The 57,671-nt window shown below is 34.0% G+C and carries 45 protein-coding genes and 1 tRNA gene (2 of these 46 cut by a window edge); 17 read left to right on the forward strand and 29 right to left on the reverse strand.

Annotation, left to right across the window (positions count from 1 at the left end; all coding sequences use genetic code 11):
* The 4 genes from DFQ09_RS01590 to mraZ form a co-directional block, all read right to left on the reverse strand.
* Window positions 1-721, reverse strand: partial view of a penicillin-binding protein gene (locus tag DFQ09_RS01590; protein WP_115807838.1) — the 5' end (the start) only. The gene continues 1,238 nt to the left of window position 1, outside the view; 721 of the gene's 1,959 nt are visible here — the first part of the coding sequence; it begins with the start codon at window positions 719-721; its stop codon lies off the left edge, out of view.
* A 148-nt stretch (window positions 722-869) separates the two neighbouring features.
* Window positions 870-1,196: an FtsL-like putative cell division protein gene (locus DFQ09_RS01595; RefSeq protein ID WP_115807839.1), complete on the reverse strand. Its 327-nt coding sequence runs from the start codon at window positions 1,194-1,196 to the stop codon at window positions 870-872.
* Window positions 1,193-2,089, reverse strand: coding sequence for a 16S rRNA (cytosine(1402)-N(4))-methyltransferase RsmH (gene rsmH, locus DFQ09_RS01600; RefSeq protein ID WP_092466896.1), 897 nt, complete (start codon window positions 2,087-2,089; stop codon window positions 1,193-1,195). The genes DFQ09_RS01595 and rsmH overlap by 4 nt, the downstream gene beginning before the upstream one ends.
* Window positions 2,076-2,546, reverse strand: a complete 471-nt coding sequence (gene mraZ / locus DFQ09_RS01605) for a division/cell wall cluster transcriptional repressor MraZ (protein WP_115807840.1) — start codon at window positions 2,544-2,546, stop codon at window positions 2,076-2,078. Before mraZ ends, rsmH begins: the two co-directional genes overlap by 14 nt.
* A gap of 285 nt (window positions 2,547-2,831) precedes the next feature.
* On the opposite strand from mraZ, the gene DFQ09_RS01610 reads away from it, so the two are divergent.
* Together DFQ09_RS01610 and yihA are read left to right on the forward strand one after the other, a co-directional pair.
* The gene (locus DFQ09_RS01610) at window positions 2,832-3,596 is read left to right on the forward strand and encodes an alpha/beta fold hydrolase (protein WP_115807841.1); all 765 of its coding nucleotides are present in this window, start codon (window positions 2,832-2,834) and stop codon (window positions 3,594-3,596) included.
* 187 nt (window positions 3,597-3,783) lie between these two features.
* Entirely contained in the window at window positions 3,784-4,401 is a 618-nt protein-coding gene (gene yihA, locus DFQ09_RS01615) for a ribosome biogenesis GTP-binding protein YihA/YsxC (RefSeq protein ID WP_115807842.1), read from the forward strand.
* On the opposite strand, the gene DFQ09_RS01620 is transcribed toward yihA, so the two are convergent.
* Both DFQ09_RS01620 and DFQ09_RS01625 read right to left on the reverse strand, forming a co-directional pair.
* Complete coding sequence (locus DFQ09_RS01620) at window positions 4,398-5,492, reverse strand: ABC transporter permease (RefSeq protein WP_115807843.1); 1,095 nt, start codon at window positions 5,490-5,492, stop codon at window positions 4,398-4,400. The genes yihA and DFQ09_RS01620 overlap by 4 nt on opposite strands.
* Window positions 5,493-5,573: 81 nt before the next feature.
* Window positions 5,574-7,760 (reverse strand): carboxy terminal-processing peptidase, encoded by a 2,187-nt coding sequence (locus DFQ09_RS01625; RefSeq protein WP_115807844.1) that lies wholly within the window; start codon window positions 7,758-7,760, stop codon window positions 5,574-5,576.
* A gap of 524 nt (window positions 7,761-8,284) precedes the next feature.
* Between DFQ09_RS01625 and surE the strand changes: the two genes are divergently transcribed.
* From surE to DFQ09_RS01650, 5 genes are read left to right on the forward strand one after another with little or no spacing between them, the layout of a single operon-like run.
* Window positions 8,285-9,058: a 5'/3'-nucleotidase SurE gene (gene surE / locus DFQ09_RS01630; protein ID WP_115807845.1), complete on the forward strand. Its 774-nt coding sequence runs from the start codon at window positions 8,285-8,287 to the stop codon at window positions 9,056-9,058.
* Between the two features lie 29 nt (window positions 9,059-9,087).
* Window positions 9,088-9,372, forward strand: a complete 285-nt coding sequence (locus tag DFQ09_RS01635) for a hypothetical protein (RefSeq protein WP_115807846.1) — start codon at window positions 9,088-9,090, stop codon at window positions 9,370-9,372.
* A 1-nt stretch (window position 9,373) separates the two neighbouring features.
* Window positions 9,374-10,492, forward strand: a complete 1,119-nt coding sequence (gene lpxB, locus DFQ09_RS01640) for a lipid-A-disaccharide synthase (protein WP_115807847.1) — start codon at window positions 9,374-9,376, stop codon at window positions 10,490-10,492.
* A 54-nt stretch (window positions 10,493-10,546) separates the two neighbouring features.
* Window positions 10,547-11,056 carry a C40 family peptidase gene (locus DFQ09_RS01645; RefSeq protein ID WP_115807848.1) on the forward strand — a complete coding sequence of 170 codons (510 nt, stop codon included), beginning with the start codon at window positions 10,547-10,549 and terminating at the stop codon, window positions 11,054-11,056.
* A gap of 32 nt (window positions 11,057-11,088) precedes the next feature.
* The gene (locus DFQ09_RS01650) at window positions 11,089-13,119 is read left to right on the forward strand and encodes a ComEC/Rec2 family competence protein (protein WP_115807849.1); all 2,031 of its coding nucleotides are present in this window, start codon (window positions 11,089-11,091) and stop codon (window positions 13,117-13,119) included.
* Between the two features lie 9 nt (window positions 13,120-13,128).
* Here DFQ09_RS01650 and DFQ09_RS01655 read toward each other — a convergent pair whose 3' ends face one another.
* From DFQ09_RS01655 to DFQ09_RS01670, 4 genes are all read right to left on the reverse strand, one after another.
* A complete protein-coding gene (locus DFQ09_RS01655) occupies window positions 13,129-13,680 on the reverse strand; it encodes a thioredoxin family protein (RefSeq protein ID WP_115807850.1) in 552 nt (183 codons plus the stop codon).
* A gap of 83 nt (window positions 13,681-13,763) precedes the next feature.
* Window positions 13,764-15,884 carry a peptide MFS transporter gene (locus DFQ09_RS01660; protein WP_115807851.1) on the reverse strand — a complete coding sequence of 707 codons (2,121 nt, stop codon included), beginning with the start codon at window positions 15,882-15,884 and terminating at the stop codon, window positions 13,764-13,766.
* Between the two features lie 27 nt (window positions 15,885-15,911).
* Complete coding sequence (locus DFQ09_RS01665) at window positions 15,912-17,498, reverse strand: peptide MFS transporter (RefSeq protein ID WP_115807852.1); 1,587 nt, start codon at window positions 17,496-17,498, stop codon at window positions 15,912-15,914.
* Between the two features lie 106 nt (window positions 17,499-17,604).
* The gene (locus DFQ09_RS01670) at window positions 17,605-19,797 is read right to left on the reverse strand and encodes a S9 family peptidase (RefSeq protein WP_115807853.1); all 2,193 of its coding nucleotides are present in this window, start codon (window positions 19,795-19,797) and stop codon (window positions 17,605-17,607) included.
* A gap of 180 nt (window positions 19,798-19,977) precedes the next feature.
* Here DFQ09_RS01670 and DFQ09_RS01675 point away from each other — a divergent pair, with 180 nt between their 5' ends.
* A complete protein-coding gene (locus DFQ09_RS01675; protein ID WP_394347261.1) occupies window positions 19,978-21,354 on the forward strand; it encodes a hydroxymethylglutaryl-CoA reductase, degradative in 1,377 nt (458 codons plus the stop codon).
* A 125-nt stretch (window positions 21,355-21,479) separates the two neighbouring features.
* Complete coding sequence (locus DFQ09_RS01680; protein ID WP_115807855.1) at window positions 21,480-22,409, forward strand: GYDIA family GHMP kinase; 930 nt, start codon at window positions 21,480-21,482, stop codon at window positions 22,407-22,409.
* Window positions 22,410-22,473: 64 nt separating this feature from the next.
* Here the strand turns inward: DFQ09_RS01680 and DFQ09_RS01685 are convergent, their stop codons facing one another.
* From DFQ09_RS01685 to DFQ09_RS01715, 7 genes are all read right to left on the reverse strand, one after another.
* Window positions 22,474-24,621, reverse strand: a complete 2,148-nt coding sequence (locus DFQ09_RS01685; protein ID WP_115807856.1) for a SurA N-terminal domain-containing protein — start codon at window positions 24,619-24,621, stop codon at window positions 22,474-22,476.
* Between the two features lie 198 nt (window positions 24,622-24,819).
* Window positions 24,820-26,109, reverse strand: coding sequence for a hemolysin family protein (locus DFQ09_RS01690; RefSeq protein WP_115807857.1), 1,290 nt, complete (start codon window positions 26,107-26,109; stop codon window positions 24,820-24,822).
* A 3-nt stretch (window positions 26,110-26,112) separates the two neighbouring features.
* Window positions 26,113-26,304 carry a hypothetical protein gene (locus tag DFQ09_RS01695; RefSeq protein WP_115807858.1) on the reverse strand — a complete coding sequence of 64 codons (192 nt, stop codon included), beginning with the start codon at window positions 26,302-26,304 and terminating at the stop codon, window positions 26,113-26,115.
* Between the two features lie 128 nt (window positions 26,305-26,432).
* A complete protein-coding gene (gene lptC / locus DFQ09_RS01700; protein ID WP_115807859.1) occupies window positions 26,433-26,987 on the reverse strand; it encodes an LPS export ABC transporter periplasmic protein LptC in 555 nt (184 codons plus the stop codon).
* Window positions 26,987-28,348: a tetratricopeptide repeat protein gene (locus tag DFQ09_RS01705; protein ID WP_115807860.1), complete on the reverse strand. Its 1,362-nt coding sequence runs from the start codon at window positions 28,346-28,348 to the stop codon at window positions 26,987-26,989. Before DFQ09_RS01705 ends, lptC begins: the two co-directional genes overlap by 1 nt.
* Window positions 28,349-28,362: 14 nt before the next feature.
* Window positions 28,363-29,679, reverse strand: a complete 1,317-nt coding sequence (locus DFQ09_RS01710) for a hypothetical protein (RefSeq protein WP_115807861.1) — start codon at window positions 29,677-29,679, stop codon at window positions 28,363-28,365.
* Entirely contained in the window at window positions 29,679-30,407 is a 729-nt protein-coding gene (locus DFQ09_RS01715) for a type III pantothenate kinase (protein ID WP_115807862.1), read from the reverse strand. The genes DFQ09_RS01710 and DFQ09_RS01715 overlap by 1 nt, the downstream gene beginning before the upstream one ends.
* 103 nt (window positions 30,408-30,510) lie before the next feature.
* Here DFQ09_RS01715 and DFQ09_RS01720 point away from each other — a divergent pair.
* A tRNA-Phe gene (locus DFQ09_RS01720) sits at window positions 30,511-30,586 on the forward strand.
* A gap of 141 nt (window positions 30,587-30,727) precedes the next feature.
* On the opposite strand, the gene DFQ09_RS01725 is transcribed toward DFQ09_RS01720, so the two are convergent.
* The 11 genes from DFQ09_RS01725 to DFQ09_RS01775 all read right to left on the reverse strand — a co-directional run bounded on the left by DFQ09_RS01725 (window position 30,728) and on the right by DFQ09_RS01775 (window position 46,974).
* Window positions 30,728-33,667, reverse strand: a complete 2,940-nt coding sequence (locus DFQ09_RS01725; protein WP_115807863.1) for an AsmA-like C-terminal region-containing protein — start codon at window positions 33,665-33,667, stop codon at window positions 30,728-30,730.
* Between the two features lie 90 nt (window positions 33,668-33,757).
* Entirely contained in the window at window positions 33,758-34,648 is an 891-nt protein-coding gene (locus tag DFQ09_RS01730) for a phospholipase A (RefSeq protein WP_115807864.1), read from the reverse strand.
* Window positions 34,649-34,711: 63 nt separating this feature from the next.
* Window positions 34,712-35,224, reverse strand: coding sequence for a hypothetical protein (locus tag DFQ09_RS01735; protein ID WP_115807865.1), 513 nt, complete (start codon window positions 35,222-35,224; stop codon window positions 34,712-34,714).
* 19 nt (window positions 35,225-35,243) lie between these two features.
* Window positions 35,244-36,062: an META domain-containing protein gene (locus tag DFQ09_RS01740; RefSeq protein WP_115807866.1), complete on the reverse strand. Its 819-nt coding sequence runs from the start codon at window positions 36,060-36,062 to the stop codon at window positions 35,244-35,246.
* The gene (locus DFQ09_RS01745; RefSeq protein ID WP_115807867.1) at window positions 36,062-36,487 is read right to left on the reverse strand and encodes an META domain-containing protein; all 426 of its coding nucleotides are present in this window, start codon (window positions 36,485-36,487) and stop codon (window positions 36,062-36,064) included. The genes DFQ09_RS01740 and DFQ09_RS01745 overlap by 1 nt, the downstream gene beginning before the upstream one ends.
* A gap of 19 nt (window positions 36,488-36,506) precedes the next feature.
* Window positions 36,507-37,139: a Pr6Pr family membrane protein gene (locus tag DFQ09_RS01750; RefSeq protein WP_115808397.1), complete on the reverse strand. Its 633-nt coding sequence runs from the start codon at window positions 37,137-37,139 to the stop codon at window positions 36,507-36,509.
* Window positions 37,140-37,397: 258 nt separating this feature from the next.
* Window positions 37,398-39,881 carry a glycan-binding surface protein gene (locus DFQ09_RS01755; RefSeq protein WP_115807868.1) on the reverse strand — a complete coding sequence of 828 codons (2,484 nt, stop codon included), beginning with the start codon at window positions 39,879-39,881 and terminating at the stop codon, window positions 37,398-37,400.
* A gap of 50 nt (window positions 39,882-39,931) precedes the next feature.
* Window positions 39,932-41,017, reverse strand: coding sequence for a hypothetical protein (locus tag DFQ09_RS01760; protein WP_115807869.1), 1,086 nt, complete (start codon window positions 41,015-41,017; stop codon window positions 39,932-39,934).
* A 17-nt stretch (window positions 41,018-41,034) separates the two neighbouring features.
* The gene (locus tag DFQ09_RS01765; RefSeq protein ID WP_179347998.1) at window positions 41,035-42,609 is read right to left on the reverse strand and encodes a RagB/SusD family nutrient uptake outer membrane protein; all 1,575 of its coding nucleotides are present in this window, start codon (window positions 42,607-42,609) and stop codon (window positions 41,035-41,037) included.
* A 13-nt stretch (window positions 42,610-42,622) separates the two neighbouring features.
* Window positions 42,623-45,799, reverse strand: coding sequence for a SusC/RagA family TonB-linked outer membrane protein (locus DFQ09_RS01770; RefSeq protein WP_115807871.1), 3,177 nt, complete (start codon window positions 45,797-45,799; stop codon window positions 42,623-42,625).
* 296 nt (window positions 45,800-46,095) lie between these two features.
* The gene (locus tag DFQ09_RS01775) at window positions 46,096-46,974 is read right to left on the reverse strand and encodes an AraC family transcriptional regulator (RefSeq protein WP_115807872.1); all 879 of its coding nucleotides are present in this window, start codon (window positions 46,972-46,974) and stop codon (window positions 46,096-46,098) included.
* A 189-nt stretch (window positions 46,975-47,163) separates the two neighbouring features.
* On the opposite strand from DFQ09_RS01775, the gene DFQ09_RS01780 reads away from it, so the two are divergent.
* Genes DFQ09_RS01780 through DFQ09_RS01810 form a run of 7 tightly spaced genes read left to right on the forward strand, consistent with a single transcriptional unit; the run spans window position 47,164 to window position 57,522 of the window.
* The gene (locus tag DFQ09_RS01780; RefSeq protein ID WP_115807873.1) at window positions 47,164-48,279 is read left to right on the forward strand and encodes a glycoside hydrolase family 26 protein; all 1,116 of its coding nucleotides are present in this window, start codon (window positions 47,164-47,166) and stop codon (window positions 48,277-48,279) included.
* Window positions 48,280-48,284: 5 nt separating this feature from the next.
* On the forward strand, window positions 48,285-50,120 hold the full coding sequence (locus tag DFQ09_RS01785; protein WP_115807874.1) for a sodium:solute symporter family protein: 1,836 nt from the start codon (window positions 48,285-48,287) through the stop codon (window positions 50,118-50,120).
* A gap of 24 nt (window positions 50,121-50,144) precedes the next feature.
* Window positions 50,145-51,311, forward strand: coding sequence for a glycoside hydrolase family 130 protein (locus tag DFQ09_RS01790; protein ID WP_115807875.1), 1,167 nt, complete (start codon window positions 50,145-50,147; stop codon window positions 51,309-51,311).
* Window positions 51,311-52,498 carry an AGE family epimerase/isomerase gene (locus tag DFQ09_RS01795; RefSeq protein ID WP_115807876.1) on the forward strand — a complete coding sequence of 396 codons (1,188 nt, stop codon included), beginning with the start codon at window positions 51,311-51,313 and terminating at the stop codon, window positions 52,496-52,498. Before DFQ09_RS01790 ends, DFQ09_RS01795 begins: the two co-directional genes overlap by 1 nt.
* Entirely contained in the window at window positions 52,495-54,030 is a 1,536-nt protein-coding gene (locus DFQ09_RS01800) for a glycosyl hydrolase (protein WP_115807877.1), read from the forward strand. Before DFQ09_RS01795 ends, DFQ09_RS01800 begins: the two co-directional genes overlap by 4 nt.
* 7 nt (window positions 54,031-54,037) lie before the next feature.
* Window positions 54,038-55,369: a glycoside hydrolase 5 family protein gene (locus tag DFQ09_RS01805; protein WP_115807878.1), complete on the forward strand. Its 1,332-nt coding sequence runs from the start codon at window positions 54,038-54,040 to the stop codon at window positions 55,367-55,369.
* 23 nt (window positions 55,370-55,392) lie between these two features.
* Window positions 55,393-57,522, forward strand: a complete 2,130-nt coding sequence (locus DFQ09_RS01810; RefSeq protein WP_115807879.1) for a glycoside hydrolase family 9 protein — start codon at window positions 55,393-55,395, stop codon at window positions 57,520-57,522.
* 1 nt (window position 57,523) lies between these two features.
* Here DFQ09_RS01810 and bglX read toward each other — a convergent pair whose 3' ends face one another.
* On the reverse strand, window positions 57,524-57,671 hold the 3' end of the coding sequence (gene bglX / locus DFQ09_RS01815; RefSeq protein WP_115807880.1) for a beta-glucosidase BglX. The gene runs 2,138 nt beyond the window's last position; the window shows 148 of its 2,286 coding nt (coding positions 2,139-2,286); its start codon lies beyond the right edge, outside the window — the gene reads right to left on this strand; its stop codon occupies window positions 57,524-57,526.

Raw genomic sequence — 57,671 nt, forward strand, 5'->3', positions numbered from 1 at the left:
AAATCTCTAATTGCTTCAACAAGGAATGATGTGCAATATCTTGAATATTGACATCAATAGTCGTGTAAACATCGTAACCATCTTGAGGCTCTATCTGGTCGAAATCAGCGATAGGTTTCCATTGCCCATTACCTATTTTTTGCTTTAGACGCTTACCATTTTTACCCTGCAAATATTTTACACCAAAAGCACCATCGATTCCCGGTCTTGTAAAATTACCATCCTCATCTTGTCGCTCGTATCCAATAGTACGTTCCGCAATACCTCCCATCGGATGCTCACGTCTTGTCGTTTGCTCAACAATCAAACCTCCTTTAATTGCCCCGAGGTTTAACAAAGGAAAATTGCGCATTCGGATATAATCGGAATAACTGATGTTTCGCGCCAAAAGAAAATATCTATTTTTATTTTTTCGCGCTTTACGAATGATATTCTTGTAATAAGACACCGGCTTACCTTTGTAAGCATGAAGCGAATCTGCCAAAGCTCCGATGTACTTTTCAAATGTTGCGTCTTTTGCTTGAATGGCATCAATTCTAATATCATATTTAGGAATCGAAGTCGCTAACAAACTCCCATCCGCAGAATACACATTACCACGATTTGCAGGAATATCAAAATCCTCTAAAGTTCGTTTCTCAGCAAGCGCTCTATATTCATCACCTTGAATAAACTGAATACTCACCAACTTGAACACCACAGCCAAGGCGAATACAAACATGCAGCCTGCTACGAAGTACAATCTGTTTAATATGTTTTTTTCTGTTATTGCCAAAGTTTAATGTTGTTACTATTGTGATTTTACTCGATACTCGAGATTTAATTTATTTTAAGACTGCTTTAAAAGCTATTTCAAATTCCAAACCTTTTTACTTTACCGGTTTAGATGATTTCACTATTATTTTCGTTGGTGGATTTAAGGAAATTCCAATATCCTTTTCTTTCATTTCTGCCTCTACAAAAGATTCCTTTTTAAGCTGCATCAACCTCCCTCTTTTATCTACAAATGCCGAGCGCAATTCTTTAACTTCATTGGTTAAATTTGCTATCTCATATACTTTTTGATCTGCACTATGCGAACTTGCAATCATTATGATAGCTAGAAACGAAATAAAAATGATGATACGCCAATTTTTGAACGAATCATCACTGATTAGAAACTTACCCCTTAATATGCTGTATATATTTTTTTTCATATTTTTTTGGCAATCCTCAGTTTCGCACTTCGCGCTCTATTGTTTTGTTTTATTTCTTCTTTAGAAGGCACAATTAAACCTCCAACTTTTTTTAATGGTACTTCAAAGTTCCCAAACATATCTCTCTCTGGCTCCCCTTCAAATAATCCATTCCGTATAAAACGCTTTACCAATCGATCTTCTAAAGAATGGTATGAGATAAAACTTAAGCGACCATCTTTTTTTAAGATTTCAGGTGTTTGAAGCAATAATTCTTTTAAAACTTCAATTTCTTGGTTGACCTCAATTCGAATGGCTTGATAAATTTGTGCTAAAACCTTATTCTCTTTTTGATGATTTAAAAATTGTTTTAAAACCGCTTTTAACTGCTCGCTCGTTTTAATTTCAGCATTCTTTCGTTCATCAACAATTACTCTAGCCATTGCTGGTGCATTTCGCAATTCACCATATTGAAACAAAACAGCTCTTAATTGCTCTTCGTCATAATTATTAATAACTTCGAAAGCAGACAGCTTACTGTCTTGGTTCATTCGCATATCTAAATCCGCCTCAAAACGTGTTGAAAATCCACGTTCAGCAACATCAAATTGATGTGATGACACTCCGAAGTCCGCCAAAACACCATCAACTTCTTTAGCTCCATAGAATCTTAAAAATCGCTTTACAAACCTGAAGTTCTCATTAATCAATACAAAACGATCATCATCAATTGTATTTGCTAATGCATCTTTATCTTGATCAAAAGCATATAATTTTCCGTTTGGACCTAATCGTGACAAAATCTCTTTACTATGACCTCCACCACCAAAAGTGACATCCACATATACCCCATCTGGCTTAATTGCTAAACCATCAACAGTTTCTTTAAGTAATACTGCGTTATGATAATCCATTGTCGTCATCCTCTTGTCCCATTACTTCCTCGGCCAAATCTGCAAAATCTTCAGCCGCATCATCAATAGCTTGTTCGTATTTATCTTTATCCCAGATTTCAAGAATATTTACTGCAGACGCCAAAACAACTTCTTTAGTAATACCTGAAAAACCTATTAAATCTTTTGGAATCAATAAGCGACCAGCGCTATCTACTTCCACCATTTTAACACCAGCCGTAAAACGTCTGATAAAATCATTATTCTTCTTCTTAAAGCGATTGAGCTTATTAATTTTCTCCATCATTTTATTCCATTCGGACATAGGATAGAGCTCCAAACACGGTTGAAAAACTGCGCGCTTTAAAACAAAACCATCTTGCAAAGCTGCCGACAACTGCTTTTTAAGCACAGCAGGTATCATTAGCCTTCCTTTGGCATCAGCTTTACATTCGTATGTTCCTATAAATGAATTCAAAAGGTTTCGTTTACCACTTTAACGGTTAAGATTCAAAGATATTGAAAAAATCACCACTTTTTACCACATTCTACCACATTTGTTGATAAGTTTTAGTTTGAAATTACCTCAATATATTATGACGTCAATGAATTCAACTTTTAAACAAATATTTTAAAGTGGGAATTATTAACATTGACCAACACAACTCCCTTCTAATAAAAAAAGTTGATATTTTTTCCATATTATTTATATTCTAAAGGATTTGGTTATATTTGTTTCTAACACACAAGCACGAACTCGCACATGGCACACCTTTTAAAGAAAGAAAAGGATTTTAGATATATTGAAGTAGGCGAAGGCACACCAATTATTGTGTTGCATGGTTTAATGGGAGGCCTCAGTAATTTTGACGGAGTCACTAAATACTTTAGCTCTAGGGGCTATAAAGTTATTATTCCAGAACTTCCTATTTACAGTATGTCGTTGTTAAAAACCAACGTTAAAAGCTTTGCTAATTACCTCAAGGATTTTATTGAGTATAAAGGTTTAGATAACGTTATTTTACTTGGCAATTCTCTTGGTGGCCATATTGGTTTGTACCACACAAAATTATACCCTGAAAAAGTAAAAGCATTAATTATCACTGGAAGTTCAGGACTTTATGAAAGCGCAATGGGAGGTGGCTACACCAAACGGAGTGACTATGAAGTAATGAAAAAGAAAGCACAAGAGGTGTTTTACGATCCGGCGGTAGCGACCAAAGAAATTGTAGACGAGGTCTATGAAACCGTAAACGACCGTAATAAGCTTATAAAAACCTTAGCGATCGCCAAAAGTGCCATAAGGCACAATATGGCTAAGGATTTACCAAAAATGACGACACCTATTTGTATCATTTGGGGGAAAAACGATAATGTCACTCCACCTGAAGTTGCGGAAGAATTCCATGAACTTTTACCTGATTCTGAATTGCATTGGATTGATAAATGTGGACACGCAGCAATGATGGAGCATCCAGAAGAATTTAATACAATTCTTATGGGCTGGCTAGAAAAGCGTGAATTTTAGGTAAAAAAGAGCTTAAAGACTGGAAAGTCGGAAGCACGAAGTAAAAATATCACTCAAAGGTGCAGAAACGCAAAGTTTATACTTTAAAAAATGTGACTCGCATTTGTCCTTTTGAAAACCCCATTTTTTTACTTCACAAAAGACTAAGTTTAATTAAATAAGATTCTCGTTTTTACGGGAACTGAAGATGAAAATAAAATCAGCTGAATTTGTAGTTAGTAATTCTGAAGTGGCAAAATGCCCCAAGAATGCCCTACCCGAATATGCCTTTATTGGGCGAAGTAATGTTGGAAAATCGTCATTAATCAATATGCTAACTGATAGAAAAAGTTTAGCAAAAACTTCTGGCCGACCAGGAAAAACGCAGTTAATCAACCACTTTCTTATTAATGAGAATTGGTACCTAGTAGATTTACCAGGTTATGGTTATGCACGCGTATCAAAGTCCTCAAAGAAGAAATTTCAAAAGTTTATTACCGATTATTTTGAAAAACGTCAACAATTGGTTTCTGCTTTTGTACTCGTAGATATAAGACACAAACCGCAACCCATAGATTTAGAATTTATGAAATACATGGGAGAAAGCGAAATTCCTTTTGGTATCATATTTACCAAAGCTGACAAGTTAAAACCAAAAGCTATTGAACGTCATGTAGATGAATACTGCCAAGAACTACTTAAATTCTGGGAAGAATTGCCACCTTACTTTGTAACGTCTGCTTCTAACTACATTGGCAAGGATGATGTACTAAACTTCATTGAAAACACCAACGAAGAAATTGAACAACTGAGGTCAAATAATTAAGATTTTACATCCAAAGCATCACGCAAAGCATTACCCACTAACATAAAAGCCATAACCAATAGCATAATACACACTCCAGGAATGAGTGCTAAATACGGTTTACCCAAAATAATATAATTGTAATGATCTTTAATCATAGCTCCCCAACTTGCCATTGGAGGCTGTGCACCTATACCCAAAAAACTAAGGCCACTCTCTATTAAGATAGCTGCTGCAAAATTTGCTGCAGAAATAACGATTAATGGTCCAAAAATATTGGGTAAGATGTGTTTGGTGATAATTCTATAGTCATTATAGCCCAAAGCTCTAGCAGCTGTGACGTACTGCATTTCTTTAGCACTGATGATTTGCCCTCTTACCACTCTTGCTACTTCTACCCACATAGTTAAACCTACGGCTATAAACACCTGCCAAAAGCCTTTTCCTAAAGCCAACGTAATGGCAATCACTAATAATAAGGTTGGGATAGACCACGTTACATTAATAACCCACATAATAAAAGTATCAATCTTTCCTCCATAGTAACCTGCCAAACTCCCCATTATAAGTCCTACAATTAATGAAATAAAGACTGCTACAAAGCCAATAAAGAACGAAATACGAGAACCTATTAAGATACGACTCAAATAATCGCGTCCATATTTATCAGTACCAAAAACAAAACTTTTAGTAGTTATATAAGATTCATAATTGGAACTTGGAAAACGTGACACCGCAATCTTCTTTTCTTCACCTTGTAGTCCATCTGAAGCATATTCTACATAAGCTAAAACACCATTTTTCACATTATGAGATTGAATAGGAATCTCGGTATCTGTGTTATTATAACCAAAGAATAATTTTGAAAAAAAGTTTTGTTCTGATTCAATACCAGATGGAATCGTTAACATCTCCACTTCAAAACCAGGCGATTTTGAATGAATAGCTAAATGCATTTGATTGGCGTTTTTTGAAGCATCTGGCGCGAATACATAAGCAAAAACAGAAACCAAACCAATACAAATAATAATACTCAAACTAAAAACGCCCCAAAAGTTTTTTTTAAACTTTTGAAGCGCTAAGCTTGTTAATGACTTATTTTGATTAGACATTCAACTTTATTAATTAGTAGACAGCTTGTTTCAGTCATTTAGATTTCACTAAGTAGCACAAAACAAGGCTCTTTTATTACTTTAATTCTTTACAGAATTAGCAACTTTATTTTTTATCTCGTAAGTCATTTTCAAATCATGAAGCACATTAATTGCTTCCTCAACATAGACATCCTTTGCTAAGGCTTTATGCCAACGATCACGTTTTTCTAATAATACAGAATCTTCGTTCATTAGCTTTACTTCGTAAGGCAATGAGCTGAATGTTAAATTCGTTTGATATTCTGAAAGTTTTGTAAAACGCTTCGCTTCCTCTTCATTAATCTCCATTTCCTTTTTATAGGTATCATAGTTTAACGAGTACGACTCACGGTCTCTTATTTTCTTCACCCATTGTGCATTGGCATCAATAAGCTTCAACTGCTCATTACCAGCCATTCTTGCTTTACTTTTACTAATTGTACTATCGTAATCAAAGTAATTACCCCAAACTTCATAATCAGCAGCATCAATTTTATCCCACGCTAATGGATTGTCTTGATCTTTTTCTCCAATATTAATATAACTGTAACGGTCTGGCACAACAACATCACTCTTTACACCTTCTAACTGTGTTGAACCTCCATTAATTCTATAAAATTTCTGAGTGGTAAACTTTAAAGCCCCCATATCTCCTTTGGTGTTGTTTTTTACCATTCGGTTTAGATCCATCACAGTTTGCACTGTTCCTTTACCGTAGGTTTGCTTGCTTCCGATAACAATCCCTCTTTTATAATCTTGCATTGCTGCTGCTAAAATCTCAGAAGCAGAGGCCGATAATTCATTTACTAAAATCACTAAAGGTCCGTCCCAAACTATAGATGCATCTTTATCACTAAGTACTTCTTTAGCTTCTCCTGTTGTTTTAACTTGTACTACTGGTCCTTCTTCAATAAATAAACCAGCAATATCTACAACAGTTTGTAGAGAACCACCACCATTATTTCTTAAATCCATTACTAAACCTTCAACCCCTTCTTCTTTTAATCTTAAGATTTCTTGTTTAATATCTGAAGCTGCATTTCTTTCATTATAATCTTCAAAACTGATGTAAAATTTAGGAAGATTAATAACACCAAAGGTTTTCCCATCTTTTTCAACGATTGAAGATTTTGCGTACGTTTCTTCAAGTTCCACGATATCTCTTTTTATAGAAACATCCTGAATCGTTCCATCTACCTTTTTTAAGGTTAATGTCACCACAGTTCCTTTTGGCCCTTTTATAAATTTAATAGCATCATCTAATCGCATACCAACAACGTTGATAGCCTCTTTCTCATCTTCTTGTCTAACCTTTAGAATTTGGTCACCCACTTCTAACTCATTAGCTCTCCACGCTGGTCCACCACTGATAATTTCATTTACCATAATACCGTCTACTTTCTTTTGTAAACGCGCACCAATACCTTCAAATTTACCTGAAATATCTCTATCAAAGCGCTCCTTATCTTCTGGTGCGAAATAAAATGTATGCGGGTCATACCCTTCTACAATAGCATTTATGTACATTGCAAACCAATCGTTACGTGTTCTATCATCAATGTAATCGTAAAGCTCATCGAGTGATTTTTTTGTCAACAAACGTGCGTCTACTTCTAATTCTTTATCTGATTTTTTAGCTTCAGATTTTTTAGCCTTTGGTTTTTCATTAGCTTCTGAAAAATCAAGATCTGCAGCTGTTTCCGAATCCCCATCAATATCTTGTTGCGAAACCACATCATCAAAATTTACGATGGTAGAAAATTTCAATTGTTGTCTCCAACGCTCTTTCATTTCGCGCTTATTAGACACATAAGTAAGATTCTCATAATTCGCATTGTAGTCTTCGTCTTTAGAGAAATTGAAAGGTTTATCTAACAAATCCTTATACATTTCTTTAGACTCAGCAATACGCTGCAACAACCGTTGATGTGTAAGGTTAAAAAACGACACATCGTAAGCTTTAATTTGATCGTCAATTTTATCCTTGTACGCTTTAAATTCCTTAATATCCGATTCATAGAAATAACGCTTAAACGGATCTAAATTATTTAAATAACTATCATAAACATGTGATGAAAAATCATCGTTAATGTCTTTAGGCTCAAAATGACCTTGATCGAGCAGATACGAAATAAGTTGGATTAACAATTTATCTTTATCTGGATCCTCGAATTTTTTACTCGTAAAACTGCATGAGGCAAATGCTATCAATAAAGCGAGTAACAAAAATTTATAATTCCCTTTCATTTTTCTTTTTTTTATTATTTTAATTTGGAAAAAATGTGTTCGCCGTGTACACTAATTCTTCAATTGAAGGTTCATCTATGGCTCGATTCATTTTTCTTTTTTTATTGTTTTAATTTGGAAAAAATGTGTTCGCCATTTATAATAATTCTTCAATTGAAGGTTTATCTATGGCTCGGTTCATTTTTTTTTTATTATTTTAATTTGGAAAAAATGTGTTCGCCGTCTACACTAATTCTTCAATTGAAGGTTCATCTATGGCTCGGTTCATTTTTCTTTTTTTTATTATTTTAATTTGGAAAAAATGTGTTCGCCATTTATAATAATTCTTCAATTGAAGGTTTATCTATGGATAAACTCATCTTTTTTTTACTTATTAATTAAGTAGGTTCTCAATTTTTCACTAAAATAGAAGAAAAAACCGTGCCATAAAAAATAGGTACCCTATTTTTTTGTTAAAGGTGAGTTTGCTTATAAATCGATACCTTTTTTAGTATTTTTACAATTCATTAAATTTTTTGAACAAAATGTCTGCACGCCCTTTAATTTTAGTTACTAATGATGATGGAATAACGGCACCGGGAATTAGAATGCTAATTTCGGTAATGAACAAAATTGGAGATGTTGTAGTTGTGGCTCCAGACAGCCCACAAAGCGCCATGGGACACGCTATTACTCTAAATTCTACATTACATATGGAGAAAATTACAGTGGATGGTAAACAACCAGAGTATAGTTGCTCAGGAACTCCTGCCGATTGCGTAAAATTAGCTGTAAATGAAATTTTAGAAAGACGACCAGACATCTGTGTTTCAGGCATTAACCACGGTTCAAACTCATCCATTAATGTTATTTATTCTGGTACAATGAGCGCGGCTTTAGAAGCTGGTATTGAAAGTATTCCTGCTATTGGATTTTCGTTATTAGATTACAACTGGAATGCTAATTTTGAACATTGCACGTCTTTTGTAGAAACAATTACCAGACAAGTATTAGAAAACGGGTTACCTGATGGTGTGGTGTTAAATGTTAATTTACCAAACCTAGAAAAAGACGCTATAAAAGGTATAAAAATATGCAGGCAAGCTCGTGCCAATTGGAAAGAGGAATTTGACAAGCGTACAAACCCGATGGGCAGAGACTATTATTGGCTCAGCGGTAAATTTGTAAATATGGATAACGGCGAAGATACTGACGAGTGGGCTTTAGAACATGGCTATGTTTCCGTAGTGCCTGTTCATTTTGATTTAACCGCACACCATGCCATACAGAACTTGAACACTTGGAAATTAAATAATTAAAAAACTATAAAGCTTAGAAACAACAGCATATGAAGAAGGAAATTTTAATAGGTTTTATTGTAGGTGTAATCGCTACAGTTTTCGGGTTTATTTTTGCAATTCAGTTTTTTGGACAATCTGATGATTGGGGAATTGTTATTGAACAAGCCATAGCCGAAGGTTTTTTTACGAAACTTATGAGTATCGGTGCGCTTTTAAACTTGGGAGCTTTCTTCCTTTTCTTAAAGAAAAATAAAGACCATAGAGCAAAAGGTGTTTTAATATCTACAGTTTTAATACTCATTACGACAATGATCATTAAATTTATGAATTAAAATGAAGTATTATATCATTGCTGGTGAAGCCTCAGGTGATTTACACGGTTCTAATCTTATGAAAGCCCTGTTTAAACAAGATGAACAGGCTGAAATTAGATTTTGGGGTGGTGACCTTATGCAGAATGTTGGAGGAGAATTAGTGATGCATTATAAGGAGCGCCAATTTATGGGTTTTGCTGAAGTGATTCTAAATCTTAGAAAAGTCTTAGGACACATAAAGTTCTGTAAATCTGATATTGAAAAATTTCAGCCAGATGTGCTTATTTTTATAGATAATTCTGGTTTCAATCTTAGAATTGCCAAATGGGCAAAAGCACTTAATTACAAAACACATTACTATATATCTCCACAAGTTTGGGCATCTAGAGCAAGTAGAGTCGAAAAAATAAAACATGACGTTGATGCGATGTATTGCATTCTTCCCTTTGAAAAAGAGTTTTATAAAACGTACAACTACGACGTTAATTTTGTAGGCCATCCATTAATCGATGCCATTGCGGATCGGCCACAGGTTGAAGAAACTGTTTTTAGAAAAGAACATAAGCTTAGCGACCAACCTATCATCGCATTACTACCTGGAAGTAGGAAACAAGAAATAACGAAAATGCTTGGTGTGATGCTAAGTTTAGTTGATGATTTTAAAGACTACCAATTCGTCATTGCAGGAGCTCCTAGTCAAGATTATGAATTTTACCAAGGCTTTATAAAAAAGAAGAATATTAAATTCATTTCTAACAGAACATATGATTTACTAAGTATTTCTACTGCTGCTTTAGTTACTTCTGGTACTGCGACATTAGAGACAGCACTATTTAAAGTACCGCAAGTGGTGTGTTACAAAGCCAATGCTATTTCTTACCAAATTGCAAAACGTATCATAACACTCAAATATATCTCATTGGTGAATTTAATAATGGATCGCGAAGTGGTTACAGAACTTATTCAAGGTGATTTAAATAAAAAGCGACTAAAAAAGGAATTAACTTCAATTTTACATCCCGAAAAACGAGAACAACTCTTTTTAGATTATTATGAATTAGAGAAACTATTAGGAGGACGTGGAGCTAGTGAGAATACGGCAAAATTAATTTTCAACGCTATTAGAAATTCAAAATAACAACGACTTAACCTAAATTACATATACAAACAGCTTACCAAATCTTAATAAAAAATGAAACAACTATTACCCCTTATTTTACTAATCTTTATTGTTAGCAGTTGCAAATCGAAAAAAACATATTCTAGTAAAAAAACCCAAACACATTCTGTAAAGGTTAATACGACTGCAAAACCCACTGCTGAAGCCGAAAGTATTGTTAAATATGCTAAAACTTTTGATGGCACACGTTACAAGTATGGGGGTACTACTAAAAGCGGTATGGATTGTTCTGGCTTAATTTATACGAGTTACAAAAAACATGATGTTAATTTGCCTAGAACAACATCTGGATTAAAAGGTACTGGAGAGTGGATCGATTTAAAAGAGGTTAACGTTGGTGATTTAGTGTTTTTTGCTACTAATAAAAATAGCAGAAACGTAAACCATGTTGGTATTGTAACCAATGTTAGAACTGGGAATGTTGAGTTTATCCATGCCTCAACCAGCAGAGGTGTTATGATTTCTTCTATTGCAGAGAAGTATTGGTACTTTTCTTTTGTGCAGGCACGACGCGTATTGTAATTACAATTTCGCTACCTTAGTAACTCACAATCATGAAGTTACTAAATTTTACCATTATAAAATTAACCATTTGTTTGGTTATTGGGATCCTTCTAGCACATTTTATTAGGCTAGATTTCTATGTGGTATTATATATAACTATAGGTTTAGTCTTTTGCCTTGGCGTTTACTGGTTACTAATAAAATCTAAAATTAATCGCTCAGCATTTTTCGGAATCCTAGCTTACCTATGTATGGTTGGTGTCGGAATGACCTCATACAATCTTCAAGATGAAACACTAAGACCGCAACATTATATTAATCAAAATTCATCTGACCATTATAATGCTATTATTTTTACAATTGAAGAACGACTTAAACCAGACACCTATAATGATAAATATATTGCTTCTGTATTAACTTTTAATAACAAAGACGCCATTGGACATGTTTTGGTTAATATTAGACGTGATAGTGTTCCTGTTCAATTTAATGTTGATGATGTACTCTATACCAAAACGGAATTAAAAACAATTCAACAACCATTAAATCCCTATCAATTTGACTATAGCAAGTATTTAGAATTAGATCAAGTGTATCATCAGATGTATTTAAATACAGATAACATCTTACAACTTTCAGATTCTAAATCTACTATCTATGGCTATGCTGATGCATTAAGAACTAAAATAAATTTAAAGCTTATCGAAGCAGGATTTAAAAAAGACGCACTCAGTATTATGAATGCGCTTTTACTTGGTCAACGACAAACTATTGATAAGGCTATTTATAATAATTATGTTGACTCTGGTACCATCCATATCCTCGCAGTTTCTGGTCTCCACGTTGGTATTATTTTATGGATTCTTAATTTCTTATTTAGACCACTGCTCTATCTTAAATATGGACATTTTATTAGACCTTTTATTTTAGTTTGCATATTATGGAGCTTTGCTGTAATTGCAGGCCTGTCGCCTTCTGTAACACGAGCGGTAACTATGTTTAGTGTTATAAGTATTGCTATGCACCTTAAACGACGCACTAATATTTATAATACTTTGGTGATATCGGCATTTATTATATTACTGTTTAAACCTACATTTTTGTTTGCTGTTGGATTTCAGATGAGTTATCTAGCCGTGCTAGGTATTGTGAGTGTACAACCAATCATTTATAGACTTTGGAAACCAAAATATTGGATTATTGACAAGCCTTGGCAAATATTTACCGTGACTTTAGCTGCACAGGTTGGAGTTGTGCCGATTAGTTTGTTTTACTTTCATCAGTTTCCTGGTTTGTTTTTTATCTCGAATCTAGTTGTAATTCCGTTTTTAGGTTTGATTCTAGGTTTTGGTTTATTGGTTATTGCTTTAGCTCTGTTAAATGCATTACCCGATTTCTTTGTAATTGTTTACAGTTATATAATTGATAGTTTGAATGGCTTTATCGCTTGGGTAGCTCAGTTTGAAGATTTTCTATTTAGAGATATTCCGTTTACACTACTTCAGGTTATTGTTTGTTATATAATAATTGTGACTTTGATTCAGGTTTATAAATTCCGGAATTTTAAATGGATAGCCATTAGTTTAATTGCTATTATTGGACTTCAAGGTGTATACTTTTATAATAGGTACCAAACACAACATAATGCTTTAGTGGTATTTAATAAGAGTCGCTATTCAATGATTGGATTAAAAGAAGGTAAAAAAATGACCGTATATCATAATTTAGATTCCGCAAAGCTAAAATCAGAATACGCTCTAACAAATTATAAAGTAGGCGAATCTCTAGACATTATAATTTCGGACAGTTTACAATCTGTTTACCAATACAAGGACAAGATTATTTTAGCCATAGATAGTTTATCTATTTATAAAGGATTATCGTTTAAACCTAATTATATCTTATTGCGGAATTCCCCAAGATTAAATCTTAATAGAGTTATTGATAGTTTAAAGCCACAATTAATCATTGCAGATGCTAGTAATTACAAGTCCTATTTAAAACGCTGGAAGGCAACTTGTGAGCATGAAAAAATCCCTTTCCATCAAACGAATGAAAAGGGAGCTTTTATAATTAAATAATTCGGTTTACTACTCTTTAAACGCTGGAGTAAACGACTTAAAATATTCATTAAACTGTTCTTGCGACGTCATTTCTTTATGTTTATCACTTTGAAAAAGTTTTAAGTACAACTCCAATTGCTGTGGTTTTAAATATCCAGTGATTGGGGAAATAAATCCACCTTCTTCATCAAAAAAGACCATCGTTGGATAGGCTTGTACTTTTAAGTATCGAGAAAATTCGTGCGAACTGTTGCGTCTATTTGCTTTTGTAGCGTCGTAATTTGGATTCTTAAATGTTTGATCCTTGTAAGTCACTTCTTCATTTCCCTCTGCATTAAATTTAACCGCATAATAATGTTCATTGACATAAGCTGCGACATCGGGATTCTGAAATGTATTCTTATCTAACATTTTACATGGACCACACCAATTGGTGTAAACGTCCATAAATATTTTTTTTGGCTCCTTTTCTTGAAGCTCTAAAGCCTCCTCTAAAGTTACCCAATTAATCTCTTGTGCTACTGCTGTTAATGACAATGCAAAAACAGCGATTAATCCTAAGGTTATTTTTTTCATCATATTCGATTTGTTGCAAATAATGAGCCGAACTTACAAAAAATGCTCCTAAACAGGAGCATTTTAGATATTTTTAACGGTTTTTGTTAACGTACACCGTGCATTAGTTTTTTCAATACTGGGTTTAACACAAATATGAAAAGTCCTGCGATAACTGGCACAATTGTAAATATTAAGAAGAACGTAGATAAGCTATACTCCTTCGTGATATTTTCAATTTGCCCACCAACTACTGCTGCTAACTTATTACCAATAGCAATGGCTAAGTACCACATACCAAACATAAGCGCTATCATTCTGCCTGGCACCAATTTACTTACATAAGATAAGCCTACAGGTGATAAACAGAGCTCTCCAAGTGTATGGAACAGATATGCTAAAATCAGCCAAACCATACTTACTTTTACGCCATCTACAAGACCAAAAGCACCAAAGGCTAGCAAACCAAAACCAATTCCCATAGTACATAAACCTAATGCATATTTTGTTGCTGCACTTGGGTTGTATTTACTTTCCCACCATTTAGAAAAGAATGAAGCAAATACAATAATAAAGAATGAATTTAGAATACTAAACCAAGATACTGTTATTTCAACCTCGTTATCTCTAACCTTAGTAACTGTTGCGTCCACAAAGCCGGTATCTCTACCTAGATTCTTTGCATTAGCAACTAACTCAGCTTGTTTATCTACGGTAGACACAAATGAGAATTCTGTTAATTCTTTATTCTTATTAATAAGGACTTTACTATCACCTACTTTATAATCTGCATAAGGTTCCCCGACAGTAATTGTTTTTGTTACAATCTTTTGTGTCGAATTAGTTACTGTACTTTGAGTCACAGGTATGTATTTAAATTGCAATACACCTTTATCGTTTTTAACCTGCTCACCTTTATCATCTAGTTCAGGCTGCTCAATAGCACTATAGCTCACATCATAAGCTGTAGTATTAAAGTCTCTATTTAACATCCACCCTACAATTGTCCACATTAATAAGAAGCATATGACTAGTACGATATTTGAACCTGGTATTTTTTTAAATGTTTTCTTCCATAAAATATAAAGCACATAAGAAATAATAATCAATGGAATAACCGTAAGTAATGTATTTACGATATTAAATATTATCGCCGAATTTCCGCTCAACAATCTATCTACATTATCTCTAGCAAAAATCACTAATGATGACGCACCTTGCTCAAAAGACATCCAAAAGAACACCGTAAAGAACGCAAATATTATAAATGCAATCATTCTATCTCTGACGACAGCTGTATACCTTAAAATACGACCTATTACTAAAACTAAAAATAATGCTAAAGCAAATAAAACTGCCGTGTATTGACCTTCAAAATCACCTATTTGTAAAAAGGCGAACATATCGATACCAGCAATTTTAGACATTGGATCATTAACTGCATAACCTAAACCTATAATTGATGCTATAACAATTAAAACCTTATCTAAAGTTGTGAAAGGATTAGGACGTTCTTCTATCTCTTCTTCCGAAATTTCAACACTTTCTTCATTAATGTTTTGCGGCAATTCTACCTCATGAACTTTAGATGGCTTAGCACCTATTTTTCCGAATAATGGACCTGCCAACCAAAATTGAATGGTTCCTAATAGCATAAAAATCCCTGCCAATCCAAATCCATAAGCCCAACCTACTTTTTCAGCTAAATAACCACAAAGCATCATTCCGAAAAATGCACCAGCGTTTACACCCATATAATAAATGGTATAAGCACCATCTTTCTTTTCTGGGTTCTTTTTGTACATATCAGAAATAATAGATGTCATCGTTGGTTTAAAAAACCCTGTACCTACTACTAAAAGAAACAATCCAAAGTATAATGAGAATTCAGTTTCTAAAGCCATAGATGCATGGCCAGCCGTCATTATTAAAGACCCAATAATAACTGCCCAGCGATACCCTGTATATTTATCAGCTAGCCAACCACCTATAATCGGTGTAATATAAAGTAACATCGCATAAGTTCCAAAAAGCGCACCTGCATTCTCTACTGTCCATTCCCAACCTGGATTATAGCCAATAGCAGCCATGGTAAGGAAATTAACAAGTAGTACACGCATTCCATAGAACGAAAAGCGCTCCCACATTTCAGTAAAGAACAATACAAAAAGTCCAGCAGGATGACCAAGAACTTTATCTTTAAATAGATTTTCGATGTCAGTATTCATAAAAAATAATTTAGTTAGAGTGAATTCTTAATTAATTCCGTGCATCATTTTCTTTAATTTCGGATTTAAAATCAATAAGATTACCGCAGCGAACATTGGTATAGCAGCAATAATTAAGAAAAAGGTAGACATAGAATACTTCTGCGAGATTTCATCAATATAAGATCCTGTCATACCTGCTATAAAGTTGGCAATTGCCGAAGCTGTAAACCAAAGTCCAAACAACAATCCTGCTAAACGCTTAGGAGATAATTTAGATACATACGAAAGTCCTACTGGTGACAAGCACAATTCTCCCGTTGTATGAAAAAAGTAAGCCATTATTAACCATACCATACTTACAGAAGCACTAGTTGCACCTTGAGGGATACTATTAGACCCTATAGACAAAACAACAAATCCAATTCCTACTAAAGCCAATCCCATTGCAAATTTCACAGGTCCTGAAGGATTCCATACTTTTTCCCACATTTTACTAAATGAAGATGCTAAAGTGATAATGAAAAAAGAATTCAAAATTTGAAACCAAGACACCGTTACTTCAGTCTGCTCAAGGCTAAATTCTCTATATACTTTCCAGCCACCTAAAAACCAAATAATTAAAAAAGATATTCCTGTGAATATAATGGTTAATGGATAGGTCTTATAAATTTTCTTACCTAAACCATATAGCACCCAAGACACTATTATAATTGGAAAAATAGTTAAAATAGCATCTATCCATTTAAAAATAACACCTGAATTACCTTCTAAAACTCTCTGTGTATAATCTTTTGCAAAAACAGTCATAGATCCACCAGCTTGCTCAAAAGCAAAGAAGAAGAAAATACTGGCAACCATTAGCACACCAACAACCACTAATCTATCTCTTACAATATGAGCAGGAGTTTCAATTTCATCTTCATCATCTGCAATTTTATCTAACTCAGCTTCAAATTGCTTTTTAGGGGTTTCACCAACAACACCAAATATATTACGTCCAAAATAGAATTGTAACATACCAAATAGCATAAATACTCCAGCCAATCCAAATCCATAGTGCCATCCTATTTTTTCACCAATGTATCCACAAAGTAACATTCCTAAGAAAGCACCTGCATTAATACCCATATAAAAAATAGTATAACCAGCATCTTTTTTAGAACTTGAATCTGGATATAGATTTCCTACCATTGAAGAAATATTTGGCTTAAACAAACCATTTCCTAAAATCATCATTACAAGACCTGCGTAGAAAAAATTAGGACTAATACCTTCTAAGGCCATGGACGCATGTCCTAAAGTCATAATTAATGCTCCTAATAAAATAGCTTTTCTAAATCCTGTAAATTTATCCGCTAATATTCCACCTAAAAGTGGTGTTAAGTAAACCAAACCAGTGTACCAAGCATAAAGTTGCATAGCATCTGCATTAGTCCATTCCCAGCCTCCTTTGCCAATTTCTGTTATTAAAAACACAGTTAATAGTGCTCGCATTCCATAATAACTGAAGCGCTCCCACATTTCTGTAAAAAATAGCACGAACAATCCTGCTGGATGTCCCATTACCATTGCATCATCAATACCTTTTCTATTCAGATGCTTGATTAAAGCTGGATCATTTTCTTGGTTCATAAGTTTAGTTTTTAGGTTTGTTTATTAGTTATGTTTTTATTCTGTCTTTAAAATGTTTTTTGGTAAAGAAAAATGAATGAGCACCATCACACTCTCAAAGTTACTTTTACTTATTTAATTTATCGCCCAATGTACGATGAATAAAATCTGTCATCTTCTTATATAAATGTAATCTTGTGTTTCCACCGTAAATGCCGTGATTTTTATCTGGATAAATCATCCATTCAAATTGTTTATCTGCCTGAATTAATGCTTCAACCATTCTCATGGTATTTTGCACATGTACATTATCATCTCCAGTACCGTGAATTAACAGAAAATCACCTTTAAGTTTATCTACATGATTTATTGGTGAGTTCTCATCATAACCCGTTGGGTTTTCTTGAGGTGTTGTCATATAACGCTCAGTATAAATAGAATCATAAAACCTCCAGCTCGTCACTGGCGCGACCGCAATTGCCATTTTAAAGACATCATTTCCTTTAAAAAGTGCATTACTACTCATAAAACCGCCATAGCTCCAGCCCCAAATCCCAATTCTTTCAGCGTCTATATAATCTAACGCCCCCAATTGTTTTGCAGCTTCTATTTGATCTTCAACTTCAAATTTTCCTAATTCATTTTGAGTAACTTTCTTAAAATCGGCTCCTTTAAAACCTGTTCCTCTTCCATCAATACAAACTACAATATAACCTTGCTGCGCTAGCATCTGATACCAGTAATCATTTGTACTATTCCAGCGGTTAGCCACTTGCTGCGAACCTGGACCTGAATATTGATACATAAATAAAGGATACGTTTTATTCGCATCAAAATCTTTAGGCTTAATCGTCCACATGTTTAAATCATTTCCATTTACGGAAATAGTACTGAATTCTTTTTCAGACATCACATAGCCCTCGAGTTTCTTGGCTAATTGATCATTATCTTTAATTTGTTTAACAACTTTACCCGATTTAGAACTGTATAACGTGTATTCTTGAGGTGTTGCTGCACTTGAGAACGTATTAATAAAATAGGTGAAGTCAGCACTAAAAGAAGCACTATTTGTTCCATTTTTCTCAGTAAGACGCTTTTTGTTTTTTCCGTTTAATTGTATAGAATATACATCTCTATTTATAGAACCATTTTCTGTGGATTGGTAGTAAATAGTATTGGCTTTTTCATTAAAACCATAGTAGTCCGTAACTTCCCAATTGCCTTTAGTAACTTGGTTAATAAGTTTACCATCTTTTGAATAATGATAGACATGATTAAAACCATCTAACTCACTCGTCCAAATAAAACTATTATCTTTTAAAAACGTTAAGTTGAAAGTGACATCGATATAGGCTTTATCTTTTTCTGCTAAAACTACTTTTGAAGTCTTTGTTTTAGTATTAATCATCCAAAGATCTAATTCATTTTGATGACGATTCATAAACTGAACACTCAACACATTAGCATCGTTTGTCCATTCTAATCTAGGAATATAAAAATCCTCGTAATCTTTAGTAACACTTAACTCCGAACCCTTTTTTGAATTTAAATTATATAAATGCAAAGATACTTTAGAGTTCGCTTCACCTGCTTTTGGGTATTTAAACACATGTTGTGTCTGGTATAAATCTGAACCATACACGTCCATAGAAAATTCAGGGACCTCAGATTCATCAAATCTTATAAATGCAATTTGGTTGCTATCTGCATTCCAATCAAAAGCTCTTACAAAGCTAAATTCCTCTTCGTAAACCCAATCCGTAATACCGTTAATAATCTTATTCTTTTCGCCGTCTGTAGTTAACTGCTCTACGTTTCCTGATTTTAAATCCTTTACGAATAAATTATTTTCAAATCCGTAAGCTACTTTAGTGCCGTCTGGTGACAATGTTGGTTCTTGCACTAAATCATCAGATACTTTAGTCACATCTTTCGAAGCTATATCATATATGTAATATTCACCTAAAGTAGAACGTCTAAAAACGGGTTGTGATTTTGTAGTTAGAATTATTTTAGATTCGTCAGCATTAAATGAATAATCAAAAAAACCTTGAATCTCAGAAATATCAGCTGAAGACACTAAGGTTTTTACTTTTTCTAACGTTTTATAATCGTAAATATCTATGGTAGATGTTCGGCTTTGCCTATCAAAATTTAAAACTGAATACTGATTTCCATTCTCCATTGAATGTAAAGCTTGCATGCCTTCTGTTCTAAAAGTTCCACTCCAAATGTCTTGAAGCGTGATTTGTTTTTCCTGACAAAAAACTAATGAGGTCATTAAAAAGCAAAAAACAGCTGCAAGATGTCTCAAATTCATGTGTTTATATTTAGTATTTATAAAAGCTTAGAACCTGCTCGTTATTGATTATTTTCTGAATCAATACTATTTTTAGCATGTTCTTTTCTTAAATTTCATGTTTTAATAAAGCAATGCCAAGTTTACTAAAAATTATGCAAAAAATCGCTATTATTAACAGTAAATCGGCATTTAAAATCGATTAAGGAGACATTTTACACCAATCCTAGTATCTTTGTTTTTACAAAAAAAAGAACTAACATGCCTCATACCATTTCTGGCTTTTCTAAGCTTTCTAAATCCGAAAAGATTGAATGGCTTTTAAACACGTATTTCACAGATAAAGATAGTGCAAGAGCACTTGTTAAACAGTATTGGAATACAGATGATAAACTTCAGAAGTTACACGATGAATTTATTGAAAACACCATTACTAATTACTATTTACCACTAGGTGTTGCTCCTAATTTTTTAATTAATGAGACGACGTACACCATCCCATTGGCAATTGAAGAAAGTTCGGTTGTTGCTGCCGCAAGTAAAGCTGCTAAATTTTGGTTGGATCGTGGTGGCTTTAAAGCTGAAGTATTATCTACTGAAAAAATAGGTCAAGTTCATTTTATATATAAAGGTGATTTTGATAAACTCGAAGCCTTTTTTAAACACGTTAAACCACAATTAATCCGTGATACAGCGTCCATGACTAAAAGCATGGAACGTAGAGGAGGAGGTATTTTAGATATTCAATTACGTAACAAATCCGAAGATTTACCAAACTATTATCAGCTGCATGCGACGTTTGAAACCTTAGATGCGATGGGAGCCAATTTCATCAATACGTGCTTAGAGCAATTCGCGACGACTTTTAAAAATGAAGCCTTACAGTTTGACGGTTTTAATGATGAAGAGAAGCATATTTCAATTGTAATGAGTATTCTTTCTAACTACGTCCCACAATGTTTGGTGCGTGCTGAAGTTTCTTGCAAGATTGAAGATTTAAAAAGTAAAGACATTCCGAATCCGGAAGAATTTGCGCAAAAATTTAAGCAAGCCGTTAATATTGCAGAAATAGAACCTTATAGAGCAGTAACGCACAATAAAGGGATTATGAATGGTATTGATGCCGTTGTTTTAGCTACAGGAAATGATTTTAGAGCCGTTGAAGCTGGCGTACATGCCTATGCCGCAAAGGATGGCAAATATTCAAGTTTAACACATTGTTCAATTGAAAATGGTGTTTTTAAATTTTGGATTGAAATTCCTTTAGCTTTAGGAACCGTTGGCGGCTTAACAAACTTACATCCTTTAGTAAAATTTTCAATGGAAATGCTTCAAAAACCAACAGCAAAAGACTTAATGAAAATTGTCGCTGTTGCAGGGTTAGCGCAGAATTTTGGTGCTGTAAAATCTTTAACGACAACAGGTATTCAAGAAGGGCATATGAAAATGCACCTTATGAATATTTTGAATCAGTTTGAAGCTACAGATGCTGAAAAAATTACTTTAATCGAACATTTTAAGACTAATGTGGTAACGCATAGTGCGGTTGTTGAGGCTATAAAACAAATTCGCGACTAGGAAAATTTCAAATAGTAAAAACTAAATTCCAATGCTTACTCGGATGGAACATCTCGCAAAGACGCAAAGACGCAGAGCTGCAACGCCTTAATAACTTAATTACTTAATTTTTTGAACGCTAAACTTTGAACCCACAACCGACAACATACAGAAGTAACGGAAAGCTATTACTCACAGCAGAATATGCTGTTTTAGATGGAGCCAAAGCTTTGGCGATTCCAACTAAATATGGGCAGAGTTTGGTTGTTGAGCCTAATGATTCTAACGTAATTAATTGGAAGAGTTATAATGAACTCAATGAGGTTTGGTTTGAGTGTCTCATATCATTTAATGAGATTACGACGACTGACGAAAAAAGCCAACCGAACAATGACGTTAAAAAACGGTTGTTACAAATTTTAAAAACAACTAAAAGTTTAAATCCTGAATTTTTAGCTTCAGATCAAGGTTACGATATTACAACCCATCAAGACTTCAATAGACTTTGGGGCTTGGGTACGTCTTCAACTTTAATTAATAATATAGCAGACTGGGCTAATGTTGATGCCTATCAATTACTTCAAAAAACATTTGGAGGCAGTGGTTATGATATTGCTTGTGCTCAAAATAACACGTCAATCACATTTCAATTACAACCAGAACAAAACCCATTGGTAACAACAGTTGATTTCCACCCTGAATTTAAACATCACCTCTATTTTGTATATCTCAATCAGAAGCAAAATAGTAGGGATGGGATTTCAGCTTATAAAACACTTGGGAAAATTAATTCTGATACCATAGCAAAACTCAATACAATTACTGATGATATGACTTCTTGTACGTCACTTTCAGATTTTAAACAATTAATTGAGACTCATGAAACTATCATTTCTAGCCTCATAGAACAAAGCCCTATTAAAACCCGCCTATTTTCTGATTTTGAAGGAGCCATAAAAAGCTTAGGAGCTTGGGGAGGTGATTTTGTATTGGTGGCTTCTAAAGAAGACCCAACGGCTTATTTTAATGCCAAAGGTTTTCCTATTGTTTTAAGCTATAAAGACATGATTTTATAGTACAAAAAAAAAATGGCTTCACATTTCTGCAAAGCCATTTCAACGTATTCTAATTGCTATAAGGTTAGTAAACCGTTTTAGCTCTATTATCTTCTATATCTGCAGCTTTTTCTAATGCTGTAAACACTTTAGTCTGTACTGTATTTCTACGCTCAGCATTTAATCTGTTTACAATAGCTCCGTAGTTATCTAACTTCGTAGCTTCGTTAACTTTAGTTACTTGCACAACATAAACACCTTTTTCACCATCAATAGGTTTAGACGTTGCTCCTTCAGCTAATCCAAATGCTGCACCTACAACTTTAGGCTCAACACCAGCACCTGATAAGGTAGTGTTCTTAATAGTAACAGCAGCTGCTGTTCTAACAGTTTGACCTTGATTTTTAGCGACATCAGCTACTGTAGTTGCTGTAATCTTCTCACGAATCATTTTCGCTTTCTTCTCTTTTCTTATTTCTGGTAATGCAGTAATTGAAGCATCTTCTGTACTCATTAAACCTTTTTCTCTCTTCTCTACAACCTTAGCTACGATAAAACCAAAATTAGATATCGGGAAATTCTTAAAATCACCAGCTTCTGTATCGCTATCAAAAGCCCAACGAACTACTTCTCTTTGACTTCCTAGACCTGGAATATTTTCATCTAACGCTTCAAATGTAATCGGTTTTACAGTTAAATCACCTTCTTTAGCTAAGGCATTAAAATCACCATCTTTAGCAGCGATTTCAAACTTAGACATTACGTTAAACACATCTTGAAGTGTTTGATCTGAAGGCTCAATTTTACTTGCTATTGTTGCAACTTTCACTGCACTATTAAAACTCTTCTGCTCTAATACTTCAATAATATGGTAACCGAAAGAGGTTTGTACAACATCGATATCACCTTCTTTATTATCAAAAGCAAATGCTTTAAATTCTGGTGCCATTCCTGCTAAATAGTCAAATTCAATTTCACCATCTTGCTCATTACTTACTTTATCAGAAGACAATTCTAATAAATCCATAAATTTAGTACCTGCTTTAATTTGTGCAAAAATACTATCTGCAGTTTTCTTAGCTTCTTCTGGTGTTTTAGTCACAGACGCATCTGCTCTTTGTCCACCTACAAAAGGAACTAATATATGACGAACTTTTACCGAGTCTGGTAATTGTTGAGTTGCAACAATTTTAGACAATTTATAAAATTCACCATCTTTATAAGGTCCGTAGTAACTACCAACACCTAATTTCATTAACGTGTCTTTAGCTACAGCTGGTAATTGTGCTGCTCTTAAAAAAGCATCATTGTATTTAATAGCTGAATTTGAATTTACAAATTCTTCAACATCAGTAGCAGAATCAAAACCTTGAATCTTTTCTGTATTCTTACTGTTTTCGTTATATTCTGTTCTATCCGATTTTAAAGCTAATAAATCTGCTTTTATTTTATCTTCATCGGCTTTAGAAGCTCCCTCCTTAAATTCTACATAAACAACTTCTGTAGTCGCATCCGTTTTGTATGTATCCTCATGCTTTTTCATATAAGCAGTTATTTCGCTTTTAGAAACAGCAACCGAACTATCTGCAATAGTTGTATAAGGTACTTGAACATAACTAATATCTACTGTTTTAGAATCACCTAAATAATCTTCTTCTGCTTCAGAAACTGTTGTACCGATACCAGCTTTAACCATATTATAATAGGTTTGCTGAATTGCATTTGCAGCAATAGTTTGTTCATTGCTTGTCCAACTTTCATAGTTCACTAAGAAGTTTCCTAATGGAGCAGTGTCACCATTTAAATCTCTTAAGTTTGCAATAAATGCATTTAAACGATTAACATCAAAGTTTCCGTTTGCATCTTGAAATTCTGGATATGAAGAAAAACTAGTTTTCAATAAATCTCTCATTTCGTCTTTTTCGACAGACAATCCTAATTCATCAAATTCAGACTGTAATACAATTCTACGCACTTCTTGGTTGTAAATAGCATTCATAGATTGTGTAGATGTTTGTCTTCCACCTGATCTATCTTGATAGCTTTTTACTTTTTGCTGAAACTCATTTCGGTTGATATCTGTTCCGTTAATAGTCGCAACCACATCTTGTGATCCTCCTGTTAGGGCATCAGAATTTTTGAATAAATCTCCAATTACGAATGAAAATAACGCTAATGCAATTACTAATATTAATACTAGTGAGCGTTGTCTAATTTTATTTAAAACTGCCATAGTCTTTTGTAATGTCTTTAATTTGGTGTAAATAAGTCTGCGAAAATAGTATATTCTACTAAATAATAAAAGGAGAAGCGTAGTTTTTATAAGCGTAGGAAGCTTTATTCAAAATTTCATTAAAATGTACCTAAATAACTTCACTATAATATAAAGAAATAACTGTAAGATTCTAATTTTTGAAACGCTAAAAATTGATTAATCCACATCGAGAACCTTTAGTATAACTTCATCAATTTTTGTAGAAGATACTTCTGTAATTGTAAACTTGAAATTTTCAATTTGAACGTCGTCATTCTCTTGCGGAATACCTTCTGTAGCATGTACGATTAACCCACCTAAGGTTTCATAATTTTCGCTTTCGGGAAGATTCAACTTATAGGTTTCGTTAATGTAGTCGACTTCTAGTCTTGCTGTAAATTTATAAGTATTGTCATTAAGTTGCTCTTCGACCATTTCAATCGTATCGTGCTCATCTTCAATTTCACCGAATAATTCTTCAACAATATCCTCAACAGTCATAATTCCAGAGGTACCACCATATTCATCAATAACCACTGCTATGCTTCGACGTTTCTTGGTTAAGATATTCAACACATCTTTAATAAGTATGGTTTCGGGCACAAAAGCAACACGAATAATTATGGATTTAATGGTTTCGGGTTTTTTAAACAGCTCAAAAGAATGGACATAGCCTAAAATATCATCGATACTGTCTCTATAAACAAGAATCTTAGTTCTACCGGTTTCTATAAAAAGTTGTCTTAAATTTTCAATAGAATCTAAAATATCTACAGCTGTGATCTCTGTACGTGGCACCATTACCTCACGTGCCTTTACTTCTGAAAACTCTAGAGCATTCTGAAAAATCTGAATTTCACTATCAACATCATCATGATTTTCCACCGACTCCATTTGTTCAGTAATATAATTACCAAGCTCTACTTTAGTCATTGCCAAAACAACATCTTCTCCTTCTGCTTTAAATATGTATTTTAAAACAGCATCCGAAATCCAAATAATAAAATCTGAAACCCACGAAAACAAGATGTAGAAAATATACGTTGGAAAGGCTAATACCTTTAATAAGGTGTTAGCGTAAATTTGAAAGAATACTTTAGGTAAAAATTCTGCTGTAATTAAAATTACTAGAGTTGAAATCACCGTTTGAGTTAACAACTGTAAATCGACAAGCATATAAGTTAGTGCCGGACTATCTGAAGGCAACTTGGTCTGAAACCAACTTACCAAAACCTCACCCATTTTAAAACCATAGATAACCAGTGCTATATTATTTCCAATAAGCATGGTTGCAATATATTTTGAAGGTTTAGCCGTAAGTTTACCCAAAATTCTCCCTAAGAAATCTCCTTGCTTCTTCTCTAACTCAATATGAATTTTATTGGAAGATACATAAGCGATTTCCATACCAGAGAAAAAGGCTGAAAGTATAAGTGTAGTTATAATAATGACTATGTCGGAAGTCATGAATTATTGGTTATTACGATCTTCAAACTTTTTGCTGAAGCGTTTTCTAAAGAAAAACATAAACGTTGCCAAAGCAGCGAAAACTAATGACATATAAGCACCGTTTCTATTATCAGACCATTTAGTAATGGCATCGTATACAAATAGCACTGCAAAAATAATATAAGCGTAATGAAAAATCTTCTGTATTTTCATGTGTTGATCTTTATTGGTTTTTATTTATTACATGGAGTTTGCGCATGTCTTCTTTATAAAACATTAGGATTGAGTTTAGCGCTTGGCTCATGTATTAATTAAGCAAACTAATGATGGTGCAAAGATAGTTAATTATCAAATTGATAATCCCCTCCCATTTCTAACATCTGAAACTTCTTAAAGTCTTTATCCGAATCAAATCCAACACCATGTAATGATCCATATAGCCAAGGTTCATTAGTAAATAACCACTCTAACTTTTGGTTGTAGTATAGTTGTTCTGTAAATAACGTATCTCTTTGGTGGCTTGCAATTTGCACATTGCCTCGCAAATCAATGATATCCGTTTCAGAATAGACAATGGCATAATCTGAGGTTATTGTAGTCTTATTTTTTTTATCATCGTAGACATAAAGCACAACTCCATCCGGAAACTCATTAAATGCAAAATTCCGATTAGAATAATCTAACATTTTCGGACTTAGTAAATTGGCGAGTAACCTAACCGTATCTTCTTTTACCTCAGTATATTTTAAATCTATGTTTTCAGCCTCACCAATAGGCTGATTTTGTAATACACCAACTTTTTGAACTTCGTTAAAGTCATTATTACACGAAAAAAACAAAGTCACAACGATTGCTGTGACTAAGTTTTTAATGATATGTAAAAAATGTTTTCTCATTAATTTTTAGGAACCGTTACCGAACGCCCTATCCAACAACCGATTTGGATAACTTCACCTGCACATGTACAGTTAAAAATATCTGTTTTTGAAGGAGCACTTGCTCTATAACTAGTTGCTGACTGAGCTGCTGCACTTCTTAAACGACTATCTACTCGTCCTGCTTTTTCAGCTTCAAGTGCTGCTAACCAAAACACCGCTCTTTTATTAAAGTTAGTATCTCCACAGTTGTTTGCGCTTTTAGCATACATGCTAGCAATTGATAAGTGCGGAGAACCATCTGAAGGGTTAAGTTTTAAAGCTTCCATGTAATATTGTCTTGCTTTTCCGTAGCTTCCTTTAGATTTAAGCTCATTAGCTAAACCTTTGTATAACTTCGCCTTTTTTAAAGGATCTGTTGACAAAGCAATAGTCTGATCTAAATACTTTTGCTCACCTGTAAGAATATAAAGGTAATAAGCAGTATCAGCATTTGGCTCAATAGTATTCTTTTGTTGAACTAATTTTAAGAATAATGGATCTTCTTTACATTCTTTAGCATACATTCTGTTCATAGCACGTTGTAACCACTCGCCATTAGTTTTGTTTGCTTCAAAATCTTTTTCATATAATGGAATTAATACTTCACAAGTTGCTCTTTCCCCAACTTTTTGATCCATACTAGACTTCACTTTATCAAAGGCCGCTAAATTAGCTTCGAAATTAGCTTTGTACTTTGGTTCGTTTTTAGTCAATGCCGTACCAGCTTCCTCCTTTTCTACTAATTTGTTTAGTTTTTCTGTATAAGATTCTTCTATAGATTCAATCATTCCCATAACATCATCATACTTATCAAACATTTGTTGCGCCGTTTTCTTTTGCGCATCAAATAAATCTACTGCTAATGAAAAATAAGTATAAAGCCCGATTGAACTATCAAAGTTTTTAGCATCTTTTTTAAACGCTTCATCAAACATGTTATAGACTTGTTCGTCTGACATATTTAACTCTTTTCTGTATTTGTAAGCTAAGTTAGCTTTATCCACTAAGATTTCACCAAGGTCGTATCTAGACTCAAAATGCTCTCTACTCTGATCATATAACAACATTAAATCTTTAATGTGTGCTACTTGTTCTGCTCCAGACGAGTTTTCAACTTTATGCTTTAGGATTTTTTCACCATGTACATATATCGCTCTATTAAACTTAGGACACTTTTCTCTAACTATTTTCCATGGTCCATAAGCATCATCGTATTTTTTGCTTTTTACATAACTATCAAAAATTGATAGGTTATTCATACATTCTTCATCTTGCTGAGCAAACCCTAAATTAACACTCATAAAAAGTGCTAAAAAAAGTATTGTAATTCTCGTCTTCATCTTTAGTTATTTTGTTAGTTATACTTCTTTTGTTCAAACCATCGAGAGTTCAAAGATAAACTTACATTTAAATTTATAAAATTCTCTTGAATTAAGTTTTGATTAGTTGTTCCTCGTTTTCCAAATTCTAAGCCTAAATTGGCATTAGAGAACATATTACGATTCCCAACTGGTAAACCTAAACCAAAAGATATGCCAAACTCCTTTATGGATTCATCTTTTACAACTAAACCAGTATTTGCAAAGTTAAATCCAGCCCTGTAAACTACTCGTTTTAAGTATCCTGAAAACGCATTGTAGTCTGGAATAAAAAAACCACCAACAGCAATCCTTGAAGAATTTTCAAAAGTAGAATTTTGATTAGGAAAAACAGGATTAGAAAAATCAGCTGAGCTTTGATAAGTATATTCTGTACCTACAAACCATGATTTTGGATCTCCGACACCTACACCAAAAGACACTGTTGCCGGTAAAGTTAATTTTGTGCTTTTTTGTTCGCCAAGGTCTGCTTCAATTGTATTAGATACTGATGTGGTTTGAAGCGTAGTAGCATCAACAGTAACTGTTGACAATGTTCTTATATTATCTGAACTAAGTTTATTTCCTGGGGCATACGTTGCTGTAATAGACAACTCTAACTTATCCGTAATCATGGTCTTGTAATTCAAACCAAAATTAACGTTTAAACCACTTAAATCAGATCTATTAAATTCACTTGTTTGGTACTGTACAACATCACCTTCTGGAGTATATTGAATTTCGAGAGCGACATTCTGTATGTTTCCGAAGTTATAGTTGAAATCCATTCCAACACTCAGTTTTTCTGTCACTTGATACCCCAAACCAGCAAAAACTCTGTTTAGACCACCTTCACCACTAAAACGATTGACAATAACACTGTCATCAGTAATGTCGTCTAGCTTATACCCCACCGAAGTGTATGGCAATAAACCAAACCCTAGTCCAAATTTGCCTAAAGGCACTGATACAGCCAAATAATCAAAAATAGTACTATTGGTATTTGCCTCGCCAAAGTTACTTTCTAATGTAGATTCAGTCATAGTACCTGCAACTGTAAATTTCACTGGTCTGCTTTCACCATTGAAATAAGGCCCTTTTAAAGGATTCCCTGCGTAAGACGCCGGATTTTTCAAATTAAAATGTATACTATCTAAGTAAACACTCATGCCTCCCATACTACGGTTCTCTACAGTTCCTTTAAACTTTAGACTTCCAATACCGTAAAATGAGTATGGAGAACCTGTACCTTGTTGTGCAAAAGCTGCAGAACTTATAATTGTAATACATATTACAATAAAACGTTTTATCATTATTTTGAATTATATTCTAGAATGAAATTCAAACCTTCTAAAAGAAAATTTGATTTCGCAAATATGGTATTTTTTAATTGGTTTGACAAAAATTTACTATCTCCACCTGTTAAAATAACTGTTAAATCTGAGTAATTTTCTATATATTGATTAATTACTCCATCAATTTCATTAATTGCACCATAAACAACACCTGAATGAATTGATGACTCCGTTGAGTTTCCAATAATATTATCGGGTGTCTTGGTCTCTAATAACGGAAGATGCGCTGTTAAATTATTTAAAGATAAATACCGCAATCTTAATCCTGGTGAAATAGCACCTCCTCTGTAATGATTTTCTTTTGTAACAAAGTCATATGTAATACAGGTACCTGCATCAATAATTAAAACATTTTTATTTGGAAGCTGATTTACCGAAGCACAAACTAAAGCTACACGATCTACACCCAATGTTTTTGGTGTTTGGTAGTCATTTTTAAATGGAAATTTTAACTCTGATGTTAATTCCATCACATTTAAATCATTTTTTATAAGTTCTACTTGCTCTTTTGACAAGTGACCAACAGATGAAATGATCGCTTTTTTCAACTTTGGAAAGTCTTTTTTTACGATTTCATACTGTTTTTTAAACTCATTTAGCTTAAAACTTAATTTATAAATTAAATCTGCGTTAAAAAAAACAGCAAACTTAACATACGTATTCCCCACATCTACAATAAGATTCATATCAATTTTTGTTATTTGCAAATTTATAAATTCAAATTTTATGTAATTCCTTTTGTTAATAATAAAAATGCTTATATATTTGCACCCGCTTAACAAAGCAATTGGTGCCTTAGCTCAGTTGGTAGAGCAAAGGACTGAAAATCCTTGTGTCCCTGGTTCGATTCCTGGAGGCACCACCACCATAACCTGTAACAGTCTATTTATTAGAAAGTTGCAGGTTTTTTGGTTTTTACAAGAAACCTAACTTAGAGACAACTCACTTTTCTTTGTTATTATAAGAGCCACACACCCCTTTATAATTCCTTCGACAAAAAAATATCTTATTGCTGAATTTTGAGCGTATCTACTGCCTTTACCCTTAAAGAATCTAAATTTATTTTTTCTATTTTCCGTTGCATTTCATCAATTTCATCAATAGTCATCCCCTCACGAATAGAATCCTTTAGCATAGACACCCTTTGCAGTTCTTCTTCCGAATAGCTATCCCCCGTATTCTTAAACTCATCTAAATCTGGGGATTTGCTTCCTAGTTTAATATTAAAATCTTCACTAGTACCATTAATTACAATTGGAATACCAATAACGCCTAATGGAGGTAAACCAATACGCATTTTTAGGTTAAGCATACCGTCTAAAGAGGTTTCTCCTTCTGTTCTTATACGAAAAGGACTAACCTTAAACCTAAATCTTTCCATCTTTAGGATGTTATTTTCTATAGTTGAGTTAATTGCTATTTCTTTTACAGAAGGATCATTTAATTTTCCAAATCCTGATTCTTTAGATATTGTCCCTAAAAGCTTATAGCCCTCAAATTGCAAATCTTGCGCTTTCAGCGTACCCTTTCCTTTAAGAGATGGCATAAGAGGCAGCATTTGATTGTCTAATGACCCTGACATGTTATAACTTATAGAAACATTACCTGAAGCCTTTTCGGCAGCAGGAACCAACTCTTTAAAGAGCTGAATCGTTTCATATCCTTTCTTTATATTAAGATTTTTAGCCTCTATGTCCATTGAAAAAATCGCCTCATTAAGATTTAAGGGGTGATAAAACCCTTCGATTTGCGCGTTACCATCAACCATTTTTAAATCACTACTTTTAAGATAAAGTCCCTGATCCTTAATCCCCAAAACACCTGATAACTCATTAATATTTAATAAATTATATTTAAGCGTATCTACCTGAATTTGAAAAGTGATATCCATATCTTTTGGCACTTGCATCACTCCACTAATCACCTCTTCAACTACAGCGGCTTCACTATCTAATTCTTCTACCGCCTGACTAGTTAACTGGTCTTTCTTTGGAAAAAATTCTGTAACAACTATTTTTGAGGATTCCAATTTCACATCACCACGTAAAATACCATTAGAAAATAAAGCATAATTTAGATAATCTTGAAAAAAACCATTCATAGAAACCTGAGTACTCTCATGCTGGATATTTAGATTAGAAAATGCCATTTTATCATCTAAGAACAAAAACTTCCCGCCCTTAACTAAAAGCGGCTGTGGTAGCACATCGGTTTCAATTTGTATACTCTCAACAATATCTAGTGTGCCAGAATGTGAGTTCGGCGTCACGCTTGTAGAGTTTTCATCATCTGGATTACTGAGCTGTCCTTTTAAATTTAAGTCAACTTTTAGCGCTCCCTTTGAAATTAAAAAAGGTAAATCAACAACTTGATGAAGTGAGGTAAAATCGATACTACCGACACTGTTGATTTCATATTCAGGTTGGTCAAAATTCTGAAAAAATGCTTTTGCTGCAAATTTATTTTCCAGAAAACTAAAGTTTAGCGCATTGATTTTTAAAGAAGAATCTGAATAGCTATTTCCATTATTTTGAACTAAAGCATCAATATTTATATTCTTAATAGGCTCAGGGTGTCCTGAAGTCTGTACAAACCCATTGGTTAGCTTAAAGCTTCCTTCGGTTTTAGGAAATTTTGATGCTAAGGGCTGATAAACACCTTCCATATTCCAATTAGACCATAAGATACCATTAAATTTAAAATCTGGTAATTGCAAAGTTTCGTTAAGCATCGTCAAATCTACCTTAGACTGAATATTGGATTTTACATAGAGCGAATCTTCTCTCCCCTTTAAAACCAATTTCCCTGCAGTGAGTTCATCTTGTAGTTTAAAATTTAGGTTATCTAAACGAAAATCCATTAATCCATTTTCTAAAGACCCTTTGAATTTTACCTGTATATTTTCCAATTTCTGATTGGCTGTCTTATGTGCTATTTCACCATTATTTATAACCAAATCCAATGACACATGTTCTCTTTTCAGCGAATCGGGAACGGTACCGGAATAGCCAATTAGGTTACAAGTGGCATCAATATCACCGTTCATATCCATACTTTTGGACCATTCGGTATATTTTGGAGGAAGGGCGCTTACCACATTTTGTAGCGTGCCGTTTTTTGTATTGAAAACCACATTATAAGAAAGGCCATCATCAAAAACATCTAATCTCCCATTAAAATTGACATTTAAATCATTCAATGAAATAGTATTGTCATCTAATTCTATAGAAAGCGTTTTAGTATCATAGATTGTAAAGGATTTTGCCTTTAGCGTTTTACCTTTTAGGTATTCTACTTTATCAAAAATAACATCGATACTATCAATATCCAATTGTGAACCCAACTCTAAAATTCCTTTATCTAGACCACCTTTGCCTTTATAATTAAAGCCATTGGATTTTATTGTTATGCCATTCTCTTCATCTTTATAAAGTACATTAGCATTTTTAATTTTGAGTTTATCTAGATTCAAATTTAAACCGAGCGAACTAGAATCATCTTGGCTAGATATAGAGTCTACATAAAAGATATTATCATAATTGTTTCTTCCAAACTTATCCTTAACAAGTCGAATATCACAATCCGTTAAATACGTTTCTTCGACCTTCAACTCATTTGAGAAAATTAATTTAAAAATATTAATACCAAAGCCGAGCTCTTTAGCTGTTATTATACGTTCTTTAGAAAACGGTTCAGGCTCTGCTAAATTAACCTCTTCAAAAGAAAAGGTTAACGAAGGAAAGTGACGAAAAAATGATATTTCGGACGCCTTAAACTGTAGTTCTGATCTTAAATTTTCGTTGATTCCTTTTTTTATTTCTTGAGAGATATAATCATTAAATATCTGAGGAATGGCAAACATGAAGATGAGCAAAGCGACGACCACACCTAATAACCATTTCAACACTAAAATAAGAATACCCTTTTTATTATTTGTTTTCACCATTTGAAAATAAATTATACTTTTTGATTTTTATGACTTACTATTTCAAATAGATTACTCTAATGTAATAAATCAATAATACTGTTTTAGGCACTACCAATTAACAAATGATACACCAATGCCAAAGGTACTCTGATAATGATTATAGTCTACTAATGTTTCCCCATATCCTGTAAAAAATTGTGCTTGTACTTGTAAATCCTTATTTATAGGATATAGATAATTGAATTCTAAACTACCATGATTATCCTTTAGCGAAAATGAATTCGTAGCAATTGCGTAAAATGTGTGCTTTTTTAGCTTATAGATAGCCTTAAGCCTTCCATTACCTATATAGTTTGTGATTAACGGATTTTCATCAACCTCATCATTTAATCTAATCCAAGGACTTAGATAGATTTGTAAGTTTTTACTTTCTAACGCTAAATTGAAAATCACTCGATTCCAGCTTCTCGACCTTGGTAAATCTCTACCATTAGATTGGTGATTAAAACTTACACCAAACATCTTTAAAGTGAGTCCTGCAATTTTAATATCTAAAGGAAAATTCAACATAAGTTCTGGCTCATAATTCAACTCTCTAAAGGCTCTAGACAATTCTGTATTATAAATTTGCCAATGCGCAATTTGAGTATAACCAACCCATAAATCTCCTTTTCCAAAAAATAATGATTCCGCCAATTTAGTCTTAAAACTTAACTGAAATTTAGCTTCATAATTATTAAATTCTTTAGGAATAGTTGAAGAAAAATCTGGATTTTCACTGTAAGGCAATTTATTCGGATTATTAGACCTTCTACCTGCGGTTACATACACGGGTTTATATGATCTTAGCTTAAATACGCCTTGCTTAGTTTCTTTATCTAAATCCCATATTTCTGATAAAGACTTAAGTCCTATTTCATTTTCTTCTAGCTCTTGAGCCTTAGAAATCGAAATTGACAGGACTAGTATAATAAATACAGCTATTTTTTTTAGCACCATTTAAATAAATTTCTATTGATGACCAGAAATGGAATTACACTTTTTAATCAAAAATTCTGCTCTTTATTCTTTACAATCCGTTTTTGATAATGGCATTGTAGATGAGTAATTGACAGAATTCACATCTTTAAACATTGTTCCGGATTCATCTAATTCGCCATAACCTTCCACCAATTGATTATCCTTAAGCATAAAAGTGACTTGTCTTTTACTTTCGACACCTTCAGATTGAAAGGTATACGTACCAACAAGTTTACCGTAGTTAAACTCTCCAGTGAAGCTACCTGTGTTTTTGTCTTTTTCAGCAAAAGCATAGGTCAAATTAGCCTCTACTGGATTATCGTTTTTTGTAATCTCCATATTGACTAGGCTACCATTTTCGTTATACATATAACAGCCTTTTTCAAGTGTTGGCGTTATTACGACTTCCTCCACCATAGGAACTTCTTTAATGGTTTCTTCTGGTTTATCCTCTTTATTTTTACAATTAAAAAAGGTAAAAGCAACGAATGCCAAGAGTACTACTTTTCTACTTATAGCACTAACGTTTGCGTTTTTAGAATTTGAATATTTCATAATATTTAGTGTTTAGTTTTTAATCCGTTTTTTTGAATACGATCGTAATTCCTGATGGATTTGATAAGGTTAATCTATTATTTTCAATTGCATATGTTGTGCTACTCTGTAATGCTTTTAAAAATTCGGATTCTTTGTTATTTGGCTCACACAACATTTCCGTAGTTACAATATTTGTAAATCGAAGCAATCCTTTTTCAAAAAAAAGCTTACCATTCATTTTGTTACAGCCAGCAAAACCTGAAAATGTATTTTCTGAAGTTTTAATATCAATCGTAGGAAATTCTTGCTTAAAATCTGCTTTGGTTATTATTTTCCCTTTTAAGGTTTCAAGTATCCAAATATCTTGTAGGCGATAATCAGTAACATAATAACCACAGCCTTTTAGCTTTTGAGACTCCGCTTCAGCCTTTTTATTATAATCAATGGTCACAGAATAAGATGATACTTTTCCAGACATATCATTGACACAATCTGTTTGCGAAATTTGAATAGTCATCTCTGTTGATTCTGTCTCAATATTGTAGCGTTTCACATTAGAATCCTGCGCTAAAATAGGCTCGGCGTGTGGCATATTTATGGAATCCGTTGGCGTTTTAAAAACAATTAACTTCTCATTAATCTCTAATCCCCAGAAAGGTTCCGCACCACTTGCTTTGAAATAATTGCTATCGTTATTAGCAGATTCATCTTTAGACACCTTAGTATTAACTGCGTCAGAATGCTCTGTGTTTTTGGTAACACTTTGTTGTAAAGCCTCCTGTTTATTAGTAGCATTGTTACATGCAGAAAACATAAAGAATCCTACAAACAGAAAGCCAGAAATAAGTCGTATCATTATTGTGTTTTTTTGAATCGCATCATTGGTACATCTCCTAACATTAAATTCAGTTTGCCATCGGCATCAATGTTGTATCCATCTATTTTTTTTATCGTACTCAAGAACTCTTGTTCTCCTTTACCACAAAACATCATAGTAGTAGGTCCTGGTTCACCAAAAGAAATTGATTTACCATCCAAAGTATAAGACGCTGAATACCCGTTACAACTATTATTACCTGTTGCTTTACTTGTCGTTTTATCAAAAGTAAGTTCAGGTTTTTTATTAGGGAACAAGCCATCGAAAGCAATTCGTGAGCCAGACATGTATTCCAATTGCCAAGTCGCACTATAAAGTTGCTCGTTATTAGACATTCCTTTTTCCGAACCACAAGCCGTAACAAGTGATAAGAAGCAAATAAACAAAATTGATTTAATTTTCATGATACTATAAGTTTTATGATTATTGTTTTTTAAAAAATCGAGCTAATAGGTATAAAATACTGAGTAGTATCATAACAATAACACTCAATACCAAGAAATTACCGAACACCTTTGTATACCCAATACTTGTAGCGTCAACAAATGGATACGGATAAAAATCTGAAAAACTTCCTCTAAACATTATGACTATAAAATAAATTAAAGGGTATAAAAGCCATGAAAAAAGCAGTCGTGGTTTTAAATCTTCAAATATTATAAACATAAACCAATATACAAGTACATACATTGGGATAACAGTGTGTAAAAGCTCATCAATTACCATTTGAAAACCTGAAGGTTGCCAAATGGAACGCAAAACAATTTGATAAACCAGACCGACAATAAGGATGAAACCTGTAATGGCCGTTAATGAAGCATTGTTTTTTAGAAATTTTAGCGCTCTAATAGTTGAGATTTGGGATGTAAAATAAAGCGCAACTAGCGTATTCGTTAAAATAGTGAAATAGCTAAAAAACCTAATGACAGTTTCAAAAAGATCTGTTTGCCTGTTGATGATAATTAACACTAATTGTCCGACAACTGCAAACCAGCCAACCAAAGCACCTACGACATTCCATATCTTTTTTTGAGTGAAGTTCACTAAGGCAGTCATCTTAAGATTTTTAAGCATTTAAATATTGTAGGTCAAAATTAAACTATTAATGCTTCCTATCAAATTATTCAATATTAAAACAAAATGAATTAGAATGTTTTAGAGCTATTAATTACGCGTTGGTATACCTTCAAATCTTTACGCATTAGTAAATCTTACAAAAAGAATGCAAGCAACTAGAATATTTCATACTCTATTACATAAAAAAATCCCTGTAAAAAATAATTACAGGGACTTAATCTTGCTAAAAATCAATTATTATAAAGCTTCAAAACGGACATTATCTATCGCAAAATTTAATAATACATCTGCGCCTTCAAATGCCATTCCAAATTCTGCATCAACGAGACTAAAATCTGGCACGCCTAGTATTGAACAAGGTATAGAAACGGTTGTCCAACCTTCTGAATCAAATGCCTCGCCTGTATCATTCCATGGTGCCCAATCATAAAAGGCATCGACTCCATCAGCATCATTAAATCTAATTCTAAACATACCTGCTGTTAATGGCTCTAAAGTATTGATATCAAATTTTAAGACGTAACCCGATAAATTTGAACCTACAGTTGATGCTCCATTAAAAGTTCCGGCATCATTTCTCCAGAACAAATCTTGCCACCCGTCACTTCCCGTTTGGAAATTTGCTCTACCGTAAGCGCTACCATCTAAACTTAGTGAAACATCATTTTCTGCTACAACATTTCCCCACCATGGTCCATTAGCATCCCAATCAAAGAATACTAAAGACGTATCATCTATAGGATCTGGCCCTCCACATCCTGGTGTATCAAAACGCACATTATCTATCGCAAAATTTAACAACACATCTGCTCCTTCGAATGCCATTCCGAATTCCGCATCAACTAAACTAAAGTCTGGAACACCTAATACAGAAAGTGGAATTTCAATCGTTTCCCATCCGTCAGTTGTAAAAGGCTCACCGGTGTCATTCCAAGGTGCCCAATCATAAAAGGCATCTACACCATCGGCATCATTAAATCTAATTCTCACCATACCATCTGTCATAGGCTCTATAACATTCATATCAAATTTTAACGAATAACTACTTAGATTACTACCTACTACTGCTGCACCATTAAAAGTTCCGGCATCGTTTCTCCAAAATAAATCCTGCCAACCTACACCTCCTGTTTGGAAATTTGCTCTACCATACGAGCTACCGTCAATACTTAACGCAGCCGTATTTTCTGCAACAACATTTCCCCACCAAGGTCCGTTTGCATCCCAATCGAAGAATACCATTGAAGGATCTCCTACAGGACATAGTCCGCCTTCACCTGTTTCAATACCAAGAGCACTTAATAATGCTTCTGGGATTAAAACGCGGTTAATCTCATGGATAACACCATTATTGGCTCCAATATTCGCCATTGTAATAGTAGATGGAATTGCATCACCAAAAGACGGTAATAATCTCGCGTTATCACCAGATAAATCTGCGGTAATATCATCACCATATAGTGTAGATATTGTTCCACCATCCGTCAACTGACTTGCCATTAAACTACCAGCATGAAGATGATAATTTATTAAATCGGTTAATACCGTTAATTCTTCAGGTGTATCAAAATCTGCTAAAGTTTCAAAATTATTTATTGCTGCAAATAGCCCTACAAAAGCATCATTATTAGGTGCAAAAGCAGTTAACTCATCCGTAGACAAACTATTTGTAAGACCCACTTTTTCTACCGCCTCTATAAAGGTTGTAAAACCTCTATCATTAGATCTCTCAACAATATTTAAGGTTGCACTTAATATGCTTTGAAAAACATCTTCTGGTAATAAGACTTTATCAACACCATGCACTACACCATTTACTCCTTGAATATCTACAAGAACAATTTCTGCATCATTATAAGTGGCATCATCTATTAGTGTTCCGCTAATGGAAAATGAATCTCCTTGCATGGAAGTCTGCGTTGTACCATCAACCTCTGAAGAACGTGTGTTAGCACCAGAAACGACATGATATAGTATAATTTGTTGTAATACCGCTTCTGGAATATCACTTAAAGACACCCATCCAAAAGCACCATTAACTTGAGCTATTAAGGCTTCGAATGCTATATTATTAGGAGCAAATAAAGTATAAGGATAATTTTCGTTTTCAGGATCTGATATTGACAATGTTTCACTTAATCCAGATAATGCAATGGCACTTGCTAAACTAGAATAATCAGGATTTGCCATAACATGATCTACAACTGTTGGCGGCATTAAAACAGCATCTACAGTATGAATAACTCCATTGGTCGCCCCTAAGTCGAACCCGTTATCTACCAATGAAGCTACTCCATTAAATATAAGATCACCTTCTGTATTTGTATAAAAACTAATATTATTATCATCTGGACCAGTTGCTAAAGTCGTTAAATAACCCGTTTCCATTCCACCTGTAAAATCAGCTGTAACTGTACTTAATACATGATTTAACAACACATTCTCTAATGCTTCATTTGTTAATGACGTTATGCTTGAGTCACTAAAAGCTGAATTGTTTGGCGCAAAAACCGTATAAGTAGTTGTACTACTTAGAGTAGAATCTAAACGCACCTGAGCTAATGCATCAGCAAGCACAGACAAACTCTGTCGTTCGGATACAATTTCTGAAATATTTTTAGGACTACTTGTTGATTGGAATATATCGTCATCCTCTTTACAAGAGTAAAAGCATGTAAAGACAACAAGCAAAGAGATATAAAAGTTTTTAGATATTTTCATTACAAATATTTTTAATAATTAGTTTTTAAACTCCACTTGATTAATTTCTACTATAGAAAACCAAAATCATCTATATAAAAAATGTATTCTGCTAATCCTGTATTAGATGCTTCTTGAAAATCCATTCTAAATATTGTGTCTGGCGCACCACCATTTGGATAAAAATCGGATAAAGGAATCACCACTTTATTCCATACTCCTGGTATAAGTTCTATAGGCTGTACTGTTTGTGCTCCATCAAAATCATTTAAAGCAATTTGCACTTTATCACCTACTGCACCTGTTCCGTATACAGAAACTGTGAGGGCATCATATTCATCAAATGGAATATTTGGTACTAAGAAAGACAGTCCAGACCAGGCTTCTCTCGTACTTTTAATAGAGAATTCACCTAAAGCGACTTCAGAAGACGCCAAGTCATGTGTTCCTCCCCATTCACTTGTCGTCCAATCTGAATGTAAAGCATCAATATAAATAGAGTAACTAAACCCGTATGAATCTGATTGTGCAACAGCACCTCTACTCGTAGCTAAATAAATAAAAGCTTGTTCTATACCCGATGGCACTTCTACCACAACTTCCGTTTGGCTAATAGATAAAATTGTTGCTGGGGCTTCTATTAAGTTTCCATTTTCTTCAGATCCTGACACAAAGGTTACCGTAGACGTATCCGTAAAGTCACCACCCTGAAGCTTAACAACCTTTACACCATCAACTGTCTCTTCAGTGAATCCTTCAATAGTTAATAAAGAAAAATCATATTCAGTAACTCCTTTTAAATTTTCTAATCGCAAAATATTTGTTTGATTTATGTAAGGTGCGTCTAAAGGCACGCTTACAAAAGCAATATTATCTGTTAAAAGTGCTGGATTAAATCCTGCGGGAAAACCGTTAAAGTCTATAGAAAATAACGATGCCAAATTTTCGCCTCTTATAATGTATGTTCCTTGCAAAACACCTTGTGTTACAGGGACGTCTTCTCTAGCTTCGCTTACACTATGAATAATAGGAGGAGCAGTTGCTTCTGGAATAGAATCCTTTTGAAATTCGTTTTCGCAAGATGTTAACTGAAATATCATTAACACCATTAAAAAGAAAGTAGCTATGTTGCTCAATGTGAAATTATTTTTTTTCATAATCTTCTTTTTTATATTTATTCTCCAAAATTATAAGGCACTGGAGGCTGTTGAAGCGCTGGGTTATTTTGAGTCTCGTTTGTTGGATATGGAAATAACATATCGTCCATTGTAGGACTAAACATTTCAGAATTAATTGTAGGAGGCGTTGTATCATTATTAAAAGCTCCTCTTTCTGTATTGCCTAAATAGTTTATTGCAAAGGCAGGCCCACGTCTTACAACATCATACCAAAACTCAAACTCAAAAGCTAACTCAATACGTCTTTCTTGAAAAACATCGTCTATTGTTGGGTTATCTATGTTTCCTAAACCAGCACGTCTTCGCACCTTATTAAGAGACGCTGTACCGTATGCACTTGAACCACCTCCCATAACTGCAGCTTCCGCGTTAATTAATAATAATTCGCCATACCTAAGAATATAAGTATTGTTTGGATAGCTCTGTTGACCTCCACCTCCATTAGTCGCAGCATTACCAACAACGTATTTTTTTATTCCAACATTAGTCCCTTGATGATTAACTGTTGGTGACACCGCATAACCTCCATTTAAGTCGTCATAATAAGAACCAGGATCCATAATTGTAGCGTAATAACGTAAATCTTGTGTTGTGTCTTCGTAAGCTTCTTGCAAATCTATTGAAGGACCAATTGCAGCCCAACCATCCGCAAAACCAGTAACTCCTGCTTGTGCAAAAAGCGATTGTAAACCGTTTCCTTCTGCATATTGACCAGATGTTGACCATTGCAATGCAAAGATTGATTCTGGATTATTATCATTTGCAGTTAAAAACAAATCATAATAACTTCCTGAAGGATCTCCATCTTCTGCATCACCACCATATAATTTAAATTCACCAGAAGTTATAACCTCTTGAGAGAGTTGAAATGCTTTAGTATAATCTTGCTCGTACAAATAAATCTTCGCTAACATTGCCTTAGCTGTACCGCTAGAAACTTTTGCATTTAAGTCATAACTTCCACCTCTAATTTTTTCATAACAATTATCTACAGCAAACTGTAAGTCTCTTTTAATAAACTCATAGACATCAGATTCTGGGTTTCTAGGAACTACAGGCTCTAAAACGTATAGATTATTATCTGCGATAATAGGAATTGGACCAAAAATTCGGACAAGATAAAAATAGGCAGTGGCACGGATAAAACGCGCTTCGCCAATAGCGTTATTAACGACATCTTGCGAAATATCTGGATGTACAAATTCTGGCATTGTATTTATTACTGAGTTTGCCTGAGCAACTACAGCATACAATGATTCCCATGCCTGAGTTAAGGTTCCGTGCTCTCCTGTTATTGCAAAATTAGTAAAGTCAGCATTCCTTGGATCCCACGTACGGCCATTCCCTGAACTTAACTCACCAATACACCAAGAAACATTAGAGATAAAGTTAAACCAAGGCTTAGAATACAAGTGATTCGTCCCCGAATTAACTTGCTCTTCTGTTTGATAGAAGTCTACTACGTTATACGAATCTTCTGGTGGTCTATCTAAAAATTCCGTAGTACATGATGGCAGAAGTAACAATACTGCCAATGTCAGTAAAAACTTAGTTCGTAATAAATTATTCATTATATCTTGGTTTTTAAAATTCAACATTGATTCCTAACGTAAATGTTCTTGGTGATGGGTAACGCCCATTATCCACCCCTAATAAAAGTGCATTTTGGTTGTATGCGCCTACTTCTGGATCGTAACCAGAATAATTAGTAAATGTGTAAAGGTTTTGAATACTTCCATATAGTTTTAACTTACTCAAACCTATCTCTTCAGAAAATTTGCTTGGAAGCGTGTAACCTATAGTTACATTTTGTATTCTTAAATAAGAACCATCTTCTATGTACCTATCCGATATATTAATGTTTGGCGTGTCATTTCTTGCTAATCTCGGTGAACCTGAATTCGGGTTATCAACAGACCAGTAATCTAACACTGAAGCCACTTGGTTTGTATAAGTTCTATTTCCTGCGGTTAATGAGCGTCCAATAGCATTGAAGATATCATTACCATAAGACCCTTGCATAAATACGGATAAATCAAAGCTTTTATAAGAGAATGAATTTTGAAAACCAAATGTAAAATCTGGGTGTGGATTTCCAATAATTGTTCTATCATCTCCATTAATAATTCCATCAGGCACACCGTCTGGGCCACTTATATCTTTATACTTTACATCGCCTAGCCATGTTGACCCAAATAAAGCATCTTCATAAGGTCTTCCAAATTGAACTGGAGCTCCATTAATATCATCTAGAGTTCTAAAAATCCCTTCAACCTGATAGCCATAGAATAAACCAATAGGTTGACCAACTTGAGTTATTGTTATATTTTGATTAGAATTATCTAAAGACAAATCCCCATTTATTGTTAGATCACCTAAAAGCTCATTCACTCTATTTTTATAATGTGATACAGTTAATGAAGAATTCCAGTTAAAATTTTTCGCATCTGTTTTGTAACTTAAAGTAACATCGACACCTGTATTTTGCATTTCACCTAAGTTAACCCATGGAGGAGTTATTGCTCCTGGCGAATTACCTCCAGTAATAAAATCGGTGACTGCAAGTTGGTAAAGAAAATCTTTTGAAATTTTCTTATAAACTTCTACAGTTGTGTTTAATCGTGAATTAAATAATGTAAAATTTAAACCAAAGTTAGTTTGTGTAGAAGATTCCCAGGTTAAATCCTCGTTTGCAAAATTCGCATATTCGAACCCTGTTCCTGTACCTGTTGAAATTGTATTTAATCGTGCACCATAAGCGAAATTTGGAATATTTTGATTCCCTACTTCACCATAACCTCCATATAGTTTTATGTTTTCTACAGCAGTGACACCATCCATAAAACTTTCGTTAGACAATCTCCAGGAGGCTGAAACAGAAGGGAAATATCCCCATTTATTACCTTCAGCAAATTTTGAAGAACCATCAGCCCTCAAAGATGCTGTAACATTATATTTATTATCTAATGAATAGATTAATCTACCAAAGTAAGATTCTAACGCTGCGCTTCCTTTGTATTGATCTGTAAAATCATTAGCATCTCCAGTTCCTAAAACTGGAACATCATTACTTACAAAATCTCCATCTTGAGAAATTACACCTTGCCAAATTGACTCTTGGACTTCATGCCCCAATAGGACTGTGAAATTATGTTTCTCATTAAAGGTTTTATTGAACGTCAATAAGTTTTTTACAATCCAAAAATCTGTGTTTTCATTTCTAAGACTTAAACTATTTGTTCCTCTATCAATCGCTCCATAATTAAATGTAGGCTGAAATCTATCACTAATATTGTTCCCGAAATCACCACCCATTTCTAATCTATAAGTAAAATTCTCCGATATTTTAAACTCACTATAAATATTTCCTAATACTCTATTTCTAGTTAATTTATTTTTAACGCTTAATGCTTCTGCAATCGGATTTCTTATACCAAAAGCAATTTCTTCAGATGTCACAGGACCCGCAAACGACCCATCGGGATTATAAACTGCAGTTGCGGGATTGTTTAATAAAGAAAGACCTATAAGCCCATTAGTTGAGTTATTTAAGGTTAGGCTTTCATTTGTTCTACTTGTTGTAAAACTGACCCCAACATTAATGGACTTATTTAATTTGGCATTTACATTAGCTCTTACCGAAATACGATTAAATGAAGATCCTATGACAGTACCTTCTTGATCAACATATCCTGTAGACAAAAAGTAATTAATACCCTCGTTGCCACCAGAAAAAGACACTTGATGATTTTGCATCATGGCATCGCTAAAAATCTCCTTTTGCCAATTAGTTCCTGGACCTAAAAGATCAGGGTTTAAAAATTCGACCCTAGGAGTAAGGCCATATATTTCTCCTATTTCATTCTGCAATCTTGCATAACCTGGTAAATCTAAAACCTCAATTAAATTTGTAGGACGTTGTATTGCTATAAATGTATTATATGAAAGTTTTCCTTTTGAATTCTTACCCTTTTTGGTTGTAATAATCACAACTCCATTAGATCCTCTAGAACCATAAATCGCAGTAGCAGAAGCATCTTTAAGTATGTCAATAGACTCTACATCGTTAGGATTTAACGCAGATAAAGGGCTCACACCCGTTGAACCACTGCTCTCACCAATGCCATTATCTGCAATAGAACGTCCACTTGTAGCCACATTATTAGAATCCCCAGACACTGGCACACCATCTATAATATATAAGGGCTCACTAGAACCTGTTATAGTATTGATACCACGAATCCTTACAGAAACAGCACTACCTGGCTGACCAGAATTCTGAGTAATACTCACACCTGCGGCTCTACCTTGCATCATTTGATCAATACCAACTTGCGGTATTGTCTCTAATGCTTCGGTATCTACACTAGACACAGAACCACTTAATTGCTCCTTTCGCTGTGAACCATAACCAATAACAACAACCTCATCTAAACCTTCTACACTTTCATCTAAAGTTACATTAATGAGTTCTTTATTTTTTACTGAAACTTCTTTGGTTTCAAACCCTATATAACTAAATACTAAGGTTGAATTTTCATTAACATTAATGACATAGCCACCATCAAAATCAGTTACAACTCCATTTGTAGTTCCTTTTTCTATCACCGCAACTCCAAGTAGCGTTACTCCATTAGAATCAGACACGGTTCCTTTTACTTGGTTTTGAGCAATAGCAAATTGCCCCATTAAAAGAAGCAGTAAAAATGAATAACAATATTTAGTGCTGCAACAAATGTTTTTAAAATCGAATTTTCGCATATTAATTGATATTAGTAGAAGTTGATTGTTAATTCCCAATTTTTTCACCTTATAATTATTATATAAATAATTTTACAGTTCATTTATTGATGATTCCAAAATTAACAGAATTGTTAACGTAGTGTTAATAGTATTTTGTCATTTACTAATAAAATATATTCGACAATATAAAATAATACATGAAATTAGATAAATTGTACAGATCACAATAAAACCTAACGACGTTTATTGACAGAATATCAGATGCAAACAAAAATTCTTTTACAACCCCACCTAAGACATTTAGTGAAGAAAATTCATAGGATTCTTTTTATACCCGAAAATTCATTTTTGTACTGACTAGGTGTGCATTTTTTTAACTTCTTAAACACCCTATTGAAATTTGCGATATTGTTAAAACCGCAATTATATGCAATTTCAGAGATGCTATTATCTTTTTCCAATAACCACATCGCAGCATAACCAATTCGAACTTCATTAACATAATCTACAAATGTCTTTCCGGTTCTTTTTTTCATAAACCTATTAAAAGACACATTACTCATATTTACAATTTCTGAAACTTGAGATAGTGTTATTTTTTCACTAAAATGCCCTTGGATATATTCATAAACTGTTTTTATTTTATCACTATTCTCAAAATTCTCCCTATATACTGTGTAGGTCGATAGTAAGCGCTGGTTCCTAGAATTGGCTAAATCATGTAGTATTGAAACTAATTCTAAAAAATAATCCATACCATCTAATCGCGATACCTGAGCTATTCTAGCTTGTAATTCTAAAGCTGTTTTTTTAGAAAATAAAATACCATGGACGGATCTATTAAACATATCCCTTATAGGCTTCATAATTCGTCTCCTTAAAAAATCTGAAGCAAATAAATGTTCATCAAACTGAATAGTTATTTCATGAATTGATTTACTCTTACAGTTATGAGTTACCCATCCATGATGTAAATTTGGACCAACCAACACCAATTCAACATCTCCAATCTCCTCCATACTATCTCCAATAATTCTTTTTACTCCTTTACCATTTCTTATAAAGTTCAACTCATATTCAGGATGAAAATGTATAGGGAAATCAAATTCTTCTTTAACCCTGTCGAAGACTAAAAAACTATCCTCAGGAGATAATGGTGTGATTTCTCTATGCGTGTTTTTAATAATATCCATAATAAAGATTTATAATAATGTAACAAATTGATAAAATAATACCAACTATATAAAGCTGGGTTCCCTAAATTTGAAATATCTAAAATTAGTGCGTAATTTTTACATTTTCCACAATTAAAGATGTAAAAATATTAATTAATATAAAATATAATTGTTCTTTTTTAAGAATGCTACAAACGTTAAATTATTATGTTTAAAAAAATTATTCCGATAGTATTAGTGTTTACAATGTTTTCCTGCAAGTCAATTTATACGAGCGATTATAAAAAACCGACTTTAGTTGATGATAAAATATCAGAAAGCTCACAGTTATTAAGAAAAAAACTATTCCTTATTTCACAAAAAGGGTTTGCTATAGGACATCAAGATTGTACATCTTATGGCATGGGATGGAAAAAAGCGGATTATCTCGATGTTGAAAAAAGTGATGTTTTTGATATGATCGAAGACCAACCCTCTGTATACGGTTTTGACATTGGTTGGATAGAAAAAGGATCGGACGTAAACTTAGATAGCGTCCCATTTAATTTAATGAGAAACCTAATTATAGATGCCCATAAAAAAGGAGGCATTATTACAATTAGTTGGCACTCCGACAACCCTGTATCTGGTGGAGATTCTTGGGACCAAACACCTGCAGTAGCACAAATTTTAGAAGGAGGAACCCATAGAGAGAAATATGAACTTTGGATCGGAAGATTAGCCAGCTTCTTTAAATCTTTAAAATATAATGACACAAAAATCCCAATAATATTTAGACCTTTTCATGAAATGAACGGCTCTTGGTTTTGGTGGGGAAAAGGCCATTGCACAACTACAGAATATAAAAAATTATGGCATCAAACAGTCCAACTCTTAAGAGACAAACACCAAGTTCACAACCTATTATATACCTACTCACCCAATAAACTAAACCCAGAGGATAATTATATGACCTATTACCCTGGCGATGATTATGTTGATATTTTAGGATCCGATATTTACGATTTCAACAATACTGAAGAGTACGTAAATTCAGTTGTTAATGATTTGGCCATTGTTAAATCTTATGCAACTGAAAAAGATAAATTGTTTGCGTTTACAGAAACTGGACTAGAAAAAATTCCAACTAGTAATTGGTTTACTGAGGTTTTGTACCCAAGTATTAAAGATTCTGGAATTAGTTGGATTTTATTTTGGAGAAATCATGACGAAAAACACCATTACATGCCTTACAAAGGGCATACTAATGAACTCGACTTTAAGAAATTTAAGGCACTACCTAAAACATTGTTCTTAAAAGACATCAATCTTATAAACCCATAACTCACATGCAATTACTACATACAATTGACATCCTAATTATCGCTTTATACTTAATCACAATTATTATCATTGGCTTGGTACTCCGTAAAAAAGCACAACAAAGTAAGGATGATTATTTATTGGGCGGAAAATCTATTCCTTGGTATTTATTAGGGCTCTCTAACGCCTCTGGTATGTTTGACATATCAGGAACAATTTGGCTGGTGACACTAATGTTTGTTTATGGGATAAAAAGCGCTTGGGTTCCATGGTTATGGCCCGTATTTAACCAAATATTTTTAATGGTTTATTTATCTAAATGGCTACGTAGATCTAATGCTACAACAGGTGCTGAATGGATAGGTACACGTTTCGGTTTCGGAAAAGGAGCAAAATTATCTCACATTATTGTCGTCGTTTTTGCATTAGTAGTGTGCTTGGGCTATTTAGCTTATGGTTTTATTGGTTTAGGGAAATTTGTTGAAATCTTTGTACCATGGGAATTAGTAAGTAATTATGTTCCTTTTTCTATTCCACTAGAATATGTCCCGCATTTTTATGGCACCATATTCACGTTGTTTGCTGTGTTTTATTCTTTATTGGGAGGCATGTCCGGAATTGTTTGGGCAGATGTTGTTCAATTCGGAATTATGACAATTTCAGCCTTAGTTATAGGCTATTTAGGGTGGCAAGCTGTGGGAGAATTTGGAGTTGACGTGCCAAAAGACTGGATGAACCCGTTTGTTGGAGGGTTAGATTTAGACTGGAGTAATATCATCCCTGAAGTCACAGATAAAATAAAAAGTGATGGTTACGGCATCTTCACTTACTTCTTATTTATGATGTTATTTAAAGGAGTGCTTGTAAGTGTCGCTGGCCCTGCTCCAACATACGATATGCAGAAAATTCTATCGACTAAAAATCCCGTTGAAGCTTCAAAAATGAGTGGGTTTGTATCCGTAATTTTAATGCCAATTCGCTATTTAATGATTGCTGGTTTTGCAGCCTTAGCTTTAATCTATTATGACAAGCTAGATTTATTAAATGCCGCTGGGCATATCGATTTTGAACTCATTCTACCAACAGCTATTAAAGAATTTGTACCTGTTGGCTTATTAGGCTTATTATTAGCAGGATTAATTGCGGCATTTATGTCCACTTTTGCTGGCACATTAAACGCTGCTCAAGCTTATTTGGTTAATGATATTTATTTAAAATACACAAAACCTGATGCGTCTCAAAATCAAATAAAAAACATGAACTACATCACAGGTATCATTGTGGTTATTATCAGTATTGTTCTTGGTTTTTTCGCAGAAAATGTAAATGCCATATTAAACATTATTGTATCCGTTCTATACGGAAGTTATGTTGGCGCCAATATTTTAAAATGGCATTGGTGGAGGTTTAATGGTGAAGGCTTTTTCTGGGGCATGGTCGCAGGTTTACTCGCTGCTGCAATAGTACCGCAACTATTTCCAGATGTAAATGCCTTATACTTATTTCCAGTATTACTAATTGTTTCTTTAATTGGAAGTATAATCGGAACCTTCTCTGCTCCTCCAACGGAAGCTGAAGTATTAAAAGAATTTTATAAAAATGTACGTCCTTGGGGATTTTGGAAACCGGTGCACGATCAACTAGCAGCTGAAAATCCAAACTTCAAAAAGAATACTGATTTCGGAAGAGACATGTTCAATGTCGCTATAGGTATAGTTGCCCAAACGGCATTAGTAATTTTACCAATGTATCTTATTTTCAGACAAGAAACTCCGGTCTATATTTCTATAGCGGTATTAATAGTATGTATCATTCTACTGAAGAAATTCTGGTGGAACAATTTAAATCAAAAACTCGATTAACCTTATAAAAACCAAACTATAGTTATGAGCATCAACACTATCGATAAGGCAAAAAAGCATTACGCTAAAACAGTGCGTAGAAAAAACAAACCAGCTAAACTATCTAATGGCATTTATACCAGATATAAATATCCAATAGTCACCGCAAGCCATATCCCAATTCATTGGCGATATGATTTGAATTCTGAAACTAATCCTAATGGCATAGAACGCATAGGCTTTAACGCTACATTTAATGCAGGAGCTCTAAAATGGAATGAAAAATATATTATTTGCGTCCGTGTAGAAGGCAACGATAGAAAATCATTTTTTGCCATTGCCCAAAGCGATAATGGTATAGATGGTTTCGAGTTCTGGGACAAACCTTGTGTCATTCCTCAAACCGAAATACCAGATACGAACGTGTATGACATGAGATTGATTCAACATGAAGATGGTTGGATTTACGGCATCTTTTGTACAGAACGCAAAGACCCAAATGCTCCTTCAGAAGATACAAGTTCTGCAATTGCTAATGCCGGAATCGTAAGAACTAAAGACTTAATTAATTGGGAACGGCTTCCTGATTTAATTTCAACTACAGGACAACAACGTAATGTGGTATTGCATCCAGAATTTATCAATAGAAAATATGCGATATATACACGACCGCAAGATGGATTTATTAGTGTCGGAAATGGAGGAGGAATAGGTCTAGGATTTATCGATGATATGATGAATCCTGAAGTTCAGAATGAAAAAATAATAAATAATAAAATCTATCACACTGTATTTGAGCTCAAAAACGGCTTGGGTCCTGCTCCAATAAAAACAGAAAAAGGATGGTTGCATTTGGCTCATGGAGTTAGAAATACAGCTGCCGGTTTACGCTACACCTTATACATGTTTATGACCGACCTTAACGATATATCAAAAGTGATACACCAACCCGCAGGTCATTTTATGGCGCCTCTTAATAAAGAACGTTTGGGTGATGTATCTAACGTGTTGTTTTCTAATGGATGGATAGAAGATAACGATGGCACTGTTTATATATACTACGCCTCTTCTGACACAAGAATGCATGTCGCTGTATCGTCTGTCGATTTGTTGGTTGATTATGTAACAAACTCACCAAAAGACGGCTACACCTCAGCAAGTTCTGTAGACACCATCGTAAATTTAATTGATAACAATAAAGGATTGTATTAATGTCTAAACCCTACCAACAGCTTCAAAACGAATGTAAAACTGAGCTCGGCAATATTCTAGAGTATTGGTCTAAAAACACATTGGACGAAAAGAATGGTGGATTTTTTGGTCAGATTAATCATTTCAATATTGTTATTCCTGAGGCCTCAAAAGGCATCATACTAAACACGAGAATTCTTTGGAGTTTTTCAGCAGTATCCAATCATTTTCAAACGGAAACGTATAACGACATTTGTGATAGAGCTTACAATTATCTAAAAACTCATTTTAACGATACCTCTTCAAAAGGTGTGTTCTGGGAATTGGATTATTTAGGAAACCCTATTAACAAACGCAAGCAAGTCTATGCGCAAGCTTTCTCTATTTATGCCTTGTCAGAATACTATATTCTTTCAAAAAATGAAGCCGCTAAGGATTGGGCTATTGAACTGTTCAACCTTATAGAAAAACATGCTAAAGATGAACACTCAGGATATTTAGAAGCCTTTAATGAAGATTGGACTCCTATTGAAGATATGCGATTAAGTGATAAAGATATGAATGCTGAAAAAACAATGAATACGCATCTTCATATTTTAGAAGCCTACACCTCACTACTCAAAATATATGACCATCAAAATTTAAAAGACTCCTTAACGACATTAGTAAATCTCTTCCAAAATAAATTTCTAAATAGCAACAATCACTACGACTTGTTTTTTGATAAAAACTGGAATTTACTAAGCAATACGATTTCCTACGGACATGATATTGAAACCGCTTGGTTAGTTATCGAAGCCGCAAAAGTTTTAAATGATGATGCATTATTAGAAGAAGCAAAAGCTACGGCAATACAAGTTGCTAACACCTTTTTAGAAGAAGCCATTGATGGTGAAGGAGCTGTTATAAATGAAAAAAACCTGAATACAAATCATACAGATACTGATAGACATTGGTGGCCACAGGTTGAAGCGTTAGTGGGTTTAAAATATGCTAACGACATCAAAAAAGACGAAAAACACATAGATAGCTCTTTGAAAATATGGGAGTTTACTAAAAAGCATATTATAGATCACGAAAACGGAGAATGGCATTTTAGAGTTGATAAAAACGGAAAACCTTATACAGAAGAAGACAAAGTAAGCATGTGGAAAGCTCCATACCATACCTCTAGAGCATTAATTATTTTAAGCAACAACTGTACATGAAAAAACTACTACTAATGAGTTTCTTTTTTGGACTATTCGTCCTCAGTTGTTCTAAAGATGATCCTGAAATCGAAAATGACATTCTAGTAAATATCGCTGCAACGATTGGTTTTGCTTCAGAGCCATCATCTAACGGAGAATTCACATTTACATTAACAAACGCAGTGAGTACAGCGACCACCATTAATTATACCATTAGTGGAACTGCTACAAATGGCACCGATTATCAAACCATTGCTAATTCCTTAAGCATTCCAGCAAATACATTGAGCAAATCAATAACGGTGACTGTTATTGATGATAGCATAACAGAAGGTGACGAAACAGTAACTATAACTTTAAACACAACTAATAACGATGTTATCATAGGCAGTTCGAATGTTGCTACGGTAACGCTTTCTGAACTCCCAGAAGCGTTTGTGCTATCACCTGATGAGACGTATTTATACATGGTAAATCCGAATGCGACACCAGAAACAATTGCGTTATTTTATAATTTAAAAGTACTTTCTAAAACGAAATTTGTCGTCGGACAGCACGATGCTTTCAATAGTTTTTATAATGATAATGTAGGTCCATCAGACATTATGAAAACAACAGGAAGTGACCCCGGTTTATTAGGTTCCGATTTTATGTTTATTACTGATGATAATAATGACGGCACATCGTCTAACTGGTATCACCAACAGGAGGAAATTATAAAATCAGACGCAATAGAAGCCTACAATAAAGGTATGATCAACACCTTTTGTTGGCACATGAGAGAACCCTATGAAGGAGATTATTTTTACACAAGCGAAATGACTCAATTTCAGAAAGACAATGCACTTGCTAGTATTTTACCCGATGGAGCAAATCACGATTACTACAAACAAAAACTTCAGAAAATAGCAGATGTTGCCAATAGTATGGTTGGTAATGATGGAAGTTTAGTTCCTTTTATTTTTAGACCTTTCCATGAGTTTGATGGAGATTGGTTTTGGTGGGGAAAAGACTATTGCACACCACAAGAATTTATAACACTTTGGCAATTTACTGTCACATATTTAAGAGATGTATTACAAGTGAACAATATTCTTTTTGCCTTTTCACCAGATAGCCGTTTTTTCTCAACCGGCGAATACCTTAGTAGATATCCTGGTGATGCATATGTTGATATTCTTGGTATGGATAATTATACCGATTTTAATAATCAAGGTCAAATGGCATTAGATAGCGCCAATGAAAAACTTCAAATTCTTACGGATCTTGCCAAGGATCGCGTTAAGATTGCTGCACTAACAGAATCTTGCTTTTTTGTAACTCCGGGACTAAACAATCCGATTTCAGGCTTTTACGCTGACCATCTTTATAATGCCTTATCAGATAATAATGTAGAAATAGGCTATATGATGTTTTGGACAAACACAACAGACACCTATTGCACTCCAACACCAGGACAATCTAGCACTTCTGACTTTTTAGAATTTGTAAACAAACCGAGATCTGTATTACAAAACGAACTGCCTAATATATACGAATTACCTCAATAAATTTACAATGAAAAACTTCAAGCTCATAATAACAAGCCTTTGCATCACAGTTCTTTTTTCTTGTAAAAGTAAAAAATATGTGTTTGATGAAACTCCAGAGAAATCAGATTTTATAACTGTAAAAGGCACTCAATTTCAAAAAGGAGATCAACCCTATTATTTTATTGGAGCTAATTATTGGTACGGTCCATTGATAGGAGCTAAAAAAAGTGGAGATCGCGAACGCCTTATCAAAGAATTAGACTTAATGAAATCTGTTGGTATTGACAATCTACGCATTTTAGTCGGCGGAGAAGGAGATGGTGGTGATTCTAGAGTCTATCCTGCTTTACAGCCAGAACAAGGGGTTTACAATGAAGATTTACTTGATGGTTTAGATTTTTTATTAGCCGAAATGAGACAGCGAAATATGTATGCTGTGCTATACTTAAATAACAATTGGATCTGGTCTGGCGGCATGTCTGAATATTTAAAATGGAATGGCTATGGAGACGTTCCAAACCCTTTCTTAGAAGCCTACTCTTGGGATGAATACATGAACTACACCAAACAATTTCATAGTTGTGAGCCCTGTAAAGACGCCTTTTACAAACATATAAAGTTCATTATTAGTCGTACAAATTCTTATACAAATATTAAGTATGTAGATGATCCTTCTATTATGTCGTGGCAAGTGGCAAATGAGCCTAGAGTTTTAATGACTCCAGACCATGAAGACGCTTTTGCAGGTTGGTTAAATGAAACCGTACGGATTATTAAAGAATTAGCTCCGAATCAATTAATTTCTACAGGAACCGAAGGAAAACATGGTTTTTTACAAAATATAGACATGTACCAAAGACTACATAAAAATGAGAATATCGATTATTTAACCATGCACATGTGGCCAAAAAATTGGGGTTGGTATGATATTGATAATGAAAAAGAATCGACCCAAGTTTCTATAGTAAATGCAAAAAAATACATGAATGAACATGTTGTAATTGCGAACAAACTAAACAAACCTATTGTGATGTCTGAATTTGGATTTCCAAGAGAAAAAGAAAGTCTATCACCTGAAGCGTCTATAGAAAATAGAAATACATTTTACAAAGCTATTTTTGAAGAGGTTCAAAAAAGTAAAACAAATCTAAATCCAATAGCTGGTTTAAATTTTTGGGGATTTGCGGGCTATGCGATTACAGATCCAAATAACGGAAAATGGAAACATGGCGATGATTTTACTGCTGACCCACCACAAGAACCACAAGGTTTAAATTCTGTTTTTGCATCGGATATTTCAACGTTAGAATTAATTAAGACATTCAATTTACTATTAACTAAATATCCAACACGTTAAAAGTTCAACAAAAAGATTCACTTATGAAAGTCTCTATTTTCACCATCTTGTTTTGCATTCCTTTTTTTATCAGTTCGCAAACGCAATCTAAATATATTGTAGTGGATCAATTTGGTTATCGGCCAACATCAGAAAAAATAGCCATTCTCAGAGACCCTATTTCAGGTTTTGATGCGGCAGAATCTTTTGCTCCAAGTTTTTCTTATGCTATTGTTGACGCTACAACAAACACCCAAGTCTTTTTCGGAAATACAGTTCCTTACAAATCAGGTATCGAAGATCCTTCTTCCGGAGACCGTGTGTGGTGGTTCGATTTTTCGACATTTGAAACTCCAGGGACTTATTATGTTCTAGATATCAATAAGAACTTAAAATCATATGACTTTGTTATAGCTGAAGACATTTATGCCGACATTCTAAAACATGCCGTTCGCACGTTTTATTACCAAAGAGCAGGTTACGCTAAAGACGCCACTTATGCAGGAAGCAATTGGGCAGATGAAGCAAGTCATATAGGTCCATTGCAAGATACCCAAGCGAGACGCTGGGATGCACCCAATGATGCTTCAACAGAAAGAGATTTAAGTGGAGGCTGGTATGATGCAGGTGACTATAACAAATACACCACTTGGACAGCTAATTACATTGTTGATTTATTAAAAGCCTATCAAGAAAAACCTGATGCCTGGACAGATGATTATAATTTACCACATTCTGGAAACGGCACACCAGATATTATTGATGAAATAAAATGGGGAATGGATCATTTATTACGTCTTCAAGAAACGGATGGCTCAATGATAAGTATTGTTGATTTATCGCATGCTTCACCACCATCTTCAGCAACCGGACAAAGCTTATATGGAGCCGTAAATACATCATGTACTTTGGCTTCTGCCGTGGCATTTGCGCTTGGCTCTAAAGTTTTTAATGATTTAGGTAACACAACATACGCTTCAACATTAGAACAAAGTGCTATTAATGCTTGGAATTGGGCAGAAGCGAATCCGAATGTCATTTGGGAAAACAATAGTTCTGCTTATAACTCATTGGATATTGGAGCAGGACAACAAGAAATTGATGACGATGGTCGTTTTGCTTATAAAATGAGAGCGGCCATACATTTATTTGATGCCACATCAGATGTTAACTACAGAACATTTATTGATAACAATTACCAAAACATGCATTTAATATTATGGAATTACGCCTATCCTTTTGAACAAGAAAGTCAGGAAACATTATTGTATTACACTAAAATTCCATCAGCAAACCCAACAGTTGTAGCCGCAATTAAAACCACGTATGAAAATGCAATGAACACTGCAGCTAATTTTGGTGCGCTAACCAATGAAACAGATCCTTATCTCGCTCATCTTACAGATTATGTTTGGGGCAGTAATGGTACAAAATCTCGAAAAGGTCTAATGTTTATGGATTACATAAATTACGACATTAATAGCGCTAACAATGTGGATGCTTTTAAAGCTGCAGAACGCTATATTCATTACATTCATGGTGTAAACCCATTAAATTTCTGCTACTTATCTAACATGTATGATTACGGAGCAGACCATGGTGTTAATGAGTTTTACCACACTTGGTTTAGCGACGGAACGGATTGGGATAACGCTCAAAATGATTTATACGGACCAGCTCCTGGTTATGTTGTAGGTGGTGCGAATCCATTTTACGATTGGGATGGTTGCTGCCCTTCGGGTTGTGGCAGTCAAACTTGCGATTCTAATCAAGTTGCTAGAATCAATGGACAACCTAAGCAAAAAGCTTATGATGATTTTAATACAACTTGGCCAATGAATTCTTGGGAAGTCACTGAAAATAGTAATAATTATCAGGTGGCTTATATACGTTTGTTATCTAAGTTTGTTGGGTTACAAGAACCACTTTCTGTTAATGACGTCGTTAATAATTCAAACATATCCTTACATCCTAATCCTTTTAAAAATGAATTTACGATTACCACAGAAGAACCGGCTACTTATCATATTTATGACTTAGCAGGACGCTCTATTTCTAATGGTCGTTTTTCAAACTCTTGTGCTATTGGAAAAAACATTAAGACTTCGGGTATTTACTTTGTAAAAGTAAGCTTGACGAATTCTAGTAAAACATTTAAACTGATTAAAAATTAATTTATTCAAGTACAAAATCGGTTTCTAATACCGTTTCAGAACTTCCTCCTACAAAGACTTTAAAGTCACCTGGCTCAATGATAAAATCACCATTATTGTTATAGAATCCAAGCGTTTCTTTATTTAATGTGAAGCTAATCGTTTTGGTT

It is taken from the genome of Winogradskyella pacifica (assembly GCF_003386275.1).
Lineage (GTDB): Bacteria > Bacteroidota > Bacteroidia > Flavobacteriales > Flavobacteriaceae > Winogradskyella > Winogradskyella pacifica.

What these genes read in the sequence shown, in the direction of transcription:
- DFQ09_RS01765 (WP_179347998.1), bottom strand. Translation starts at nt 42,609, where the DNA reads ATGAATAATTTATTACGAACTAAGTTTTTACTGACATTGGCAGTATTG.
- surE (WP_115807845.1), top strand. Translation starts at nt 8,285, where the DNA reads ATGTCTGCACGCCCTTTAATTTTAGTTACTAATGATGATGGAATAACG.
- DFQ09_RS01685 (WP_115807856.1), bottom strand. Translation starts at nt 24,621, where the DNA reads ATGGCAGTTTTAAATAAAATTAGACAACGCTCACTAGTATTAATATTA.
- DFQ09_RS01660 (WP_115807851.1), bottom strand. Translation starts at nt 15,884, where the DNA reads ATGAATACTGACATCGAAAATCTATTTAAAGATAAAGTTCTTGGTCAT.
- rsmH (WP_092466896.1), bottom strand. Translation starts at nt 2,089, where the DNA reads ATGGATTATCATAACGCAGTATTACTTAAAGAAACTGTTGATGGTTTA.
- DFQ09_RS01645 (WP_115807848.1), top strand. Translation starts at nt 10,547, where the DNA reads ATGAAACAACTATTACCCCTTATTTTACTAATCTTTATTGTTAGCAGT.
- DFQ09_RS01760 (WP_115807869.1), bottom strand. Translation starts at nt 41,017, where the DNA reads ATGAAAAAAAATAATTTCACATTGAGCAACATAGCTACTTTCTTTTTA.
- DFQ09_RS01790 (WP_115807875.1), top strand. Translation starts at nt 50,145, where the DNA reads ATGAGCATCAACACTATCGATAAGGCAAAAAAGCATTACGCTAAAACA.
- DFQ09_RS01670 (WP_115807853.1), bottom strand. Translation starts at nt 19,797, where the DNA reads ATGAATTTGAGACATCTTGCAGCTGTTTTTTGCTTTTTAATGACCTCA.
- lpxB (WP_115807847.1), top strand. Translation starts at nt 9,374, where the DNA reads ATGAAGTATTATATCATTGCTGGTGAAGCCTCAGGTGATTTACACGGT.
- DFQ09_RS01800 (WP_115807877.1), top strand. Translation starts at nt 52,495, where the DNA reads ATGAAAAAACTACTACTAATGAGTTTCTTTTTTGGACTATTCGTCCTC.
- DFQ09_RS01770 (WP_115807871.1), bottom strand. Translation starts at nt 45,799, where the DNA reads ATGCGAAAATTCGATTTTAAAAACATTTGTTGCAGCACTAAATATTGT.
- DFQ09_RS01715 (WP_115807862.1), bottom strand. Translation starts at nt 30,407, where the DNA reads ATGAATCTTATTGTAGATGTGGGGAATACGTATGTTAAGTTTGCTGTT.
- DFQ09_RS01745 (WP_115807867.1), bottom strand. Translation starts at nt 36,487, where the DNA reads ATGAAAATTAAATCAATTTTGTTTATTTGCTTCTTATCACTTGTTACG.
- DFQ09_RS01625 (WP_115807844.1), bottom strand. Translation starts at nt 7,760, where the DNA reads ATGAAAGGGAATTATAAATTTTTGTTACTCGCTTTATTGATAGCATTT.
- DFQ09_RS01795 (WP_115807876.1), top strand. Translation starts at nt 51,311, where the DNA reads ATGTCTAAACCCTACCAACAGCTTCAAAACGAATGTAAAACTGAGCTC.
- DFQ09_RS01620 (WP_115807843.1), bottom strand. Translation starts at nt 5,492, where the DNA reads ATGTCTAATCAAAATAAGTCATTAACAAGCTTAGCGCTTCAAAAGTTT.
- DFQ09_RS01595 (WP_115807839.1), bottom strand. Translation starts at nt 1,196, where the DNA reads ATGAAAAAAAATATATACAGCATATTAAGGGGTAAGTTTCTAATCAGT.
- DFQ09_RS01725 (WP_115807863.1), bottom strand. Translation starts at nt 33,667, where the DNA reads ATGGTGAAAACAAATAATAAAAAGGGTATTCTTATTTTAGTGTTGAAA.
- DFQ09_RS01740 (WP_115807866.1), bottom strand. Translation starts at nt 36,062, where the DNA reads ATGATACGACTTATTTCTGGCTTTCTGTTTGTAGGATTCTTTATGTTT.
- DFQ09_RS01705 (WP_115807860.1), bottom strand. Translation starts at nt 28,348, where the DNA reads ATGAAGACGAGAATTACAATACTTTTTTTAGCACTTTTTATGAGTGTT.
- DFQ09_RS01805 (WP_115807878.1), top strand. Translation starts at nt 54,038, where the DNA reads ATGAAAAACTTCAAGCTCATAATAACAAGCCTTTGCATCACAGTTCTT.
- DFQ09_RS01650 (WP_115807849.1), top strand. Translation starts at nt 11,089, where the DNA reads ATGAAGTTACTAAATTTTACCATTATAAAATTAACCATTTGTTTGGTT.
- DFQ09_RS01655 (WP_115807850.1), bottom strand. Translation starts at nt 13,680, where the DNA reads ATGATGAAAAAAATAACCTTAGGATTAATCGCTGTTTTTGCATTGTCA.
- DFQ09_RS01780 (WP_115807873.1), top strand. Translation starts at nt 47,164, where the DNA reads ATGTTTAAAAAAATTATTCCGATAGTATTAGTGTTTACAATGTTTTCC.
- DFQ09_RS01755 (WP_115807868.1), bottom strand. Translation starts at nt 39,881, where the DNA reads ATGAAAATATCTAAAAACTTTTATATCTCTTTGCTTGTTGTCTTTACA.
- DFQ09_RS01775 (WP_115807872.1), bottom strand. Translation starts at nt 46,974, where the DNA reads ATGGATATTATTAAAAACACGCATAGAGAAATCACACCATTATCTCCT.
- DFQ09_RS01785 (WP_115807874.1), top strand. Translation starts at nt 48,285, where the DNA reads ATGCAATTACTACATACAATTGACATCCTAATTATCGCTTTATACTTA.
- DFQ09_RS01635 (WP_115807846.1), top strand. Translation starts at nt 9,088, where the DNA reads ATGAAGAAGGAAATTTTAATAGGTTTTATTGTAGGTGTAATCGCTACA.
- DFQ09_RS01710 (WP_115807861.1), bottom strand. Translation starts at nt 29,679, where the DNA reads ATGATAAAACGTTTTATTGTAATATGTATTACAATTATAAGTTCTGCA.
- DFQ09_RS01810 (WP_115807879.1), top strand. Translation starts at nt 55,393, where the DNA reads ATGAAAGTCTCTATTTTCACCATCTTGTTTTGCATTCCTTTTTTTATC.
- DFQ09_RS01730 (WP_115807864.1), bottom strand. Translation starts at nt 34,648, where the DNA reads ATGGTGCTAAAAAAAATAGCTGTATTTATTATACTAGTCCTGTCAATT.
- DFQ09_RS01610 (WP_115807841.1), top strand. Translation starts at nt 2,832, where the DNA reads ATGGCACACCTTTTAAAGAAAGAAAAGGATTTTAGATATATTGAAGTA.
- DFQ09_RS01695 (WP_115807858.1), bottom strand. Translation starts at nt 26,304, where the DNA reads ATGAAAATACAGAAGATTTTTCATTACGCTTATATTATTTTTGCAGTG.
- DFQ09_RS01690 (WP_115807857.1), bottom strand. Translation starts at nt 26,109, where the DNA reads ATGACTTCCGACATAGTCATTATTATAACTACACTTATACTTTCAGCC.
- DFQ09_RS01735 (WP_115807865.1), bottom strand. Translation starts at nt 35,224, where the DNA reads ATGAAATATTCAAATTCTAAAAACGCAAACGTTAGTGCTATAAGTAGA.
- yihA (WP_115807842.1), top strand. Translation starts at nt 3,784, where the DNA reads ATGAAAATAAAATCAGCTGAATTTGTAGTTAGTAATTCTGAAGTGGCA.
- DFQ09_RS01665 (WP_115807852.1), bottom strand. Translation starts at nt 17,498, where the DNA reads ATGAACCAAGAAAATGATCCAGCTTTAATCAAGCATCTGAATAGAAAA.
- DFQ09_RS01750 (WP_115808397.1), bottom strand. Translation starts at nt 37,139, where the DNA reads ATGACTGCCTTAGTGAACTTCACTCAAAAAAAGATATGGAATGTCGTA.
- lptC (WP_115807859.1), bottom strand. Translation starts at nt 26,987, where the DNA reads ATGAGAAAACATTTTTTACATATCATTAAAAACTTAGTCACAGCAATC.